The following is a 56,908-nucleotide window of genomic DNA, read 5'->3' as shown; positions in this document are numbered from 1 at the left end:
CTCACTCTAAAGGAGGAGCAGACCGATGTCGCAACCCTTACTGAAAGTGAACGACCTGGCAAAAAGCTTTTCCGGCGTCTGGGCGCTGAGCAGCGCTCAGCTAACCGTCGGCAGCGGCGAAATTCACGCCCTGCTGGGGGAAAACGGGGCGGGAAAATCCACGCTGCTGAAGGCGCTCGCGGGCGCGCAGCCGCAAACGCGCGGGGATATCTGGTTCAACGGCGAAACGCTGCCGGTGGACGACTCTCCGGTGGAACGCCAGAACAAGGGCATTATCACCATCTATCAGGAGTTCAACCTGCTGCCCAACATGACCGTCGCGGAAAACATGTTTCTCGGGCGCGAGCCGCGCAGGCGTAACCTGATCGTCGACGAAAAGGCGGTAAACCAGGAGGCGCAGGTCATTCTCGATTACCTCCAGCTGAACGTTGCGCCGACCACGCCTGTCGCCCGCCTGAGCGTCGCCCAGCAGCAGATGGTGGAGATCGCCCGGGCGCTGACCCTCAACGCCCGGTTAATCATTATGGACGAACCTTCCGCCGCGCTGAGCGACAGCGAGGTGGAAAGCCTGCACCGCGTGGTGCGGGAGCTTAAAAACCGCGGCGTGAGCATTATTTACGTTACCCACCGCCTGCATGAAGTTTTCCAGCTCTGCGATCGCTTCACCGTTTTCCAGGACGGCCGCTTTACCGGCACCGGCGCGGTGGCGGAGACCAACGTTGAACAGCTGATCCGCCTGATGGTCGGACGCGACGTGGCCTTTAACCGCCGCCCCGCCAGCGAAACCCATCACGAGGACAAACCCGTCCGCCTGGCGGTAAAGGGGCTGAGCCGCGAAAAGCCGCCGCTGGATCCGCACGGCATCGCGCTGCACGACATCAGCTTCCACGTCCACGCCGGGGAAGTTCTGGGCATTGCCGGGCTGGTGGGCGCGGGACGTACCGAAGTGGCCCGCTGCCTGTTTGGCGCTGATGCGTTTACCTCGGGCAGCTTTGAGCTGGACGGCGTGCCGTACCAGCCGCGCGACCCGCTGTATGCTCTCGATCAGGGCGTGGCGCTGGTGCCGGAAGACCGCAAAAAAGAGGGGGCGGTGCTGGGGCTGTCGATTCGCGACAACCTGTCGCTCTCCTGCCTCTCCTCGCTGCTGCAGTGGCGCTGGTTCGTAAACACCCGCAAGGAGGACGATCTGATTGAGTCCTACCGCAAGGCGCTGCAGATCAAAATGGTCAACAGCGCGCAGGAGGTGCGCAAGCTCTCCGGCGGCAACCAGCAAAAGGTGATCCTCGCGCGCTGCATGGCGCTCAACCCGCGGGTGCTGATCGTTGATGAGCCGACGCGCGGCATCGACGTGGGGACCAAATCGGAAGTGCACCAGGTGCTGTTTGACATGGCGAAAAAGGGCGTGGCGGTGATTGTGATCTCCTCCGATCTGCCTGAGGTGATGGCGGTGTCCGATCGGATCATCACCCTCAGTGAAGGCAGGGTGACCGGCGAGATCCACGGTGACGACGCTAACGAAGAACGGCTGATGACGATGATGGCCATCAACCACAACGCCCTGAACGCGGCGTAACGGAGTTTCTCATGACGCAGATGATTTCTAAAACGCAGGCCCCGGTCAAACGCGCCGGACGCATCGATCCCATCGCCTTCTTCGAGCGCTTCGGGGTGCTGATTTTCATGATCCTGCTGCTGATCTTCTTCCAGTCGCAGAACAGCAACTTTTTCTCTGAACGCAATATTTTCAACATCCTGACCGAAGTCTCCATCTACGGGATCATGGCCGTGGGGATGACCTTCGTCATCCTGACTGCCGGGATTGACCTCTCCGTGGGCTCCATTCTGGCGGTCTGCGCCATGACCGCGGCGTACGTGATCAAGGGCGACAACTTCACCACCGTCGATCCGAACGCCTGGGGCGGCATGAGCTGGCTGATTGGTCTGGGGATTTGTCTGGCCATGGGCACGGCGATCGGCTTCCTGCACGGCCTGGGCGTGACCCGTCTGCGCCTGCCTCCGTTCATCGTCACCCTCGGTGGGATGACCATCTGGCGCGGCCTGACGCTGGTGATCAACGACGGCGCGCCGATCGCCGGTTTCGATCAGGGCTACCGCTGGTGGGGTCGCGGGGAGCTGCTCGGCATCTCCATTCCGATCTGGATCTTCGCCATCGTCGCCCTCGGCGGCTATCTGGCGCTGCATAAAACCCGCTGGGGCCGCTTCGTCTACGCCATCGGCGGTAACCCGGAGGCGGCGCGCCTGGCGGGGGTGAACGTCAAGCGCGTGCTGGTCAGCGTCTATGTGCTGATCGGCTGTCTGGCCGGGCTGGCGGGCTTCATTCTGAGCGCGCGTCTGGGGAGCGCCGAGGCGGTGGCCGGGATCTCCTTTGAGCTGCGCGTCATCGCCTCGGTGGTGATCGGCGGCACCTCGCTGATGGGCGGCTACGGGCGCATCGGCGGCACCATTATCGGCTCCATCATCATGGGGATTCTGATTAACGGCCTTGTGCTGATGAACGTCTCGGCCTACTACCAGCAGATTATCACCGGATTAATTATCGTTCTGGCGGTGGCATTCGATACCTATGCCAAGAGCCGTCGCGGCGCACTGTGAGGATCACGATGAAAGAGGTTCGTATTGGATTAATTGGCACCGGGTATATCGGCAAGGCGCACGCTATCGCCTACGCCCAGGCCCCGACGGTGTTCAACCTGCGCGGCAGGCTGGTGCGCGAGATGGTGGCGGAAGTCACGCCGGAGCTGGCGGCAGCGCGCGCGCAGGCGTTTGGCTTCAACCGCTCCACCGGCGACTGGCGGGCGCTGGTGGCCGACCCTGCTATTGACGTGGTGGATATTTGTTCACCCAACCACCTGCATAAGGAGATGGCGCTGGAGGCGATCCGCCACGGCAAGCACGTCTACTCGGAGAAGCCGCTGGCGCTTAACGCCCACGACGCGCGCGAGATGGTCGACGCCGCGAAGCGGGCCGGGGTGAAAACGCTGGTGGGGTTCAACTACATGAAGAACCCGACCGCGCAGCTGGCGAAGGAGATTATCGCCCGCGGCGAGATTGGCGAGGTGATCCACTTCTACGGCACCCACAACGAAGACTATATGGCCGACCCGCTCTCGCCCATTCACTGGCACTGCTTTAAAGAGACCGCCGGGCTGGGCGCGCTGGGCGACCTCGCGGCGCATATCGTCAATATGGCCCAGTACCTGGTCGGGGAGATCGAGCAGGTCTGCGGCGACCTGAAGATCGTGGTCCCGGCGCGCCCGGCGAAGGCCGGATCGTCAGAGATGATTGCTGTCGAAAACGAGGATCAGGCACACGCGATGGTGCGCTTTGCGGGCGGCGCGCAGGGCGTGATTGAAACCTCCCGCGTCGCCTGCGGCCGTAAGATGGGGCTGTCGTACGTCATCACCGGGACGAAAGGCGCCATCAGCTTCACCCAGGAGCGCATGGCCGAGCTGAAGCTCTATCTGCATGAGGATCCGGTTAACCGTCAGGGGTTCCGCACGCTTCTCGTCGGCCCGGCACACCCGGACTACGCCGCGTTCTGCATGGGCGCGGGCCACGGGATTGGCTTTAACGATCAAAAAACGGTGGAGGTGCGCGACCTGGTGGACGGGATTGCCGCCGACGCGCCGATGTGGCCGGACTTCGAAGAGGGCTGGAAGGTGTCGCGCGTGCTGGACGCGATCGCGCTCTCTCACCAGGAAGGCCGCTGGCTGAACGTGAACGACATTGTCTGATGAGGTATCAACGTGGAAAAGCAGTTTGATGTGATATGCATGGGCCGCGTGGCGGTAGACCTCTACAGTCAGCAAATTGGTGCCCGCCTGGAAGACGCGTCGAGCTTCGCCAAATATCTCGGCGGGTCGTCGGGTAACGTGGCGTACGGCACCGCGCGTCAGGGTTTACGTTCGTCGATGCTGGCGCGCGTCGGCGATGAACATATGGGCCGCTTCCTGCGGGAAGAACTCAACCAGGTGGGCTGCGATACCAGCCATCTGATTACCGATAAACAACGCCTCACGGCGCTGGTGCTGCTCGGCATTAAAGACCGGGACACCTTTCCACTGATTTTTTATCGCGATAACTGCGCGGACATGGCGATTACCGCCAGCGATGTGGACGAAAGCTACATTGCCTCCGCACGTTGTCTTGCCATCACCGGGACTCACCTTTCTCATCCGCAGACCCGCGAGGCGGTGCTGACGGCGCTGGGCTATGCCCGCCGTCACGGCGTGCGCACGGTGCTGGACATCGACTACCGTCCGGTGCTGTGGGGGCTCACCGCCTTAGGCGACGGCGAAACGCGCTTTATCGCCGCCGATAAGGTCACCCGCGAGCTGCAGGAGGTGCTGCACCTCTTCGACGTCATTGTCGGCACCGAAGAGGAGTTTCACATTGCGGGCGGCAGCACGGATACCCTGCAGGCGCTGGAGCGGGTGCGCGCCGTCAGTGACGCTGCGCTGGTCTGCAAACGCGGCGCGCTCGGCTGCTCGGTCTATACCGACGCCATTCCGCCCCGTCTGGACGACGGCCTGACGGTGACCGGCGTGCGCGTGGAGGTGCTGAACGTTCTTGGGGCGGGGGATGCGTTTATGTCCGGCCTGCTGCGCGGCTACCTGAACGACGAGGGCTGGGAGCAGGCGTGCCGCTACGCCAACGCCTGCGGCGCGCTGGTGGTCTCGCGTCACGGCTGCGCCCCGGCGATGCCGAGCAAAATCGAGCTGGATGACTATCTTTCACGCGCTGCAGATGTTCCGCGCCCGGATCTTGACCCGCGTCTTAACCATCTCCACCGGGTGACCACCCGCCGCCGCGAATGGCCGGAGCTGTGCGTGATGGCCTTCGATCACCGCAGCCAGCTTGAGGATATGGCGATGCAGTGCGGCGCGTCGCTTAAGCGCATTCCCGCGCTGAAGCAGCTGATCCTGCAGGCCAGCCGCGAGGCGGCGAGCCGCGCCGGGCTGGAGGGCAAAGCCGGCCTGCTGTGCGACGGCACCTTTGGTCAGGACGCGCTGAACGCGATCACCGGGGAAGGGTGGTGGATTGGGCGTCCCATCGAGCTGCCGGGTTCCCGGCCGCTGGAGATGGAGCACGGCAACATCGGCACCCAGCTTATCAGCTGGCCGCAGGAGCACGTGGTGAAGTGCCTGGTCTTCTTCCACCCGGAAGATGCCCACGGCCTGCGCCTGGAGCAGGAGCAGAAAATCGCCGAGGTGTACCACGCCTGCTGCCGGTCCGGGCACGAGCTGCTGCTGGAGGTGATCCTGCCCGCGACCATGCCGCGCAGCGACGAGCTCTACCTGCGCGCCATCTCCCGCTTCTACAACCTGGGCATTTACCCGGACTGGTGGAAGCTGCCGCCGCTCTCGGCCGACGGCTGGACGGCGCTGAGCGAGATTATCGAACGCCGCGATCCGCACTGCCGCGGGGTGGTGATCCTCGGCCTGGACGCCCCGGCGGAACAGCTGCGCGCGGACTTCAAAGCCGCAGCGGGGCAGACGCTGGTAAAAGGCTTCGCCGTGGGGCGCACGCTGTTTGGCGATGCCTCCCGCGCGTGGCTGAAGCACGATATTGACGATGCGCAGCTGGTGACGCGCATCCGGGACAACTACCTGCAGCTTATCGCCTGGTGGCGCGAGCGCGGACACGCATAATGGAGACGACAATGAGTGTGCAATTAGGCATTAACCCGCTGACCTGGACGAACGACGATCTGCCTTCTCTCGGCGCGGAAACCTCGCTGGAGACCTGTCTGAGCGAAGGTAAAGAGGCCGGTTTTGCCGGCTTCGAGCTGGGCAATAAATTCCCGCGCGAAGCGCGCCTGCTTGGCCCCATCCTGCAGCGTCACGACCTGCAGCTGGTCTCCGGCTGGTACTCCGGTCGCCTGCTGGAGCGCAGCGTGGAGGAGGAGATCGCCGCCGTGCAGTCCCACCTGACGCTGCTGCGCGAGCTGGGGGCGAAGGTGCTGGTGTTTGCGGAAGTGAGCGGCTGCATTCACGGCGAGCAGCAGACCCCGGTGCATCTGCGCCCGCGCTTCCCGCAGGCGCGCTGGAAGGAGTACGGCGAGAAGCTCTCCGAATTTGCCCGCTATACGCAGCAGCAGGGCGTGCAGATTGCCTACCATCACCATATGGGCACGGTGATTGAGTCCGCCGAGGACGTGGACAACCTGATGATCCACACCGGGGAGGCGGTCGGACTGCTGCTGGATACCGGCCATCTCACCTTTGCCGGGGCCGATCCGCTGGCGGTGGCGCAGCGCTGGGTGTCGCGCATCAACCACGTTCACTGTAAAGACGTGCGCGCCGACGTGCTGGCGGACGTGAAAAACCGCAAAACCAGCTTCCTCGATGCGGTGCTGAGCGGCGTGTTTACCGTGCCGGGCGACGGCTGCGTCGATTACCCGCCGATTATGCGGCTGTTGAAGGCGCAGGATTATCACGGCTGGCTGGTGGTCGAGGCCGAGCAGGATCCGGCGATTGCCCATCCGCTGACCTACGCCCGTCTGGGGTATAACAACCTGAGCCGTCTGGCCCGCGACGCCGGACTGATTTAAGGAGGGAACATGTCACGTCTGTTATCACGCTGGCAGCAGCCGAACGCGGAGGGGCGCACCCAGTCCGTTACGCCGGAAAGCGCGGGGTGGGGCTACGTCGGCTTTGAGGCGTATGAGCTGCAGGAGGGGCAGACGCTGACGCTGCCCGCCATCAGCGAAGAGCGCTGCCTGGTGCTGGTTGCCGGGCGGGCCTCCATCAGCACGCCTTCCGCGCAGTTTAACGATATCGGCGAGCGGATGAGCCCGTTCGAGCGCATCAAGCCCTGGGCGGTGTACGTCACCCCGCAGGAGACGGTGCAGGTGAAGGCGCTGACGACGCTGGAGCTGGCGGTCTGCGCCGCGCCGGGCAAGGGCACCTATCCGACGCGGCTGATTGCCCCGCAGGATATCGACGGTGAAGCGCGCGGCAAAGGCCACAACCAGCGCTACGTGCACAACATTTTGCCGGAAGACAGGCCCGCCGATAGCCTGCTGGTGGTGGAGGTATGGACCAACGAGGGCTGCACCAGCTCGTACCCGAGCCACAAGCATGACACGGATAACCCGCCTCAGGAGACCTACCTGGAGGAGACCTACTATCATCGCCTTAACCCGGAGCAGGGGTTCTGCATGCAGCGCGTCTACACCGATGACAGAACGCTGGATGAGTGTATGGCGGTCTATAACCGTGACGTGGTGATGGTGCCGAAGGGCTACCACCCGGTCGCGACGATGGCCGGGTATGACAGCTACTATCTCAACGTGATGGCCGGCCCGGTGCGCAAATGGATGTTCACCTGGGAAGAGGACCACGCGTGGATTAATCGGGATTATCCCGCGGACAGCGGTGGCTAGCGCGGGTTAGCCACCAGAACACCAGCGCCAGCAGGCTGACCGAGGCGCCAAGCAGGCAGACGCCCGGCCAGCCGGCACAGGCATACGCCATCGTTGTGCCGAGCGCGCCGAGCCCGCTGCCGACGGCATAAAACAGCATGTAAAGCCCGACCAGCCGGCTGTGCGCCTCGGGACGGGTGCGGAAAATCATGCTCTGATTAGTGACGTGCAGCGCCTGACCGCCCAAATCGAGCAGTATGATGCCGATAAGCAAGATCCCGAGTGAACGGTCCATCAGCGACAAGGGCCACCAGGCTAACAGTAAGATAGTCAGCGCCGCCGCGCTGGTGCGTTGGGCATATCCCCGATCGGCCCAGCGTCCTGCCCGGCCAGCCGCCAGCGCGCCCACCGCGCCAGCCAGCCCAAACGCGCCAATCGCTGTATGCGAAAAGTTAAACGGCGGTGCGCTCAGCGGCAGCACCAGTGCGCTCCAGAAAATGTTGAACGATGCAAACATCAGCAGCGCCAGCACGCCGCGTATCTGCAGCACTTTTTCCTGCCGCAGCAGCGTGAGCATTGAGCCAATCAGGTGCGGATAGCTCATCGTGGCAGTGACGGCTGGCAGGGCGGGGAGTCGCCACCACAGAGGTAACGCAATCATAAGCATCAGCGCGGCAGCGCAAAGATAAACCCCGCGCCAGCCCGCGATATCGCTGATGCCACCGGCAAAGACGCGAGCGAGCAGCAAACCTGTGAACACGCCGCCCTGTGCCGCGCCGACAACGCGTCCCTGTTCATGGGGCGACGCGGCGCTGGCGGCGTAGGCGATCAGCCCCTGCGTCATGGCCGTGCCCAACATACCGGTCGCAAGCATACCGATAAGCAGCGCTGAAGAGGACTGTGCCATGCTGACGGAAACCAGCGCCACCACCAGAGCAATCAGCTGTACTGCCATGAGTCGTCGACGATCCACTTTGTCACCCAGAGGAACGACAAGCAAAAGAGCCAGCGCGCAGCCAATTTGCGTCGCGGTCACCACGCCACCCACGGCCGCATGGCTGATGCCGAAATCGTTCGCCAGCGCGTCAAGCAAAGGCTGGGCGTAATAGACGTTTGCCACGCTTAGGCCGCTGGCGGTGGCGAACAGCCAGACCATGCTGCGCGGCATGTCGGCTGAAGGAAGGGCTGACGTCAGTGACATATTCAAAATCCTCGCCTGTGATAACCTGGTTTTAAAATGAAACTGGTTGAATGCTAGGCTAAGCAGTTTTAAAATGCAACTAGTTATAGAGTGGCCTTTGCGAGGAAAACAGGTGATGTCCCGAAATACGGTAAAAGAGGAATATTGTCCCGTTGCCCGCAGCGTTGACCTGCTCGGGGATCGCTGGTCGCTTCTTATTGTGCGTAATGCGTTTGACGGCATGACGCGCTTCGGGGATTTTCAGCGCAGCCTTGGGGTGGCGCGCAACATCCTTTCTGACCGGCTTCGCAAGCTGGTTGAGGCGGAAATCCTGACGTTACAGGGAGCATCGGACGGCACGGCTTATCAGGAATATGTTCTGACCGACAAAGGCGAACGTCTTTTCCCCGTGATCGTGGCGCTGCGTCAGTGGGGAGAGCAAAATCTGTTTGCGCAGGGCGAGCGTCACTCGCTGCTGATTGACAGGCGGACGGGCAGGCCGGTTCCCTTTATGGCGCCAGCAGCGCATGACGGCACTGCGCTGCTGCCGGTGGATACGGAAGTGCAGAAGACCGAATGAGTCACTCCGGTTAATTACCGCCTATCGCCTGCTCAATCGTCCGGGCAACGATCTGCGGCTGGCTTACCATCGACACGTGGCTTGCCGCCACCTCGGCGGTTTTCGCATGGATCGTCTTCGCCATCGCCCGTTCAAGATCGGGGTTGATCATACGGTCATTCTTGCTGACCACATACCAGCTCGGTTTGTCATGCCACGCCGCGTGGGCGACCTTTTCACCAAACGCCTCGGCCTTAATCGGCCCCTGCGTGGCTGCAATCGTATCTTGAATGGCTGGCTTCACGTCAGGCGCGAAGTCCTTTCTGACGGCTCCTGTCGGCAGGTATAAATAGCCGTCCGCCGATTTAGCAATGCCCGCGCTGCCCGGCGGGGCAGGGAAGCTTCCTGCCAGATCCGCCGTCGACTGGCCGGAGTCCGGCGCGAACGCCGCCACGTACACCAGCGATTTTACCCGCGCATCGTTGCCCGCCTCGCTAATCACGGTGCCGCCCCAGGAGTGGCCCACCAGCACCACGTCACCCTGGGCGCGGGCGATGGCCCGCCGCGTGGCCGCAACGTCATCCTTAAGCGACGTGAGCGGGAGCTGGACGGCAATGACCTCGGCGTGCTGTTTCTGCAGCAGGGTAATCACCTTATTCCAGCTACTGCCGTCGGCAAACGCGCCGTGGACCAGCACCACACTGGTTTTATTCTGTGCAAACGCGCTGGCGGAAAGCGCCAGCAGGCCTGCCGTCACTACAGACAGTGCTTTCATCTTCAGACTCCTTAAAAATGGTGGACCGCCGCGTGGGGCGGGACGGTGAATTCAACGGTTTTGTGGTCGAGCGGCTTGTGCGTCGGGTCGGCCAGAATAATTGTCACCTTGTGTTTACCGGCGGGCAGCCCCACCAGGATCACCGGCTCTCCGCTGGCGTCAGCCCAGTGCCACGGCGCGTCATCCACCACCACGTGAATGTGCCCGATGCGCGGGGTAACCTTGAGCGCTTCGGGGCCGAATACCGGCTCGATGCGCAGGTTTTCGGCACGGTACTGAATAAACACCGCGCCTTTGCTCAGCGGCCCGGCAAGCGGGGGATCGACTATCAGCTTTGCGGGCGGCTGCGGCTGCGCCAGCGGCGCAACGGCGGCGGGGCCGTTCACGTCCGCGGCGCTCAGGTTGTCCAGCGGTGTGGCCCGGGCATGGGCTACAGATGCCAGGACAAGCAGGGGGATAAGTGCATAACGACGAATCATGGGTTCTCTCCTCATCGGTTCTGAATGGCGACAGGGAAAGAAAACCATTTTTATGTATCGGAGATATTTGCCGGAGGCGGCGTTTTGTACCCGTTTGTCAGCGTGGTGCTCTGGATACAGTGCGATACAGTTTGCCTGCGTGGACGGCGCACAATCGCTATCGCCAGCCCGGCAATCACCAGCGTCAGCCCCGTTGAAACCCACATTGCACCCGCGATCCCCAGGGTTTTATTCAGCCACGCATAGGCAAACGGTGAGGCTGCCGCCATTAGCTGGCCTGGGATCAGCAGCATCCCCGTGCGGCGGGCATAGCTTTCGGTGCTAAACAGCTCCAGCGGCAGGGTGGCTTTTACGATGGTGACCAGCCCGTTGATGGCGCCGTAGCCCAGCACAAACCCGGCTGCACACCACGCAAACAGGGCGCTGCTCATCCCCAGAAGAAAGCAGAGCGGCATGGCGAGCGCGGTAAAAAGCGTCAGTTTGAAGGGGGTTAAGCGGGCACCCGCCAGCACTTCCAGCGAGCGGGCGCACGTCTGGCCGATCCCCCACAGCATGCCGATGGCGACCGGCAGGCCAAAGTGGGCAATAAACTCCGGCAGATGGGTGGATGTGCCGTTAGAGACAAAGGTGATGAGGGCAATGAAGGCGGCATAAAGCCAGGCGTTATGCCGCTCGTTGTTCAGCGGCGGCGCAGTGACCTTTGTCGTCACCGTCAGCCTTTGCCGGGGAAGCGTTCGAATCAGCATCGCGCTCAGCAGGCCGAAGAGAGCATAGACGCGCAGTGCCTCCTGCCAGCTCATGACCTGAAGCAGGGCATCACCCAGCGGCCAGAAAACGGCGGAGGCCAGCCCGCCCGACAGCGTGACGCGTGAGATCGTTCTTCGCGCCTGCTGCCCGTAGAGGTTTACCAGCGCGGCGAACAGCGCGTCGTACAGCGACAGGCGCATCCCTGTGCCGCCGATAAGCCAGGCGCAGTACCAGCCAAAAAGCGTCTGGGTATACGCCATCCCTGCGCAGCCTGCGGCGATCAGCAACGTGCCGCTCATCACCACTTTCTGACCGCCAAAGCGTGCCAGCAGGCGGGCGACAAACGGAGAAACTGCCGCCATCACCAGCATCGCCAGCGTCAGGCCGAGGTAAATCTGCGGTGATGACCATCCCCGGTCGGCTGAAATCGCCATTGCAAAGGTGCCGGGCATATAAAACGAGATCCCCCAGTTGATAAGCTGATTACATCCCGCCGTGAGGGCGAGGCGGCGTGGCAGGGCGGGTGTTTCCATTGTTTTTCATTCCGTTATGCAGTTGTCCTGAGCATAACTCGCGCGCTATTGTGCTGGCAGGGCAGCAACCTTATGCGCGGTATAAGAGAAACTTTGAATGACAACGCTTAATCTGGGCTATCTCGCCACGTTCCGTCTGGTGATCCAGCGCGGCAGCTTTTCAGCGGCAGCGGATGTGCTGGGTATTTCCCAGCCCGCCGTCAGCCTGCAAATACGCCAGCTGGAGCAATTTCTGCAAACGCGGCTGGTGGAGCGTACCGGGCGAGGGATAAAGGCGACTCCTGCCGGAGAAGCATTGATGGCGCATGGGGAGCGTATTCAGCAGGCAGTGGATGCCGCCATTCGGTCCGTGAGCGCATTCAGCCACGATGTGAGCGGCACCATTACGCTTGGCACGGGGGCAACGGCCTGCATCCATCTTCTGCCCCCGCTGCTGGAGAAGCTGCGCCAGGACTATCCGCTCCTGAGCGTGGAGGTGACGACGGGCAACACCCTCGACATCGTCAGGGCCATCGAAGAGAACCGGCTCGATATGGGGCTGGTGACGCTGCCGGTGAGCGGCAGAGCGCTGGACGTCATGCCGGTGATGGACGAAGAGTTTGTCTTTATCGCGTCGCGGGAGCAGCAGGATGCTTTCAGGGACTTTACCCCGGAGGCGCTGCACGCTCAGCCGCTGATTGCCTTTGAATCAGGCAGCGGTACCCGGGCGCTGATCGATGGCTGGTTTGCGGCTAATGGATTAGCGATCGCACCGGTGATGCAGCTTGGCAGCATCGAGGCGATCAAACGCATGGTTCGCGCGGGGCTGGGCTACAGTATTGTGCCGCGAATGGCGGTCGAACAGGATGCCGATCGCGAAGGGCTATGCGTGATGTCGCTTACGCCCATGCTGCAGCGGCAGCTGGCGGTGGTAATGCGACAGGATAAAATCCTCAGCAAAGGGATCGCGGCCATTATTCGGCTCGTGCAGCATCCTGCGGCAGTTTAGCGATCGGTGGTGTCGACGGTCAGGCTGGATTGCTGCGACTGGGTTTTGTCCTGATGGTGGTACCAGGCACCAATTGAAGAGTAAACGAAGCGGCCAAAGAAAAACAGGAAGCTGATGAGCAGTATGATGCGGGTCATTCGGGTATTAAATTGATGTCGTTTGCGCATACGCGTGACCTGACTCACTCTGTTTTTCCTGGATAAGCCCTTTTGGGCGACAAGGATATTAAGGCACAGGGGGAAGATGGGGTCAATTCTGAAGTGTGTAAATAACCGTCAATGTTTACATTGATTAATGTTATTGAAATTAATTAATGCATTTATCATATTGATAATATGAAGAAAATAATTTCAAAAAAATGCCGCAAAAAGTTATTTGCGTAAAGTAGTTTGATTTAAGTCAACGGCTTCCCGGCCCTGATATTTAAAATCCTTCCTCCATACTGTTCGCCCCGCACGCCGCCGGGCGGCGCGTACGTCAGGTTGGATGCCTGTCTTTATTTTCCCTCTGGAGCGAAAGGGGTTTAACCGGGCATCTATGAACATTCTGGCTTTCCTGAAAAAAAATGAAAACCGCTGGTGGGCATTACCGCTTATTTTGCCTGTGGTTTTACTTCCCGTGCTGAGCATCGCGAATACATTCACGCAGCTGGGCGACGGCATTGCGGCACTCTATTATTTACCCCTCTCATTTTTGCTTTCGCTGATGATGTTCTTTGGCCTGGAAGCGCTGCCCGGGATCGTATTGTCGCTGTTTATCCGCTATTACCCGTCGGTCGGGATGTTTGAAACCGTCGCGGGGATCTTCCACTTTGTCGTCCCTTTAGTGCTCAGCTGGGGAGGCTACCGGGTATTTTCGCCCAGACGGAATATGACGGCGTACGGCGACGTGCGGCTGATGGCGCAGCGCATCTTCTGGCAAGTCTTCTGCCCCGCGACGCTATTTATGGTGCTGTTTCAGTTTGCGGTGTATTTAGGCGTGTATGAGAGCCGTCAGAGCCTTGCGGGATTAAATCCCCTCAATATTCGCACGCTCATCAACTATCAGACGCTGCTGGTCAGCGGGCTAACGGGCGTGCCGCTGAGCTATCTGCTGATCCGCCTGCTTCGACATCCGCGCTATATCAAAAGCCTTCTCTCGCAGATCCGTTCCGAGATAGACAAAAAGGTGACGGTCGTTGAGTTGCTGGTGTGGGCTATCGCGCTTGGCGGGCTGCTTTCGCTGCTGCTGATTCCGATGAATGAGAACAGCTCCATTTTCACCACCAACTACACTCTTTCCCTGCTGATGCCGGTGATGCTCTGGGGCGCGATGCGTTTTGGCTATAAGCTGATTTCGCTTATCTGGACGCCGATACTGCTGGTGTCTATTCACTATTTTTATCGCTATATCCCGGTAAATCCGGGGTATGACATTCAGCTGGCGATCACCTCTTCCAGTTACCTGGTCTTCTCCTTCGTGGTGATTTATATGTCGATGCTGGCAACACGGCAGCGCGCGGCGAACAAACGCTCCCGCAGGCTGGCGCTGCTCGACCCGGTCGTCCATATGCCTAACCTGCGGGCGCTGTCGCGCGATCTGGCGAAAAACCCGTGGTCGGCGCTCTGCCTGCTGCGCATTCCGGAGCTGGAAATTCTGGGCCGAAATTACGGCGTGTTGCTGCGGATTCAGTACAAGCAGCAGCTGGCGCAGTGGGTGAATGGCATTCTCCAGCCCAATGAGCTGGTGTATCACCTGACCGGGTATGACCTGGCGGTACGGCTCAACGCGGAATCGCACCAGCAGCGGATTGAAGCCCTGGACGAGCATATCAAGCAGTTCCGCTTTGTCTGGGACGGCATGCCGCTGCAGCCGCAGGTGGGCGTGAGCTATTGCTATGTCCGGTCCCCGGTTAACCATCTTTATCTGGTGCTGGGCGAGCTGGGCGTGGTTGCCGACCTGTCGCTCTCCTCCAACCATCCGGAAAATCTTCAGCAGCGGGGTGCCGTCCATTTGCAGCGCAACCTGAAAGATAAGGTCGCGATGATGAGCCGCCTGCAAAAGGCGCTTGATAACGACGAATTCACCCTGCTGGTTCAACCCGTTCGCGGCCTGCGCGGCGATTGCTATCACGAAGTCCTGCTCCGGATGCCGGATATCAACGGGCTATTGATCTCCCCCAACCAGTTCCTGCCCGTCGCGCAGGAGTTTGGTCTCTCTTCCCGGGTAGATTTGTGGGTGCTGGAGCATACCTTACGCTTCCTGTCCGCGCATCGCGAAAGACTGCCCGGCCAGCGCTTTGCCATTAATCTGGCCCCGTCGACCGTGTGTCGGGTGCAGTTTCCGCTTGAGGTGAGTCGCCTGCTGGCGAAATACGCCATTGAGCCGTGGCAGCTAATCTTTGAAGTGACGGAGTGCAGCACCTTTAGCAATGCAGAGCAGGCGCTACACATCCTCCGGCAGCTGCAGAAAACGGGGGTACGTATTGCGATTGATGATTTTGGCACCGGCTATGCGAGCTATGCGCGGCTGAAAAGCGTGGACGCGGATATTCTCAAGATTGACGGCAGCTTTATTCGCAATATCGTCAATAACAGCCTGGATTATCAGATTGTGGCGTCTATCTGCCATCTTGCGCGCATGAAGAAAATGCTGGTGGTGGCGGAGTATGTTGAAAGCGAAGAGATACGTAGCGCGGTTCACGCGCTAGGCATCGATTATGTGCAGGGCTATCTGATTGGCAGACCGGTGCCGCTTGAGTCACTGCCGGAAGCAGAGGCGTCCTGCGCGGACGCCTGAGCCGTTACGCGGCGACGTCGGCGCTCTCTTCTTCAATTTTAAGCAGCCAGCCGGTGACCGCTTCCCAATACTGCTGCTCTTTTTCCAGATCCAGCAGGACCAGCGCGTTCTGGCTGAACCAGTCGTGCGGGAAGCTCAGCGTCCAGTGATGGTCGTCTGTTTTCAGTTTTAACGTTGGGGGCGTCGTTGTCGCCTGGCGCTGGTTATTGAGCAGTACGCCCAGACGCAGCAGCTGTATAAGCGGCAGGAACTGTTTTTTCTTGAACAGCGTGAAGCGCGGCAGGTCGTCGAGCTTGATCGCTTTGCGGTGATAACGCACCAGGGTCGCCATCATGGTTTGCTGCTCCTGGTTGAAGCCAGGCAGATCGCTATTTTGCAGAATGTAGGCCGAATGGCGATGCATCCCGCTGTGGTTGATGTTGAGCCCCACCTCGTGGAGCATTGCGGCCCATTTTAACAGCGCGGCAAGCTGCGGGTGCGCGAGCTTCGGATTCTGCTCTTCCCACTGCTCGTACATCTGCACCGTGGTGTCCAGCACGCGCTTCGCCTGCTCGCGGTCTATGTTGTACTGGTTAGCCAGGCTTTGTGCGGTGCGGCTGCGAATATCCTGATGGCGGAAGCGGCCTTCCATCTCATACAGCACGCCTTCGCGCAGCGCGCCGTCGGAAAGGCGCAGCTCTTTAATGGCGAGGGCATCAAACACGCCGCAGAGGATGGCCAGCCCCGGTACGAAGACCACCTTACGCTCGTCGGAAAGACCCGGCAGGCTTAAGGCGTCAAAACTTTTATGCTTCAGCACCTCTTCGGTCAGCAACGTCAGGCGTTCGGGCGTGATAAACCCGTCTTTTTCACCCATCGCCAGCAGCACTTCATGCGCCGCTTTGATGGTACCCGACGCGCCAAGCGCCACGTTCCAGCCCTGGATACGGTACTGCCAGGCCAGGTTTTCCAGCTTCTGGACAGCCGCCATCCGCGCACGCTGGAAGTTCTCGCGGGTGATGCTACCGCCCGGGAAATACATCTGTGCGAAGCTGACGCAGCCCATACGGCGGCTTTCCACCAGGCGCGGCTCAAAGTCTTCGCCGATCACAAGCTCCGTAGAACCGCCGCCGATGTCGATCACCAGCTTGCGCCCTTTTTCCGGCTGGGTGTGCTCGACGCCCATGAAGATCAGACGCGCTTCCTCGTTGCCGGAGATGATCTCAATCGGGTAGGGGATCACCTTTTCGGCCCGCTTGAGAAACTCAGGTGCGTTCAGGGCCTGGCGCAGGGTGTGGGTGCCCACGATGCACACGCTGGAGGGCGAGAAGCCCTGCAGGCGCTCAGCAAACAGCGACAGGCAGTTTAACCCGCGCTCCATCGCCTCTTCGCTGAGCATGCTGCGTTCATCAAGACCATCCGCCAGGTGTACGCGCTGCTTCAGACGACCGATGATCTGCAGCGCGCCATCCACCTCACGGGCGATGACCATGTGGAAACTGTTAGAGCCAAGGTCGACCGCGGCGAATTCCTGCGGGCGTGGGGTCTTATCATTTATCGGCATAGGTTAATCGGGTTGCTCGAGTGATTTGATATAGTCGTAAATCGCCAGTTGCGACCGCACTTTGCGGCGGTTGCCGCGCGGCACATAGCGGTTACTGAGTTCTTTGTCGATATAGCGTGCTTTCACGGTATCGCTGAACAGAATCTCGATGATGTCGAGGATCTGCTGCTTCAGACGCGGATCCAGCAGCGGTGCCGCGACTTCAATACGGTAGTCAATATTGCGCGTCATCCAGTCTGCCGAAGAGAGATAGACCTGTTTATCACCCGCATTATCAAAAATATAGATCCGATCGTGTTCCAGGTAACGGTCAACAATGCTGATCACACGAATATTGTCGCTGATGCCTTCCAGTTCCGGGATCAGCGAGCACATGCCGCGGATCAGCAGGTTAACCGGCACGCCTGAGCTGGACGCCGCGTACAGCCTGTCCACCAGCCCTTTGTCGACCAGGTTATTAAGCTTCAGCGTGATGCCGGACGACAGCCCTTTCTGGGCATTGGCGATCTCTTTATCGATCATATCGTACAGCAGGCGGCGCGAGTTCTGCGGCGAGACCAGCAGATAGTCAAAGCTCACCGGACGGTACGGGTTTTCGATAAAGTTAAAGACCCGGCGCACTTCGTTAGTAATGCGGGCGTCGGCGGTTAAGAGCGAGTAGTCGGTATAAATTCGCGCCGTTTTCTCGTTAAAGTTCCCGGTACCGATGTGGGCATAGCGCACTACATCGTCACCCTCTTTACGGGAAATCAGGAACAGCTTGGCGTGAATTTTCAGCCCCGGCGCGGAGAAGATTACGTGCACACCGGCTTCCGTCAGACGGCGCGCCCAGTGAATGTTGGCCTCTTCGTCGAAGCGCGCCTGCAGCTCAACCACCACGGTGACTTTTTTGGCGTTGTGCGCCGCGTGGATCATCGCGTCGATGATGCGGGAATCTTTTGCCACGCGGTAGATGTTGATTTTGATCGCCAGCACGCTCGGATCGAACGAGGCCTGACGCAGCAGTTCGAGCACGTGCTCAAACGTGTGATACGGATAGTAAAGCAGCACGTCGCGTTCGCGAATGGCGTCGAATCCGTTGCGGAATTTATCGAACCACAGATGGCGCAGGCGCGGCAGCGGCTTGTTCACCAGATTGGCTTTGCCGACGTTCGGGAAGCCAATAAAGTCTTTAAAGTTGTGGTAACGACCGCCCGGCACGATGGAGTCATAGCGCGAAATGGTCAGTTTATCGCGCAGCATCTCCACCATGGCATCCGGCATATCACGCTGATAGACAAAGCGCACCGGCTCGGCCGTCAGGCGCTGTTTCAGGCTGGAGGACATCAGCTCCATCAGGCTGGCTTCCATCTCGTGCACCAGGTCATATTCGGCGTCACGGGTCATCTTCATCGAATAGGCGTTTAACGCATCGTAATCGAAGAAGCCTTTGAAGATGTCGTCCAGACAGTAGCGCAGGATGTTGTCCAGCAGGATCATCGGCTTGCGTCTGCGAGGGGTTTCCGGCGGCAGGTTCACAAAGCGGGGCACCTTGTCGGACGGGATCTCCAGCAGCGCGTAACGGATAGACTCACCGCGAATAATTTCCACCGCCAGGTAGGTGTAATCATCTTTCAGGAACTGAACCAGATCGGTTTCGCGGTTGATGAGAATCGGGGTAATGTGCTGGCGCAGGTAGTGTTTGAAGTAGTGGCGCAGCCAGTTTTGTTGGTTAACGGAAAGCTGGCGTTCGTTAATCAGGAAGATTTGATTGCGCGCCATCTCCAGCAGCAGTTCGTTATACAGGCCGTCAAATTCCTGATCGGCTTTCAGCACGCGGGACTGGATTTTGCCCAGCAGATGCCGCGAGTGCGAGTTTAAGCCCTGTTCTTCGCTGATGATGATGCGTCTTTTCAGCTCGGCAAAGCGAACCTTGTAGAACTCATCCAGGTTGTTGGAATAAATGCCCAAAAAACGCATGCGCTCGATAAGCGGGTTACTTTTGTCTGCCGCTTCCTGGAGTACACGTTCGTTGAATGCTAACCAGCTTAGCTCTTTCTCGATATATAACTTTTCCTGACCCATTACAGCTCACACTCCAGTTCAATCACAGGACGTGGTAAATCCGTCTCGTCCTTATTATGGCGAGCAATTCCACGATATGTCCAACAGTGCCAGAAAAGTATGACAGTTATTTTTTTTGTTGGGGATTTTAGAAGGTTGGAGAAGGGGATATCGGGTAATGCAATGTACAGGTCGGGTAAGCGCAGCAGCGCCACCCGACATAACAAACTACTCTTCGGCCGCATAACCCTGCGGGGGTAACTTCACGCCGTCCAGCCAGGCTGCACCGTCGCGCATCTCGAGACGCCCGTCGACAAACCAGCTGACCACCAGCGGGTAAATGGCGTGTTCCTGGGTCTGCACGCGTTCGGTCACGTCTTCTTCGCTGTCGCCGTCAAAGACCGGAACTTTCGCCTGCAGGATCACCGGACCGCCGTCCAGCTCGTCGGTAACGAAATGCACGGAGGTGCCGTGCTCCTCATCGCCGTTTTCCAGAACCTGACGATGGGTATGCAGGCCGGGATATTTTGGCAGCAGGGAAGGGTGGATATTCAGCAGACGACCGGCGAAGTGTTCGACGAAGGCCGGGCTCAGAATACGCATATAGCCCGCCAGCACGACCACGTCCGGCGCGTAGGCATCAATCTCATGCACCAGCTCGCGGTCAAAGGCTTCACGCCCGGCGAACTGGCTGGCTTCCAGCGCGTGCGCGGGAATGTTCGCTTCCCGCGCGCGCTCAAGGCCGAACGCGTCGGCCTTGTTGCTGAAAACTGCCCGAATGGTGCCATTGATTTTCTTCTGCTTGCAGGCGTCTATGATGGCCTGCAAATTGCTTCCGTTGCCGGAAATGAGCACCACGATGTTTTTCATTCAATGACCACACGCTGTTCGGAATCGGAAGCTTTAATCGTACCGATTTTCCACGCGTTTTCACCTTTTTCAGTCAGCAGCTTAACCGCTTTATCCGCTTCGCTTGCCGGCAGGGCGATAACCATGCCCACGCCGCAGTTAAAGGTGCGGTACATTTCGTGAGAGCTCACGTTGCCTGCGGTCTGCAGCCAGTTAAACACGGCTGGCCACTGCCATGACGATTCGTCGATCACCGCCTGGGTGTTGTCCGGCAGGACGCGCGGGATGTTTTCCCAGAAGCCGCCGCCGGTCAGGTGAGCGATAGCGTGAACGTCGACGTTCTCAATAAGCTCAAGCACGTTTTTCACGTAGATGCGGGTCGGCGCCAGCAGATGGTCAGCCAGCGGTTTGCCGTCAAGCTCGGTCGTCAGCGGGTCACAACCGCTCACTTCGAGGATTTTACGCACCAGGGAGTAGCCGTTGGAGTGCGGGCCGCTGGAGGCCAGCGCGATCAGCACATCGCCATCGGCCACTTTGCTGCCGTCGATAATTTCTGATTTTTCTACTACGCCGACGCAGAAGCCCGCGACGTCATAATCTTCGCCGTGATACATGCCCGGCATTTCCGCGGTTTCACCACCGACAAGCGCACAGCCGGACTGCAGACAGCCTTCGGCGATACCGTTAATCACGCTGGCAGCGGTATCCACGTCCAGTTTGCCGGTCGCGTAGTAATCGAGGAAGAACAGCGGCTCTGCGCCCTGTACCACCAGGTCATTCACGCACATCGCGACCAGATCGATACCGATCGTGTCGTGACGTTTTAAATCCATCGCCAGGCGCAGTTTGGTGCCTACACCGTCAGTACCCGAGACCAGAACAGGTTCACGATATTTTTGCGGCAGCGCGCACAGTGCGCCGAATCCACCCAGACCACCCATCACTTCCGGGCGGCGGGTTTTTTTCACCACACCTTTGATTCGGTCAACCAGCGCATTACCTGCGTCAATATCAACACCGGCATCTTTGTAGCTGAGAGAAGTTTTGTTGGTCACGGCTTAAATCCCCACGCGATTGCATAGCTAGTAAGAAAAATCGGCGCAATTCTAACAGTCCAGGCAAACGTTTGCGAGCCTATTCTGGACGTGGGGATCTTTTTTTCTGTGTGCCTTATGAATGCAGCCAAACTTGACTCTGTTCACGAAAATGAAACCGGTTTCTGAGAACTGCTTGCAACAGCTACGCCCTTTGCACATCATCGAACTGAAACCGGTTTCTGTAATTGTTTTTGCAGAAAATAACGCAGAATGAGGGAAAGCGAATGTCAGGATTTAAAGCAGATTTTCTGTGGGGCGGGGCCGTTGCGGCGCACCAGCTGGAAGGCGGCTGGAAAGAGGGCGGCAAGGGCGTGAGCGTTGCCGATGTCATGACCGCGGGGGCGCACGGCGTGCCGCGTGAAATCACCAACGGCGTGCTGGAGGGGAAAAATTATCCTAACCATGAAGCCATCGATTTCTACCACCGCTATAAAGAAGACATCAGACTCTTTGCCGAGATGGGGTTCAAATGCTTCCGCACCTCTATTGCCTGGACGCGGATCTTCCCGAAAGGCGACGAGCTTGAGCCTAACGAGGCTGGCCTGAAATTCTATGACGATCTGTTCGACGAATGCCTGAAGTACGGCATCGAACCGGTTATCACCCTGTCTCACTTCGAAATGCCTTTCCATCTGGTCACCGAATACGGTGGCTGGCGCAACCGTAAGCTGATCGACTTCTTCGTTCGTTTTGCAAAAGTGGTGTTCCAGCGCTACCAGCATAAGGTGAAGTACTGGATGACCTTCAACGAGATCAACAACCAGGCTAACTTCCACGAAGACTTTGCGCCGTTCACGAACTCCGGGCTGAAGTACGCGCCGGGTGAAGACCGTGAGCCAGTGATGTTCCAGGCGGCGCACTATGAGCTGGTGGCCAGCGCCCTGGCGGTGAAGGCGGGGCGCGAGATTAACCCGTCGCTGCAGATTGGCTGCATGATTGCCATGTGTCCTATCTACCCGCTGACCTGTGCGCCGGACGATATGATGATGGCGATGAACGCCATGCATCGCCGCTACTGGTTCACCGACGTGCACGTGCGCGGCAGGTACCCGCAGCACCTGCTCAACTACTTCGAACGTCGCGGCTTCGCGCTGGATATAACCGAAGAGGATAAAGCCGCGCTGAAGCAGGGCTGCGTCGATTACATCGGCTTCAGCTACTACATGTCCTTCGCCACCAAGGCGACGGCGGACAACCCGCAGCTGGATTACGACGAAAGCAAGAGCCTGGTCTCTAACCCGTACGTCCAGAAATCCGACTGGGGCTGGCAGATTGACCCGGTCGGGCTGCGCTACTCCCTGAACTGGTTCTGGGATCACTACCAGCTGCCGCTGTTTATCGTTGAGAACGGCTTTGGCGCGATCGACGTGCAGGAGAGCGACGGCACGGTGAACGACCAGTACCGTATTGATTATCTGGCCGCCCACATCCGCGAGATGAAAAAAGCGGTGGTGGAAGATGGCGTGGATCTGATGGGCTACACCCCGTGGGGCTGTATCGACCTGGTGTCTGCCGGCACGGGCGAAATGAAAAAACGCTACGGCTTTATCTTTGTCGATAAAGATAATGAAGGCAACGGCACGCTGAACCGCAGTAAGAAAAAATCGTTCGACTGGTATAAGCAGGTTATTGCCAGCAACGGAGAGCAGCTCTAAGCGCTACCGGGAGAACCCCGCAAAAAAGCCGGAGCCCAGTCTCCGGCTTTTTTGTCTTTGCTTGATCCCTGTCAAGCAACATGGGTATGGCCTAATCTGAAAAAAGCGGTATAATCCCGCGATTTTTTTGCGGACGCCACCTCAGAGGAGAAAGAGAATGAAGATTGTGGAAGTGAAACACCCACTCGTTAAACACAAGTTGGGCCTGATGCGTGAGCATGACATCAGCACGAAGCGTTTTCGCGAACTGGCATCTGAAGTCGGCAGCCTGCTGACCTACGAAGCGACCTCTGATCTGGAAACCGAAAAAGTCACCATCGAAGGCTGGAACGGCCCGGTGCAGGTTGAGCAGATCAAAGGTAAGAAAATTACCGTGGTGCCAATCCTGCGTGCCGGTCTCGGCATGATGGAAGGCGTGCTGGAGCACGTGCCAAGCGCGCGTATCAGCGTGGTGGGTATCTACCGTAACGAAGAGACCCTCGAGCCGGTTCCTTACTTCCAGAAGCTGGTCTCTAACATCGACGAGCGCATGGCGCTGGTGGTTGACCCAATGCTCGCGACCGGTGGCTCAATGATTGCCACCATCGACCTGCTGAAAAACGCGGGCTGCAACAGCATTAAGGTACTGGTACTGGTTGCCGCTCCGGAAGGGATCGCGGCGCTGGAAAAAGCGCACCCGGACGTTGAGCTGTATACCGCCTCTATCGACCAGGGCCTGAACGAGCACGGGTACATCATCCCGGGGCTCGGCGATGCCGGCGATAAGATCTTTGGTACGAAATAATCGAATAACGATAAATAAGCCGACTTTGATAGTCGGCTTTTTTTTGAATAAAACACCAACAATACTACACAGAGGAAAACACTATGACACGCCGTGCTATCGGGGTGAGTGAAAGACCGCCGCTTTTACAGACTATCCCGCTTAGTTTGCAGCACCTGTTCGCCATGTTTGGCGCAACCGTGCTGGTGCCAATCCTGTTCCACATTAACCCGGCCACCGTGCTGCTGTTCAACGGCATCGGTACGCTGCTGTACCTCTTTATCTGTAAAGGCAAAATCCCGGCGTATCTCGGGTCGAGCTTCGCCTTTATCTCGCCGGTGTTGCTGCTGCTGCCGCTGGGTTATGAAGTCGCGCTGGGCGGCTTTATCATGTGTGGCGTCCTGTTCTGCGTGGTGTCCTTCATTGTGAAGAAAGCCGGTACCGGCTGGCTGGACGTGATGTTCCCCCCTGCGGCGATGGGCGCAATCGTTGCGGTCATCGGTCTTGAGCTGGCGGGCGTCGCGGCGAATATGGCCGGTCTGCTGCCTGCTGACGGTCAGTCACCGGATTCCAAAACCATTATCATCTCGCTGGTAACGCTGGGCGTAACGGTGTTTGGCTCCGTGCTGTTCCGCGGCTTTATGGCGATTATCCCGATCCTGATCGGCGTGCTGGCGGGCTATGCGCTCTCCTTCGCGATGGGCGTGGTGGACACCACCCCGATTGCCGAGGCGCACTGGTTCGCCCTTCCAACCTTCTATACGCCACGCTTTGAATGGTTTGCTATTTTCACCATTCTGCCTGCGGCGCTGGTGGTGATTGCGGAGCACGTCGGCCACCTGGTGGTGACGGCGAACATCGTTAAGCGCGATTTAATCCGCGACCCGGGCCTGCACCGCTCCATGTTTGCGAACGGTTTCTCCACCATCATTTCCGGTTTCTTTGGCTCGACGCCAAACACCACCTACGGTGAGAACATCGGCGTGATGGCGATTACCCGCGTCTACAGTACCTGGGTTATCGGCGGCGCGGCGATTATCGCCATTCTGCTCTCCTGCGTCGGTAAACTGGCGGCAGCGATTCAGATCATTCCGGTGCCGGTAATGGGCGGCGTTTCTCTGCTGCTGTACGGCGTGATCGGCGCCTCCGGTATTCGCGTGCTGATTGAATCCAAAGTGGATTACAGCAAGGCGCAAAACCTGATCCTGACCTCCGTTATCCTGATCATCGGCGTGAGCGGTGCTAAGGTGCACATTGGTGCGGCCGAGCTGAAGGGCATGGCGCTGGCGACCATCGTCGGCGTGGGCCTGAGCCTGATCTTCAAGCTGATCTCGGTGATCCGCCCTGAAGAGGTGGTACTGGACGCGGACGAAAGCGAAAAAGCGTCACATTGATCGAAAAGTCGGGCGAGGGATCGCCCGGTTCTCTCCTTGCAGGTTCCGTGTTAAACTCCTTTCCGATTTTACGTAGGATCTCTGGTTGAGGTATTTCTGAACGGACCGGCACAGCTCTCTCTGCCACTTTATCTCCCTGACGACGAAACTTTCGCGAGTTTCTGGCCGGGTGATAACCCCTCTTTACTGGCTGCACTGCAAAACGTGCTGCGCCAGGATCACAGCGGATACATCTATATCTGGTCACGCGAAGGCGCGGGGCGCAGCCACCTGCTGCATGCCGCCTGCGCGGAGCTTTCGGCGCGCGGAGATGCGGTAGGCTACGTGCCGCTGGATAAACGCACCTGGTTCGTGCCTGAGGTGCTGGAGGGAATGGAACATCTCTCGCTGGTCTGCATCGATAATATCGAGTGCGTGGCGGGGGACGAGCCGTGGGAAATGGCGATCTTCAACCTCTACAACCGCATCCTGGAGTCGGGCAAAACCCGGCTGCTGATCACCGGCGATCGTCCGCCGAGACAGCTCAATCTGGGGCTGCCGGACCTGGCGTCTCGTCTGGACTGGGGGCAAATCTACAAGCTTCAGCCGCTGTCGGATGAAGATAAGCTTCAGGCGTTACAGCTGCGCGCAAAGCAGCGTGGGTTTGAGCTGCCGGAGGACGTGGGGCGCTTCCTGCTCAAGCGGCTGGATCGCGAAATGCGCACGCTGTTTGACACGCTCGATCAGCTCGATCGCGCCTCCATTACCGCCCAGCGCAAGCTGACCATTCCGTTCGTGAAAGATATTCTTAAGCTTTGAGTTTGTTCGCCCGGTGGCGGCTACGCCTTACCGGGCCTACGAAAACCGTTATTTTCCGTACTTATTGATCATCTCCTCCATTATCAAAATATCGTATTGTAAATGCTCAACCAGAAGTGGAATCGGTCTTCCCGACGCCACGCTCCGTCCGTTTTCGCGCCATAGCGCCGTACCGCTGATGTCCAGATGCGCCCACGGGATTGTCGGCGGGCAAAAGTGGTGCAGCAGCCACGCCGCCGAAGCACTGATTGCTGCATTATTGGTCGGCGTGTTGCACAGATCGGCGATGGTACTCTCGGTCTGCTTTTTCAAGCGGGCATCCAAGGGTAAAGACCACACTTCGTCACTGCTTCTTTTCCCGGCTCGGATGAGAAAATCGCGCATCAACTCATTTTGCGTCATTAAACCACTGAATTCATACCCCAGCGCTTTAACCACTGCACCGGTTAGCGTTGCTATATCAATAATATATTGAGCCTGTGGGTGCCGCTGGCTGGCCCAGGCGATGGCGTCCGCCAGCACCAGTCGGCCTTCGGCATCGGTGTTGTTGATTTCAACCGTGATGCCGTTGCAGGCCGTTGCTACCGTGCCGGGCTGCATGGCGTCCGGGCCGATGGCGTTTTCCGCCAGCGCCAGCACGCCCATGATGCGCACGGGCAGCGCCAGCTCTGCGACGGTGAGCATCAGCCCCAGCACGTTGGCCGCACCGCACATGTCGTATTTCATGGTGTACATGCCCGCGCCTTCCTTCAGCCACAGGCCACCGGTATCGAAGGTAATGCCTTTACCCACATAGCAGCGCACCGGGCCGTCGTTGACGCCGTCATAATGAATAGCCAGCAGGCGCGGCGGACAGGTCGCCCCTTTGCCAACGGCCTGCAGCAGCCCCAGACCCTGCTCAGCAATAGCCTTTTCGTTCAGCACTTCGCAGCGCAGGGCGGGGAAGGCGGCACAGAGCCTTTGCGCCTCTTCCACCACAAACTGCGGCGTGCATCGGTCGGACGGGATATCCGCCAGACGTCGCGCCGCGACCATGCCGTGGGCGATGGCCTGCTGCTGGCGGAAAACACCCTCCAGTTTTGCCTGCTGTTCCGGCAGGCAGAGGGCGGTGATGTTCGCAAGTCGCACCGCCGATTCATCCGTTTTCTTCAGCTTCAGGTCGCTCAGCCTGTGCGCCTGATTAAAGAGAAAACGCAGCACCTGCGCCAGCACCACATCGTCGATAGCAGTAACGTCCAGTATCAGCTCGGGGCTGACGGGCGAGGCCAGCAGCGGGCGCAGCGCCGTCAGCAATCCTTCGGTCAGGCTATCCTGCCAGAGGGCATCCGGCAGCAGGGTGATCCGGGCAAACGGGGCGCAGCCAAAGCGGGTGTCAGCGATGCTGGCAGACTCGCGCATTTCCGCGACAAGCGCCGTTTCGGGCAAATGCGTACAGGAGGCGGACGCAATCAAATGGCTTTGCGGAGCCGCGTCAGAAAGCGCGGTGATAAACTGATACGTAATCATCATGACTCCTCAATCGGCGCGCGGATCCGCGCGGCATAGGCCTGCATCCACTCATCGTCTACGGCGTAATAATGCGTTTTCTCCCGCAGGCGTTCGGTACGAAAAACGGTGAGGGGCTGGCGATCCGTCGCCACCACAAACGAGAACGTTTTGATGTTGGTGGCGGCCCCGAACTCGCCTCTCTTGTTCATGCACACCACGGAAAGATCGCCCGCGCGGCCAAAGCGCGACATCAGCTTGTCTTCCAGCTCGAACACCACTGAATCCGCCGCCTGCTGCGGCGTCATACCCTGCGCCATTCGGCGGACAATTTCGTAGCTGGTGCAGCCTTTCATCAGATCTTCACCGACGCCCGTGGCGGTGGCGGCGCCGGTTTCACTGTCGCAGTAAAAGCCGGAACCAATAATGGGCGAATCCCCGAGTCGACCACGTTTCTTCATGAACAGGCCGCTGGTGGAGGTGGCGACGCTCATTGACCCTTGTTTATCGAGTCCGATAATGCCGACGGTGTCATGCCCGTCGTAAGGGCTTAAGCCCTTATCCAGCGTCTCGCGGCAGCGCTTGCGGTAGTGCTGCATGGCGCGGTCAGTGAGCATGGTTTTGTCGGCGAAGCCCTGGCTCAGCGCCCATTCCCGCGCGCCCTGGCCGACAAGCAGGCTGTTGTAGCGCTGGCGGCTTAACGCATGCGCCACGCGCACCGGGTTGGCGATATCCACCAGGTTGCCCACGGCGCCAAACGCCAGCGTATCGCCGTCCATGTAGGCGGCGTCCAGCTCCACCTCGCCATTTTCGGTGGGCAGCCCGCCGTAGCCGACGGATTTATAAAACGGAAAGTCTTCGACGGCGGCGACTGCATCCACCACCGCTGCAGAGACCGGTTTTCCCGCAGCCAGCGCTGACGCAGACTCCGTAACGCCTTCAAGCGCCATTCTCCAGGTCGCGATAATTCCCCACATGCTTTACTCCTGTTTTGCAAGGGTGGTGTCGGTTTGCGTAACGGTGGCCATTTCCGCCGCGCGGTACTGTTTGTCCACGATACGCATGAAAGGCAGATACAGCATGGCGCCAATCAGCAGGTTGATAAGCTGCATGACGCTGCCGCTCAGGTGTCCGGTAACGATAAAGCCGCTGATGACCGGCGGCAGCGTCCAGGGAATAAACACCCCGGTGGTGACGGCAACCGCGCCAATCTTCATCGCCGCATACTGCACGGTGACCAGCACCAGCGGCACCAGGTTGAACGGGATGAGCATGATCGGGTTCATGATCACCGGCAGGCCAAACAGGATCGGTTCGTTGATGTTAAACACCGATGCCCCGGCGCCGAGGCGCGCCACTTCACGCATGTTTTTGCTGCGGGCGAAAATCAGCATCGCAATCACCAGCGACAGCGTGGCCCCCGCGCCGCCCATCCAGATCATGTCAAAAAACTGTTCAGTAATAATGTGCGGCGGCGTCGCGCCTGCCTGAATCGCGGCGATGTTGTCGGTCTGGTTCTCCATCCACAGTGGGCGAATGATTCCGTTGATCATCGAGCCGGAGTTAATGCCCACTGACCACAGAATGGTGATGCTGAACACCGTCATCAGCGCGCCAAAGTAAGAGGTGCCGTAGTGGCGCACCGGCGTGGCAACCACTTCGTAAATAAACTGGTGGATGGTGTTGTAGTGGGTGTTTTCAAACACGATGCGGATACCCAGTACCAGAATCATCACCAGCAGGGCCGGGATCAGCGCGGCGAACGACTCCTGCACCGCCGGAGGCACGCCGTCCGGCATTTTGATCACCAGCTTTTTGCGCTTGAGCCAGCAGAACAGCTCCGTCCACAGCAGGGAACCGATCATCGCCACGAACAGCCCCTTGCTGCCAATCCACTCCACCGGAATGACGGTGATACCGCCGTTTTCCGCCACTTTGATAAAGGGTGTCAGGATGAGAAAGGCGACCAGCGCCAGGATGCCGCAGGAGATGCGATCCTCGCCATAGTGTTCCGCCAGGCGGAAGGCGACCAGGAAGCTGATGAACAGCGACATGGTGGAGAACACCGCGTTGAACGGGATTTCAATAATGGCGCTCCAGCTCTCACCAAAGGCCTGAGACATAAACTGCTGATAGGCTTGATTCGGGAACGATGAGATCACCAGCAGAATAGAGCCGACGATGATAAACGGCATGAATGACACGTAGGCGCCGCGAATGGCCCCGAGATGGCGCTGCTGGGCCGTTTTGGCCGCCAGCGGCATCAGTTTTGCTTCAAGAAATCCCAGAACATTGTTCATTGTGAACTCCGTACAAGATTGAGGGGTGTTGTTTGTGTTATGTCTGGGGATTATCAGTGAAGCGTGGCGAGCGAAAGGTGAAATTGGTCACAAAGCAATCGCTTTTGTAGTATAAATCTCACAAGATTGGTTCTGAGGATCCTGCGATGGAAATTAAACTGCATGCTAATGCAACCACGACGCCGCGCATCCGTCGCTATCTTCAGCAGTCAGATAAAAGCGACAGAGAGCTTGCTACCGAGCTGGGTATTTCGGTCACTACCGTCAGGCGCTGGCGCAACCGCGAGCAGGTTTCGGATAACCATACGACGCCAAAAGTGATACACAAAGCATTGAGACAGGAGCAGGTTGCGCTGGTCAATGCCCTGCGGGATATCACTGGCGCCCCGCTGGACGAACTGCTGCAGATGGTCAATAGCGGACTCGGGATCGCCGTGTCCCGCGCGACCCTGAATCGCTATCTCAAACCGGCTTCGGTAAAGCAGAAGGGCGCGACGTTGCAGGGAAAAAAGGCGCTGAAGGCAGGCATCGTGCCGCAAAAACTCCTGTTACATCATCAGCCTCTGTCGCTGCATATGGACGATGGCGGGGAGCAGCATCTGCTGTGGGCGCGTGAACCCGTGAGCGGCTGGTGCTACGCCCGGCTGTACGCGGGCATTTCTCCGCAGTTGCTGGCCCACTGGGCGAACGACGCGCTGGCAGCCTGTCCGGCTGATATCCAATCTGTTGAGACTTTTGGTTTTGAGGTGAAGCTTGAGGAGCGTAATACCACCGTGACAGCGCATCCGCAGCAGTACCGCGCCGTTCAGGTTGCTCTGCCGCTATGTGAAATCATCCCACGTCTGAACAGTGAACCGGCAGGCGAACTGTTGATCCAGCTGTGCGAATTTTACAACCGGAGAAAAGCGCAGAAAAAGCTGGGAGAGAGTACGCCGCAGGCCTTTCTGGAAGCGCTGCGGCATAAGAACTAGAGGATCTCGAGCACGTCTTCCGGCGGGCGTCCAATGCGCGCCTGGCCGTTCGCCACCACAATCGGGCGCTCAATCAGCTTTGGATTTTCAACCATCGCCTGGATCAGCTCAGCCTCGGTGAGACGGCTGTCATCCAGGTTAAGCGACTTATACAGATCTTCTTTCTGGCGCATCAACTCTCTTGCACTGCCCATTCCCAGCATGTGCAGCAGCTGGCGGAGGGTTTGCGCGTCAGGTGGGGTGTCGAGGTACAGCACCACTTCCGGCTCAACGCCGTTAGACTTCAGCAGGCTCAGGGTATCGCGGCTCTTGGAGCAGCGCGGGTTGTGATAGATTTTTACGGCGTCTGTCATGACGTGAATTCTCCTTTATTACATCTTCTCGTACGGCTTAAAGCGCTGCTGCAGGCCGCGCAGCTGATCGATACGCGCGTCGTAACGGGCCTGCTGGAGGCTGCCGAGCTTGACCTGCGAGCTGGCGCTGCTGAGCGCGGAAATCGCCTGATCGAGGCGGCCCACCAGGGCAAAACCTTCGGCACGCGCCGCCAGCTCCTGATCGCGGTTGCCGAGCTGGGCTTGCGCCTGAGCGAGCAAATCCCAGCCGTTTTGATCATCTTTATTGTTAAAGGTATAGCGGTTCAGAATGGTCGCCGCTTCGCCAGGCTGACCGCCCTGTAAGTAAGCGTTCGCCAGGTTAAGCTGCAGCACCGGGTTGGTACGGACGTCTTTCGCCCCCTTCAGACGGTTAATCGCATCGGCCGTTTTCTTCTGGCCCAGATCGATATCCGTCGACAGATCGAGGTACCACGGGTTGTTCGGGTCGGCAGCCAGAAGCGGTTGCAGCGCTTTGCGCGCCTCGTCGTATTTGCTGGCTTCCATCGCCTGGAGCGCCTGACCATACTGCGCGGCGTTTTTCTCACGCACGTTGCCTTTCGCCAGGGTATCCAGCAGGTCGCTGGTGAGCTGGTTACGCCCGGAATTGTACATCCCAAGCGTTCTCACTTTCGCCATGTAGAAATCCTGCGAAGACTGAACCACCACCGGACGCATCTGGTTGGCACGGTTACGGGCGTCCGACAGGCGGCTTTCCGGCAGCGGGTGGGTCAACAGAATTTCCGGCGGACGGGAAGAGTAACGCGCCTGATCGAGCAGTTTTTCGAGGAAGCTCGGCATGGCCTGCGGGTCAAAGCCCGAGCGCTGCAGCACCTGAATCCCGATGCGGTCCGCTTCCTGCTCGTTTTGTTGGGTAAAGCTGATCATCCCCTGCCGTGTTCCCGCCAGCGTACCGGTCAGCGCTGCCATCCCGGCCTGCGGGCTGGCCATCGCCAGCAGAATAGAGCCCAGCGCGCCCACCCAGGTGAGGGGAGCGTTACGTTTCTGGTCTTCCATCGCACGCGCCAGGTGACGCTGTGTGACGTGCGAAATTTCGTGCGCCATTACCGAGGCCAGCTGGCTTTCATTGTCGGAATAACGGAATAACGCCGAATGCAGCACCACGTTACCGCCAAAGAAGGCGAAGGCGTTGATTTCGTCATTATTGATTAAATAGAAGTGGAAGGGGGTTTTTACCGAGTCGGCGTGCGAAACCAGGCGCATCCCCAGCCCGTTAATGTACTGTACCAGCAAAGGGTCGTTAATCAGCGGGGCGCTACCGCGCAGCTGGCGAACATAGTAATCCCCCATTTGCATCTCTTGCCCAATAGAGAGCGTGCTTCCTGCTGTGGTGCCCATGTCCGGCAATGAATCGGACGAGTCAGCAAAAGCGGGCAACACCTGACCGACCGTCACCGCGGCAATCAGTGTTGCAACCAGTGTTTTTCTCAACTGCCTGAACATAACCACTGTCCTGTATGTTGGATGTGCTAATTTGACCGATGAACCGGCATAACGTTCATCTCTGCTGCTCTGCGAGTGTAGCCGTGTTACAGCATGAAGAAAATCCCATTCATCAGGCTTTTGCGGATTGCGATCGGGATACAAAAAGCGAAAGTCTTTTTTGTGACAGTTAGATACAATTCACCGTCTCACTCCCGCCATTCGATTCAGGGAAGGGTTGTATGCTCGAAATGTTAATGCAGTGGTACCGGCGTCGGTTCAGCGACCCGGAAGCCATTGCTTTGTTGGTTATTCTGGTTGCCGGGTTCGGTATTCTGTTCTTCTTCAGCGGCCTGCTTGCCCCTCTGCTGGTGGCGATTGTGCTGGCGTACCTGCTGGAGTGGCCCACGGCGCGTCTGGAACATATCGGCTGTTCCCGCCGCTGGGCGACCAGCATCGTGCTGGTGCTGTTTGTCGGCATCCTGCTGTTAATGGCTTTTGTGGTGATGCCTGTCGCCTGGCAGCAGGGAATTAACCTGATCCGCGACATGCCCGGCATGCTGAACAAGCTGTCTGATTTTGCCGCCACGCTGCCGCGCCGTTATCCGGCCCTGATGGATGCCGGAATTATCGACGCGATGGCCGAAAATATGCGCGCCCGCATCATGACGATGGGCGATTCGGTGGTGAAGTACTCTCTGGCCTCGCTGGTAGGGCTGCTGACGCTGGCGGTTTACCTTGTGCTCGTGCCGCTGATGGTCTTCTTCCTGGTGAAAGATAAAGATCAGATGCTCAACGCCGTGCGCCGTATTCTGCCGCGCAACCGCGGTCTGGCAGGGCAGGTCTGGGAAGAGATGAACCAGCAGATCACCAACTATATTCGCGGCAAGGTGCTGGAGATGATTGTCGTGGGGGTAGCCACCTGGATTGGCTTCCTGATTTTCGGGCTGAACTACTCGCTGCTGCTGGCGGTGCTGGTGGGGCTGTCGGTCCTGATTCCGTACATCGGCGCGTTTGTGGTGACCATTCCGGTTGTTGGGGTCGCGCTGTTCCAGTTTGGGCTGGGCACAGAGTTCTGGAGCTGCTTTGCAGTGTACCTGATTATTCAGGGCCTGGACGGTAACCTGCTGGTGCCGGTGCTGTTCTCCGAAGCGGTGAACCTGCATCCGCTCGTGATTATCTTATCCGTGGTGATTTTCGGCGGGCTGTGGGGATTCTGGGGCGTGTTCTTTGCGATTCCGCTGGCGACGCTGATTAAAGCCGTGGTCCACGCGTGGCCGGATGTGCCGGCGGTGGAAGAGAAGTAGTTTTTGTGCGGCCCGATGCTCTCACTCCGACCCTCTCCTATGGGAGAGGGGGAAAACACTAAAAACGGCAACCTGGGTTGCCGTTTTGCTGTTTATCAGGCGTTCTCTTTCAGCCAGTTCAACACCACGTCGTGGTGGTTGCTGGTTTTAAAGTCGTCAAACACATGTTCAACTTTACCGTCAGCGTCAATCAGGAAGCTGATGCGGTGAATGCCGTCGTAGGTTTTACCCATAAACGTCTTCTCGCCCCAGACGCCGAACTGCTCGCATACCTGATGGTCTTCATCAGAAAGCAGCGTGAAGTTCAGCAGCTCTTTTTCAGCAAATCGTGACAGCTTTTCTGGTTTATCCGTGCTGATACCCAGCACTTCCACGCCGACTTTTTTCAAGTCGTCCATGTTGTCGCGTAAGCCGCAGGCCTGTACGGTGCAGCCGGGGGTCATGGCTTTCGGGTAGAAATAGACCAGAACACGCTGTCCCTGGAAGTCGGTCAAATTTACTTGCTCGCCGTCTTGATCCGGTAAGCTAAATTTCGGTGCGATGTCACCGGCTTTCAGTGGGTTCATTACTCAACTCCATCCTGTTCGTGCTGCGAATAATTGACGACGCTTATACTGCCCTGCGCGTTTAATTCTGTACAGAGGGCTTTGAACGCTTGCTCGATATTTGACGCATCCTGTGAGGCAGGGCTGTGCGCGGTAATTTGAATAAACAGCACCGGAAGACCATCGTCATCGCTTGTCTGCGTACGGGAAACCAGTTCGGCAATATTCATCTGATGGCTGTCAAAAAGCGCCGTGAAACGCTCAATCAGATGCGGAGAATCAGGCACTTCAACCTGTACCCAGACGGTAGAAGGCAGTGCCGGACGCGGACGCGCGGTGGTGCGCTTCATGACAATCAGCAAATCCAGTTCGGCCCCTTTCAGCGGCAGGGTCGATTCAATCAACGTAATGGCGTTCCATGTCCCGGAAAGCAACATAATAAATGTGAACTCTTCGCCAAGCATCGCCAGACGGCTGTCTTCGATATTACAGCCGCAGCTGCTTACGTGACGGGTGATGGTGTTCACGATACCCGGCCTGTCGGCACCCAGCGCAGTGATAACCAGGTAATGTTGTGATGAGGTTGTCAAACCTGTTCTTCCTTTGCATGGTTAAGTCTTCCTAAGGAAAGCATAAAAAAAACATGCATACAACCGCCTGAGAGCCTCAGGTCGCTTGCTTTTATTACAGTTCCAAACGTAACATTGAGGCTCTTGTTCGCACAGAGGATGGCTCATGTTCACGGGAAGTATTGTCGCGCTTGTTACACCGATGGATGAAAAAGGTAATGTCTGCCGGTCAAGCATGAAGAAGCTCATTGATTACCATGTCGCCAACGGAACCTCGGCGATCGTTTCGGTAGGGACTACCGGTGAATCCGCAACGCTGAGCCACGACGAGCACGGCGATGTGGTGATGCTGACCCTGGAACTGGCGGACGGACGTATTCCGGTCATCGCGGGGACAGGGGCTAATGCAACCGCAGAAGCTATCAGCCTGACCAAACGTTTTAACGACAGCGGCATCGTTGGCTGTCTGACGGTGACCCCATATTACAACCGTCCTACTCAGGAAGGTTTGTTCCAGCACTTCAAAGCCATCGCTGAACATACTGACTTGCCACAAATTCTGTATAATGTGCCGTCCCGTACCGGTTGCGATATGCTGCCGGAAACCGTTGGTCGTCTCTCGGAAGTAAAAAATATTATCGGTATTAAAGAGGCGACAGGGAACTTAAGCCGCGTTCATCAGATCAAAGAGCTGGTTTCAGACGACTTTATCCTGTTGAGTGGTGATGATGCGACCGCGCTGGACTTTATGCAGCTCGGTGGTCATGGCGTGATCTCCGTAACGGCAAACGTTGCGGCGCGCGATATGGCAGAAATGTGCAAACTGGCCGCAGCCGGTCACTTTGATGAAGCGCGTGTCATTAATCAGCGTCTGATGCCGCTGCACAATAAATTATTTGTCGAACCCAATCCGATCCCAGTGAAATGGGCATGTAAGGAGTTGGGACTTGTAGCATCCGACACGCTGCGTCTGCCAATGACACCGATTACCGACCACGGTCGTGACATCGTCAGGGCGGCGCTGAAGCATGCCGGTTTGCTGTAGAGTTTAGGGAGATTTGATGGCTTATTCAGTACAGAAGTCGCGCCTGGCGAAGGTTGCGAGTGTTTCGCTTGTTATGCTGCTCGCTGCCTGTAGTTCAGATTCGCGCTACAAGCGCCAGGTGAGCGGTGATGAATCCTATCTGGATGCGACCCCGCTTGCTGAACTTCACGCACCGGCTGGTATGATCCTGCCGATTCAGAACGGCGATTATAATATTCCCGTGACCAACGGCAGCGGCCTGGTCGGTAAAGCGCTTGATATTCGTCCGCCAGCACAGCCTCTGGCGCTGGTCAGCGGGGCGCGTACCCAGTTCACCGGTGATACGGCGTCTCTGATGGTTGAGAGCGCGCGCGGTAGCTCGCTGTGGCCGCAGGTTGTCAGCGTCATTCAGTCGAAGAACTACACTATCGATAAACGCGATGACGCCAGCCAGACGTTAACCACCGACTGGGTCGAATGGAACCGTCTGGATGAAGACCAGCAGTACCGCGGTCGCTATCAAGTCTCCGTAAAACCACAGGGTTACCAGCAGGCGGTTAACGTTAAGCTGTTGAACCTGGAGCAGGCGGGTAAACCGGTTGCGGATGCCGCGTCCCTGCAGCGTTACAGCACCGAAATGCTGAACGTGATTGCCGCGGGTCTGGATAAGACCGCTACCGATGCCGCCAACGCCGCGCAGAGCCGCAACGGCGCGACCTTCGATGTACAAAGCGGTGCGGATGATACCGGCCTGCCAATGCTGGTGGTGCGTGCACCGTTTAATCAGACCTGGCAGCGTCTGCCAGCGACGCTGGAAAAAGTGGGCATGAAAGTGACCGACAGCACGCGTTCAACCGGCAGCATGACGGCAACGTATAAGCCGCTCTCCGACAGCGCATGGCAGGAACTGGGCGCGAAAGATCCTCAGCTTGCCTCCGGTGACTACAAGATTCAGGTAGGCGACCTTGATAACCGCAGCAGTCTGCAGTTTATCGATCCAAAAGGTCACACGCTGACCCAGTCGCAGAACGATGCGCTGGTCGCTGTCTTCCAGGCAGCATTCAGCAAATAAATACGAGGGCTGGTGAATCCAGCCCTTTTTATTTTAGTGCTACGCAAACGTGTGCGTGGCATAATATCCCCAGTTTTGAACACAAATCATCACACCAGGAGTAATGAAGATGCAGAAGCAAGCTGAGTTGTATCGTGGCAAAGCGAAGACCGTATACAGCACGGAAAACCCGGATCTGTTGGTGCTCGAGTTCCGCAATGATACGTCAGCAGGGGATGGCGCACGCATTGAGCAGTTCGATCGTAAAGGCATGGTGAACAACAAGTTTAACCACTTCATTATGACCAAACTGGCCGAAGCGGGCATCCCGACCCAGATGGAAGCGTTGCTGTCCGATACGGAATGTCTGGTGAAAAAACTGGATATGGTTCCGGTTGAGTGCGTTATTCGTAACCGTGCGGCGGGCTCCCTGGTGAAGCGTCTGGGCATTGAAGAAGGTATCGAACTGAATCCACCGCTGTTCGACCTGTTCCTGAAAAACGATGCCATGCACGACCCGATGGTCAACGAATCCTACTGCGAAACCTTCGGCTGGGTGAACCAGGAGAACCTGGCGCGCATGAAAGAGCTGACCTACAAAGCCAACGACGTGTTGAAAAAACTGTTTGATGACGCGGGTCTGATCCTCGTCGACTTCAAGCTGGAGTTTGGTCTGTTCAAAGGCGAAGTGGTGCTGGGCGATGAGTTCTCACCGGACGGTAGCCGCCTGTGGGATAAAGAAACCCTGGATAAAATGGACAAAGACCGTTTCCGTCAGAGCCTGGGTGGTCTGATTGAAGCGTACGAAGCGGTTGCTCACCGTTTAGGCGTTAAGCTCGACTAACTTCCTCACTTGCCAAAGGATGTTTGCATCCTTTGGCGTCTTACCTTTGTTTCCTATGGTAATCTTGCCGTTAACCGCCTACGATCATAGCTATTATAAATGGAATAGTTCGAGGTGGTTATGCGCTGGCAAGGGCGTCGTGAAAGTGACAATGTAGAAGACAGACGCAGTGATGGTGGCGGCGGTCCTTCAATGGGTGGGCCAGGCTTCCGGTTACCCAGCGGCAAGGGCGGTATCATCCTGCTGATTGTGGTTTTAGTCGCGGGTTATTACGGCGTTGACCTCACCGGGTTAATGACCGGTCAGCCGCTGCAGCAGCAGGAACATTCTCAGCGCTCCATCAGCCCGAATGAAGATGAAGCGGCCAAATTTACCTCCGTTATTCTCGCCACAACAGAAGACACCTGGAGTCAGCTGTTTGAGAAGATGGGGCGTACCTACCAGCAGCCGAAGCTGGTGATGTACCGGGGGGCAACCCGCACCGGATGCGGTACCGGGCAATCTGTGATGGGGCCGTTCTACTGCCCGGCAGACGGCACCGTCTATATCGATCTCTCTTTTTACGATGACATGAAACGCAAGCTTGGCGCCGACGGTGATTTTGCCCAGGGCTACGTGATCGCGCATGAAGTCGGCCATCACGTGCAAAAGCTGCTGGGGATTGAGCCAAAAGTGCGCCAGCTCCAGCAAAATGCGTCTCAGGCGGAAGTGAACCGCCTTTCCGTTAAAATGGAGCTGCAGGCGGACTGCTTCGCGGGCGTCTGGGGCCACAGCATGCAGCAGCAGGGCGTGCTGGAATCCGGCGATCTTGAAGAGGCGTTAAATGCCGCTCAGGCTATCGGTGATGACCGCCTTCAGCAGCAAAGCCAGGGGCGCGTCGTGCCGGACAGCTTCACTCACGGTACCTCACAGCAGCGCTATAGCTGGTTTAAACGCGGCTTCGACAGCGGCGATCCGGCGCAGTGTAATACCTTCGGCAAAGCGATGTAATGCTGCAGTTTGAACAACTGATAAGCGAGCTTGAGCGCACCGGCCATCGTCGGCTGGTGGTGCTCAGCGGCGAGGCGCAGTGGACGTTAACCCAGGCGCTGGCCCTGCGTGACGCCTTGCCCGGAGACTGGGTAAGGCTTGACGAACATCCTTCAAAAGCCATCAGCGGTCTGCTGGGACGCGAGTTCCGGCATGCCGTTTTTGACGCCAGCGCCGGGTTTGATGTCGCCGCGTTTGCCGCCCTGAGCGGAACGCTAAGCGCCGGAAGCCTTCTGGTGCTGCGGGTTCCGCCGCTCGACGCGTGGTCCGGGTTGCCAGACAGCGATTCACTGCGCTGGAGCGACAGCGCAGAAGCGATAGCCACGCCGCATTTTGTCCACCATTTCTGCCGGACGATTGCCGTCGATCCCGACGCGATTGTCTGGCTTCAGGGCCGCGCGTTTTCCCTTCCGCCTTTACCCGACGCGCCAGACTGGCAGCCTGCCAGCGGCGCACCGCAGCGCGAGCAGGCTGAGATCCTGGATGTGCTGCAGGGGATGGCGGAGGGCATCGTGGCCGTTACCGCCGCGCGCGGGCGCGGAAAATCAGCCCTGGCAGGCATGTTGCTGAACCGCATTGCGGGCAGCGCCGTGGTTACCGCGCCGTCGAAAGGGGCGACGGATATCATCGCCCGCTTCGCCGGAGAGCGTTTTCATTTTATGGCCCCGGACGCGCTGCTTGCCTCTTCACGCCGGGCTGACTGGCTGATTGTTGATGAAGCCGCTGCTATCCCCGGACCTCTGCTGGAAAAGCTGGCTGTTCGTTTCCCTCGCGTGTTGTTGACCACCACGGTGCAGGGCTATGAAGGGACGGGCCGGGGATTCCTGCTTAAATTCTGCGGTCGATTTACCGGGCTGCAGCGCTACAGCTTATCTACACCGGTACGCTGGGCGGCGGGCTGCCCGCTTGAGCGGGTTGTCGCCAGCGCGCTGCTGTTTGACGATACGCTGATCGACCGCCGCCCGGAGGGAGAGGTGCGTTTAACCTCCCTGACCCCGGAGGCCTGGGAACGCCGCCCGGCGCTTGCAGCGAGCGTATACGAACTCCTCTGCGCGGCGCATTATCGCACCTCGCCGCTCGATTTACGCCGCATGTTGGACGCGCCCGGGCAGCAGTTTGCCGTTGCAGAAACGGACCCGGATATCGCCGGGGCGCTCTGGCTGGTGGAGGAGGGCGGGCTCTCCCCTGAGCTTAGCCGCGCCGTGTGGGCAGGATACCGGCGTCCGCGCGGTAACCTGGTGGCGCAGTCTCTGGCGGCGCACGGCGGCTCTCCGCTGGCGGCGACGCTCAGAGGACGACGGGTCACCCGCATTGCCGTACATCCTCACCGTCAGCGGGAAGGGATTGGCCAGGCACTTGTTCGCAGCGCCAGCGGCGAAGATTATCTGTCGGTGAGCTTCGGCTATACCGATGAGCTTTGGCGTTTCTGGCAGCAGTGCGGGTTTGTGCTGGTGCGGATGGGCAGCCATCGTGAAGCCAGCAGCGGATGCTACACCGCGATGGCGTTGCGGCCGCAGAGCGAGGCCGGGCGTCAGCTGTGCGAGCAGGCGCAGCGGCGTCTGAAGCGCGATGCGCGGGTATTATCGGCCTGGAACGGTGAAAAGATCCCCGTGGAAGACGGCTGGGAAGCTACCCTTAATAATGACGACTGGCTGGAGCTGGCGGGGTTTGCTTTTGCGCATCGGGCGTTTTCAACCTCGGTTGCCGCACTGACGCGGCTGTTGTTAACCGTGGACATGCCGCTGCCGGCCCTGCGTGGGAAAATGGAAGGGAAAGTGGAAGACGTCGGGCGAAAAGCGTTGCTGGCAACGTTGCGGAGTGAAACTGCGCAAGCGATTGAAAGCCTTGACTATCCGCGCTGCCAGCAGTTGAAAGAAGACATTTTGCAATGGCAATTTTTTCAATGACTTCTTCAGTAAAGTGGCATGGTCATTCACGTCGGGAGGCGTAGAATCCAGGTCATCTATTAAGGAGACCACCATGAAACACGACCATTTTGTTGTTCAAAGCCCTGACAAACCGGCTAAACAGTTACTGCTTCTGTTTCATGGCGTTGGCGATAATGCCGTCAATATGGGTCAGATTGGCAGCTGGTTTGCGCCCGTTTTTCCGGAGGCATTGATTGTCAGCATCGGTGGCGTAGAGCCATGTGGTCCGAACGGACGCCAGTGGTTCTCTGTTCAGGGCGTAACGGAAGAGAATCGTCAGGCTCGCATCGACGCCATCATGCCCACCTTTATCGACATCGTCCGCTACTGGCAGCAGCAGAGCGGCGTGGGTGCCGACGCGACCGCGCTGATTGGCTTCTCGCAGGGGTCAATCATGTCGCTGGAAAGCGTAAAAGCGAAGCCGGGTCTGGCGTCACGCGTCATTGCGTTTAACGGCCGCTTTGCGACGTTACCGACAAGCGCGACCACGCAGACCACGATCCACCTGATCCACGGTGGTGAAGACCGGGTGATTGAGCTCTCGCATGCGGTTGCCGCCCAGGAAGCGCTGATTCGCGAAGGTGGGGACGTGACGCTGGATATCGTGGACGATCTGGGCCACGCGATTGACGACCGTAGCATGCAGTTCGCGCTCGATCGTTTGCGCTATACCGTACCGAAGCACTACTTTGATGAAGCGCTCAGCGGCGGTAAGCCGGATAACGATGATATTGTAGAGTTTATGTGAGGTTTACCCCTCTCCCGGGGAGAGGGGAAACTTAACGATTACTTCTTTTGGTCCTTGTTCGGCCAGTCGTCGTCATCGTCCCACTTGTCGTTAAAATCACGGTGCGGGGGAAGATCCGGTTTGTTGGCGAGAAATTTTTTATGGTCAACGCGCTTAAGATCTTTAATCACGTTCAGCAGTACGCCAACCAGAAAAACTAACACCAGAATCCACCAGTACTTTGAAAGCCAATCCATTCGCTATTCCTCTCAGAGCGTTCGTCAGGCGACGAGTTGCTCCATAATACGTTGATACATACGGGCCAGCAGTTGCAAATCTGCCGCATTGACACACTCATTGATTTTATGAATGGTTGCGTTCACTGGACCCAGTTCGACAACCTGGGCGTCCATACGGGCGATAAAGCGTCCGTCTGAGGTGCCACCCGTTGTCAGCAGCTGTGGCTTAATTTCATTATAGTGCTCGATGGCGTTCACCACCGCATCCACCAGTTTGCCACGCTGCGTCAGGAACGGCTGGCCGGAAAGCCACCACTCCACGGTGTAGCGCAGGTGATATTTTTCCAGGAGGGCGACGACGCGCGCCTTGATCGTCTCATCGGTCAGTTCGGTGCTGAAGCGGAAGTTAAACTGGACGAAGTAATCACCCGGGATCACGTTGTTGCTGCCGGTCCCGGCCTTGACGTTCGCGATCTGCATGCTGGTCGGCGGGAAGAATTCGTTGCCTTTATCCCACTCTATGCCCACCAGCTCGCTCAGCATCGGCGCAGCGCGATGAACCGGGTTATCGGCCAGATGCGGATAAGCAACGTGCCCCTGAACGCCGTGAATGGTCAGGTTACAGGTCAGCGAGCCGCGGCGCCCGTTTTTGACGACATCGCCCACCACTTCGGTACTGGACGGCTCACCAACCAGACAGTAGTCGAGACGCTCGTTACGCGCCATCAGCGCTTCAACGACCTTCACGGTACCGTTATGGGCGCTGGCTTCTTCGTCGGAGGTGATTAAAAACGCCAGACGGTTTTTGTGGTTTGGATGCTGAGCCACAAAGCGTTCTGCCGCCACGACCATCGCCGCCAGCGAGCCTTTCATGTCTGCCGCGCCGCGACCAAACAGCATGCCGTCGCGGATAGTCGGCTCAAACGGCGGGTTGATCCAGCGATCCGCGTCACCGGCGGGAACGACGTCAGTATGCCCGGCAAAGGCCAGCGTTTCACCCTGGCCGCGCCACGCCCAGAAGTTCTGGGTATCGCCAAAATCCATGCGTTCAACGGTAAAACCGATGGCACGCAGGCGCTCAATCATAAGTGCCTGACAACCTGCGTCGTCCGGGCTAAGGGAAGGACGGCGAATAAGCTGCTGAGTCAGCTCAATGACCGGGCATGACATAAACTACACCTCAACGAAAAAAGTCGGAATAAAGGGTTTCACTGAAACCCAGCAGCATAGGCTGCCCTGGCGCGCAGAGCAATGGGCGTTTGATAATTGCCGGCATCTCGAGCATCAGTTTTGCCGCGCTGTCGGCGTCGTTGATGCTGGCGCGCAGAGATTCGTCCAGCTTACGCCAGGTGGTGCCGCGCGTGTTCAGCAGTGCTTCCCACCCCAGTTCGCCGATCGCGCTATGCAGAAATTCTGCATCAAGCCCGTCGGCACGGTAATCGTGGAAGCGATACTCCACGCCGTTTGCTTCCAGCCAGCGGCGGGCTTTTTTGATGGTGTCGCAATTTTTAATGCCGTACATCACAATCATGGTGAATCCTTTTGACCTAATGATGATTAAATGTTCAGTAAATTCGAAGATATATCCTTAAGTGGAATATAACACATTCAGGAATCGTCTGGATTTACATTTCTTCTTAATTCAACTCACATCTGTACGCTGAATATTCTTTCACCCTTTAAGCATAGATGTCCATAAAGTTTAAATTTCGAATAAACTCAGCGGGTAAAATAAAACTCACCCGTTTGGAGGGTTATTTCAAAATATTGCCAGCCGTCACAAAAAATTGAGGCCTCTCCGTTCATATTTATCATAAATCCCCGCAGGACGTGGGGTACAATCACAGCAATTGGTTAAATAGTCTTCACAATGATGGTCCGTTTTTGTAGAATGCGCATAATAATAAGAGAGGTTGTTATGATTGAACGTGAACTGGGGAACTGGAAAGATTTTATCGAAGGCATGCTTCGTAAATGACATTCAGTAAGAATTGCAAGAGCACTAAAATAAGTAAAATAACCATAGTGTGAATTAATCACACAATAAAAAGGCGGCCGATAATGCCGCCTTTTTTTATTTCAATCACTTACTCAGCGCGTTCCTTTAGCGGGAAGCGACGACGCACCAGCACAAAGAACAACGGCACGAAGTAAATGGCCAGAATGGTTGCCGAAATCATGCCGCCCATCACCCCCGTCCCGACGGCATGCTGGCTGCTGGAGCCTGCGCCCGTACTGGTCGCCATCGGCAGTACGCCAAAGACAAACGCCAGCGACGTCATCAGGATCGGGCGTAAGCGCTGACGGCAGGCGTGCAGCGTGGCGGCCATCAGCTCGTGGCCTTTGGCATTCATCTCGTTGGCAAATTCAACGATCAGAATGGCGTTTTTCGCCGATAGCCCAATTACGGTGAGCAGACCCACCTGGAAATAAACGTCGTTCTCGAGGCCGCGCATCCAGGTCGCCAGCAGCGCACCGATAACCCCAAGCGGCACGACCAGCATGACTGAGAACGGGACTGACCAGCTTTCATACAGTGCGGCAAGGCAGAGGAAGACCACCAGCAGAGAAAGTGCGTAAAGTGCGGGAGCCTGCGCGCCGGAGAGACGCTCCTGGTAGGACATGGCCGTCCACTCCAGTCCAAAACCGGCGGGCAGCTGCTGCACCAGTTTTTCCATGGTATCCATAGCGGTACCGGTACTGACGCCCGGCGCGGCTTCCCCGACGATTTCAACCGCAGAGTAGCCGTTATAGCGCTCCAGACGCGGCGAACCGCTCTCCCAGTGCGAGGTCGCAAAGGCAGAGAACGGCACCATGCCGCCAGCGTTATTCCTGACAAACCAGCGGTTAATATCGTCCGGCAGCATGCGGAACGGCGCGGCGGACTGGACATACACTTTTTTCACGCGGCCGCGATCCATAAAGTCATTCACATAGCTCGAGCCCCACGCCGTTTGCAGGGTGTCGTTGATATCGTTGATCGAGACGCCCAGCGCCTGCGCCTTACGCTGATCGATATCCACCTGCAGCTGCGGGCTGTCGTCAAGACCGTTGTGGCGAACGCGGGTCAGGTCAGGATCGTTGCCCGCCAGCGCTAACAGCTTATCGCGTGCCGCCATCAGCGCCGTGTGGCCCGCACCGGCGTGATCCTGCAGCTCCATATCAAACCCGGCAGAACTGCCCAGACCGCTTATCGCCGGCGGGCTGCTGGCGAAGACGCGCGCCTCTTTAATATGCGCAAAGGCTTTTGTCGCACGTTCAATGATGGCGAATGACGTTCCGGTTTCGGTATCGCGCTCGTCCCAGTCCTTCAGACGGACGAACATGCGGGCGACGTTCTGCCCGTTTCCGCCCGGGCCAGAGCCCACGGTGGAGAAGACCGACACAACGTTATCTTTCTCTTTGGTGAAGAAGTACTGCTCCACTTTCTGGACCACTTTCAGCGTCTGCTGCTGCGTTGCGCCGCTCGGGAGCTGAACCGAGGTGGTGAACATGCCCCGGTCTTCCATAGGCAGGAACGAGGTGGGGAGATGCATAAACAGCCAGACCATGCCGCCCAGCACCACCACATAAATCATCATCCAGCGCAGGCTGCGGTGAAGCACTCGCCCGACGGCAGATTCATATCGCGCGGCATTGCGGTTGAACATCCGGTTAAACCAGCCGAAGAACCCTTTTTGACCGTGATGCTCTCCTTTGTGCAGCGGCTTCAGGATTGTGGCGCAGAGCGCGGGGGTAAGGATCAGCGCCACCAGCACGGAGAGAACCATCGCCGAGACGATGGTTATTGAGAACTGACGGTAAATCGCCCCGGTTGTGCCGCCAAAGAAGGCCATCGGGATAAAGACGGCCGACAGCACCATCGCAATACCGACCAGCGCCCCCTGAATTTGCCCCATGGATTTGCGCGTCGCCTGGCGCGGCGAGAGTCCTTCTTCGCTCATGATGCGCTCGACGTTTTCAACCACCACGATGGCATCATCCACCAGAAGGCCGATTGCCAGCACCATCGCAAACATCGTCAGGGTATTAATGCTGTACCCGAACGCGTAAAGCACCGCAAAGGTCCCCAGAAGCACCACCGGGACGGCAATGGTGGGGATCAGCGTCGCGCGGAAGTTTTGCAGGAACAGGTACATGACCAGGAACACCAGCGCGATGGCTTCCAGCAGGGTCTTCACCACGTCCTCAATCGATGCTTTTACGAAGGAGGTGGTTTCATAGGCGACTTTGTACTCCAGCCCGTGCGGGAAATACTGTGAAAGTTCGTCCAGGCGGTCCAGCACCAGTTTCGCCGTGGCCATTTCGTTTGCGCCGGATGCCAGTTTAATTCCCAGACCGGAGGCCTGATTGCCGTTAAAGCGGCTCAGGTAGTCGTATTTCTCCGCCCCCATTTCCACCGTGGCGACATCGCCCAGACGCACCTCCGACCCGTCCTGATTCACGCGCAGGGTAATGTTGCGGAACTGGTCCGGCGTCTGCAGCAGAGATTGTGAATTAATGGTGGCGTTCAGGGCTTGCTTATCGACGGACGGCGTTCCCCCCAGCTGCCCCACCGCAATCTGGGCGTTCTGGGCCTTGATGGCATTCGTCACGTCGGTTGCCGTCATCTGGACGCTGTTCAGCTTGTTGGGATCGAGCCAGATGCGCATAGAGTATTGTGAGCCGTAGGCGTCGATATCCCCGACGCCGTTGATACGGCTGATGGGATCCTGAATATTACTGGCGACGTAGTCCGCGATGTCCTGTTTATCCATCGAGCCATCTGTTGAGACAAACGCGATGGTCAAAATGTTGGTATCACCGGTTTTACGCACGGTCACGCCCTGATTCTGCACCGCCTGGGGCAGCTTGCGCATGGCCGACTGCAGCTGGTTTTGCACCTGCTGCACCGCTTCGTCCGGGTCCGTGCCCGCCTTAAAGCTCAGGGTCACCGTCGCCTGGCCCGTGGCGCTACTTTGCGAGGACATGTACATCAGGTTATCCAGACCCGTCATGTTCTGCTCGATAACCTGCGTCACGGTGTTTTCCAGCGTTTGTGCGGAAGCGCCGGGGTAGTTTGCCGTTACGCGCACGTTAGGCGGTGCCAGATCGGGGTATTGCTCAACGGGAAGTGAAGTAATCGCCAGGACACCTGTCAGACACAACAGGATGGCAAGCACCCAGGCAAAAATGGGGCGATCGATGAAAAAATTCGCCATGAAAGAGTGACCTCGTTTTGCTGCACGTCATTATTGTTTATTGCCCGCATAACTTTAGCGGTAAGGCCCAGGCCAAACGTGGAGAAATAAAGGAGATAATGTAAATTATCATGCGCTTTTTCCTGCGCGTCCTCCTTTACCGTTATTTACCCGTTAACGGCGCGTGCGCCGGGAACGTCACGCTGACCAGCGTGCCGCCGTTTTGCGGCTGCGAGAAGTGCAGCATCCCGCCGAGCCGCTGCGCGCGTTCGCGCATAATGTTCAGGCCGTAGTGTCCCGGCGGCTCGCTGGCTTCGCCAATCCCGATGCCGTTGTCACGAATGCTGACGCTGTGCGTACCGTCCATGGCGGTCACGCAGCTGACCGTGATCTCGCTGGCCTGCGCGTGCTTAATGGCGTTCAGCACGGCCTCACGCACGATCTGCAGCAAATGCACCTGCTTTTGCGCGTCCAGCGCCAGCGAGGAGAGACGGCAGTCGAGATGCAGCTTCGCCTGCGTCTGGCTCTGAAGGACGTCGAGAGACTCCTGCAGCGCCGCGGGTAAGTTCGCGTGGTTCAGCGTCAGGCGGAAGGTGGTGAGCAGCCCGCGCAGCTGCTGCCAGGCATTGTTCAGCTCGCGGGAGAAGTCGGTGATGATGGTCTGCGCCGGGATATTTTCCTCGGGCACTGCGCGTTTGAGCAGCGCAAGCTGAATGCGCAGATACGACAGGACCTGCGCCAGCGAATCGTGCAGCTCGCGGGCAATGGTGGCGCGCTCTTCCATCAGCAGCAGCTGCTGGTAATGTTTTTGCGCCTGGTTAAAGTACAGCCCGCGCCCGAGCATGGTCGCCACGCTTCTCATCAGCGGAAGGGGAACGCTGTCCGTCTCGCTTTGCCAGCGCAGCTCGCCATAAAGGGTGTCCTGCATCAGTACCGGCAGGTGCTGCAGAGGAATGCCATGTGACTCCGTCCCTTCAGACAGCCGCCAGTCGTCGCTGGTGCGCAGTTCGAGATAATTCATCTGCGTATAGTCATGGACAATCTGCAGGATATGCCGAAAGCAGTGGCTGTCTATCTGGCCGGTATTCAGCGCCTGAGAGCATTTGAACAGCATGTCGAGCTGCTGGTGGGCTTCATGCAAATGCCGCGTCTTTTCCGCGACCGAGGCTTCGAGCGAACGGTAGAGCGTAGCCAGTTCGGCGGACATGTGGTTGAAGGCGCGGGAGAGTTGGCCCAGCTCGTTCGGCAGGGCGGTATCCGGCGCCGGGGTTGTAAATTCCCCGCGCTCAACCCGTTCGCTGGCCGCCACCAGATTGTTAAGCGGCAACACCACCTGGCGACGGATGCGTCGCAGCGTAAACAGCGTCAGCAGCAGGATCCCGAGAGCGCCCGCCAGCGAGAGCAGGGTCACCGTCTGAATTTTATGTTCGGTGTAGTGCTGAAGGGCGAGCACAAAGGCATCAATGCGGCCGACAAAATCCTCAATGTGGGTTTGATACCACGCGCTGTCGCCGCGGGCGATGCGCGCATCCATTTCCAGCCACGCCACGTGCAGCTGCTGGTAGCGCGCTTTTACATCGTCCGGGACGTACCAGCGGTTCAGCTTCTGCAGGGCAGGCGCGTTCAGCGTCCGTTGCCAGCTGTCGCGATGCGCGGCAAGGGAAGGGCTGTTGCGCTGCATCTCGTAGCCCAGACGATAGCTCTGCATGCGCAGCGAACCCGCGATATTAATGGCTTCGGCGTCACGCTGGCTGCTGGCAAGCGTCAGCAGCGCGACGGTGCTGGTCAGCACGGATAAGGCAATTATCGAAAAGAAAGCCCAGGCAAGGCTCCCGGAAACGGGTCGTTTGACGGTCACAGAACGGCTCTCTGAATAAAATTGATCTGCTACAGGTTCACTGTAAATAATTCGGCATTCCGGGCATTTGAACATTGCCCGATCGTGCCGTGATGCGTAAATACCATATTCATATAAAGAATAAGGTTATTGAACCAAAAACAGGTGTGGTTATGAATCGTTTTATTATGGCTAACAGCCAGCAGTGCATCGGGTGTCGCGCCTGCGAAGTGGCCTGCGTGATGGCGCACAACGATGAGCAGCACGTCCTGAGCGAGCGCCATTTTCATCCCCGTATTACGGTCCTGCGAGCCGGCGAGAAGAGTAGCCCCGTCACCTGCCATCAATGTGAAAAGGCGCCCTGCGCGCAAAGCTGCCCGAACGGCGCCATCAGCAAATGCGATGACAGCGTACAGGTGAATCAACAAAAATGCATCGGCTGTAAGGCCTGCGCGGTGGCCTGCCCGTTTGGCACGATGGAGATTATCGTCACCCCGCTCGACAGCGGCAGCGTGAAGGCTTTGGCGAATAAATGCGATCTCTGTCTGACGCGGCCACGCGGCCCGGCCTGTATCGAAAATTGCCCTGCAGACGTTCTCTCCCTCGCGACGCCTGCTGTCCTTGATAATCTGGCGAAATCGCGCCGCCAGCGCACGGCCTGCCTGGAAGCGCAGCCCTGGCATGCGGAGGCCGTCAGAGAAGACGCTTCGCGCACCAAACTGCAGCAGATGCAAACAACCCCGCCACGCGGCGAGCCCGATAAACTCTCTGCCGCAGAGCGTGTGGGCCATTTTAACGAAATTTACCTGCCGTTCCGGGACGAGCAGGCCGCCCGCGAGGCGTCGCGCTGCCTGAAATGCGGCGAGCACAGCATTTGCGAATGGACCTGCCCGCTGCATAACCACATCCCGCAGTGGATCGAGCGCCTCAACGCGGGGGATATCGCCGGCGCGGTCGAGCTTTCTCATCAGACCAACTGTTTACCTGAAATTACCGGTCGCGTCTGTCCGCAGGACCGATTATGCGAGGGTGCCTGCACAATACGTGAAGAGGCGGGATCCGTGACCATCGGTAACATCGAGCGCTATATCTCCGATCGCGCGCTGGCGATGGGCTGGCGACCGGATATGTCCGCCGTCACGCCGTCAGGTAAACGAGTCGCGATCGTCGGCGCCGGGCCCGCCGGGCTGGCGTGCGCCGACGTGCTGGCGCGCCGCGGAGCGAGTGTGACGGTCTATGACCGGCATCCGGAAATTGGCGGATTGCTGACCTTTGGCATCCCGGCATTCAAGCTGGACAAATCGCTGCTCGCGCGGCGCAGAGAGATATTTACCGCGATGGGGATCCGCTTCGAGCTGAACTGCGAGGTGGGCCAGGACGTGTCGATGTCGCAGTTAAAGCAGGATTACGACGCCCTGTTTATTGGCGTGGGAACCTACCGCTCGATGAAGGCGGGTATCCCGCACGAGGACGCGCCTAGGGTCTATGACGCGCTGCCTTTCCTGGTGGGCAACACGCGACACGTTATGGGGCTGGAGGCGACGGCCAGCGAACCGTTCATCGACACCCATGGCTTAAACGTGGTGGTGCTTGGCGGCGGCGATACCGCGATGGACTGCGTCCGCACCGCGTTACGCCACGGCGCGGCGAAGGTAACCTGCGCCTATCGTCGGGATGAGGCCAATATGCCGGGCTCGAAGAAAGAGGTGAAGAACGCCCGAGAAGAGGGCGCGGCGTTTGAATTTAACGTTCAGCCGGTTGAGCTGACGCTGGATCCGAACGGTAAGGTCAACGGTATCCGGATGCTGCGTACCGAGCTCGGTGAACCGGACGCGCAGGGACGGCGTCGGCCCGTTCCGGTAGCGGGCAGCGAGTTCGAGATGGCGGCAGATGCGGTCATCATGGCGTTTGGTTTTAACCCGCACGCGATGCCGTGGCTGCAGGCGCAGGGTGTCGAAACGGATGACCGGGGGCGGATCGTTGCGTCGGTTGAGAGCCGCTACCGTTATCAGACGACTAACCCACAGATCTTCGCCGGAGGCGATGCGGTACGCGGTGCGGATCTGGTGGTGACCGCAATGGCGGAAGGACGTCATGCGGCGCAGGGGATACTCGACTGGCTTGGAGTTAACGCGCCAAAACATCATTAAACCGGCGGGCGACAAAGCGGGATTCACGGCGTAGTATAGGACGACTCATTGTGTTGTGGAGCCCGTATGACCCTGAAAATTGACGTTATCAAAGACAAAATTCTCTCTGAAAACTACTTTGTCCTGCGTAACATCACCTATGACCTTACGCGTAACAACGGTGAGGTGATCCGCCACAAACGCGAGGTCTACGACCGAGGCAACGGGGCAACCATTCTGCTCTATAACCGTGAAAAGCAGAGCGTGGTGCTGATCCGTCAGTTCAGGGTGGCGACATGGGTTAATGGCAACCCTGACGGACGTCTGATTGAAACCTGCGCGGGCCTGCTCGATGATGATGAGCCGGAAGTTTGTATCCGCAAAGAGGCCGTGGAAGAAACTGGCTTCGAAGTGGGCGAGGTCAAAAAGGTCTTCGAGCTGTTTATGTCGCCGGGCGGCGTAACGGAAATTGTGCATTTCTTCATCGCGGAATACAGCGACGCGCAGCGCACTCACCGCGGCGGTGGCGTGGAGGATGAAGATATCGAAGTGCTGGAGCTTCCTTTTGCCCGGGCGCTGGAGATGATGCGTTCAGGCGAAATCAGGGATGGTAAAGCGGTGATATTACTGCAGTATTTACAGACAACCGGGCTGATGAACACCACTTTCGAACGGATATAGCCTGTTTTTCGGGTATATCTGATAAATCCGATTGAGCAGCCCCGGCGGGAACACGAAGATACTGCCCAGTTAAGCGTTTTCGTTCCGGGATTGTGTCATTCATGCGCTACAGCGTCTTTTTGTTTTACCTGTTTTGTGTGCTCCTCGCGCCGCAGGTGCGGGCTGCACCTGCCCAGCAAGCCTTCTCCGACTGGCAGGTAACCTGCAATAACCAGAATTTTTGCCTCGCACGCAATACCGGTGAACACCGTGGTCTGGTAATGACGCTCACCCGTAGCGCCGGGGCGAAAACGGACGCCACGCTGCGTATCGATCTCGGCGGTCTTGATGCGCCCTCGGTCAAAGAGCCAGAGATTGCCCCCCGGCTGCTGCTGGATAACGTTCCCCTGAAGCTGGACAAACAGCGCTGGCAGCTCACGCCCTGGCATCTGAAAACGGACGATGCGGCCACCATCACCGCCTTTCTGAAAAACATCCAGGAAGGGAAGGCCCTGACCCTGAGCGACGGTAAGCAGGTTATTTCACTGAGCGGTCTGAAAGCCGCGCTGCTGTTCATTGATGCGCAGCAAAAGCGCGTCGGTAGCGAAACCGCGTGGATCAAGAAAGGTGACGATCCGCCGTTAAGCGTTCCGCCTGCTCCTGCCCTTAAAAAGGTGGCGGTCGTCAACCCGACCCCGACGCCGCTCTCCCACGCCGAACTGAACGACCTGCTGGACTATGGCACCGGGCGGATGAACGCCAGCCAGTGCTCGCTGGATCCTAACCGTCGGGAAGTACGCGTCACCGCGTTAACCGATGACAAAGCGCTGCTGATCGTTAGCTGCGAGGCGGGGGCCTATAACACGGTCGATCTGGCGTGGCTGGTATCGCGTAAAAAACCGTTCACCGCACGCAGCGTCAGGCTGCGTCTGCCGTTTACGCCGTCAGGCGACGGGAGCGAAATGGAGTTGATGAACGCCAGCTTCGATGAAAAGACGCGCGAGCTGACAACGCTCGCGCTGGGGCGCGGTTTGGGCGATTGCGGGATCCAGACGCGCTGGCGTTTTGACGGCCAGCGTTTCCGCCTGGTGCGCTACGCCGAGGAGCCCAGCTGCGACAACTGGAACGGGCCAGATGCCTGGCCCACGCTATGGATCACGCGCTAGTTTTATGCCGGGTGGCGCTGTTGCTTACCCGGCCTACGGTTTGGCGGCTTTGTAGGCCGGGTAAGGCGTAGCCGCCACCCGGCAACGCAGACCGCGCTAGATCACGCTCAGCGCCTTCTCCACCACGTTCTCAACGGTAAAGCCGAAGTACGGGAACAGCTTATCGGCAGGGGCGGATTCACCGTAACCCCGCATGCCGACAATCGCCCCTTTGAGCCCGACATACTTGTACCAGTAGTCGGCAATACCGGCTTCCACCGCTACGCGAGCCGCGACGCTGGACGGCAGGACCGATTCACGGTACGCCTCGTCCTGGGCATCAAAAATATCCGTTGAGGGCAGGGACACCACGCGCACCGCGTGTCCTTCGGCAGTCAGTTTCTCCGCCGCTTTTACCGTAATTTCCACCTCGGACCCGGTCGCAATCAGGATCACGTCCGGTTTGCCGCCGCTGTCCTTCAGGATGTAGCCGCCGCGGGCGATGTTCTTCACCTGCTCCGGGGTTCGCTCAATCTGCGCCAGGTTCTGGCGTGACAGAATCAGTGCCGTTGGGCCATTGTGGCGTTCTACCGCCAGCTTCCAGCCCACCGCCGCTTCGACCTGATCGCACGGACGCCAGGTGCTGAAGTTCGGCGTCAGACGCAGGCTTGCCAGCTGTTCAACCGCCTGGTGCGTAGGCCCGTCTTCCCCCAGCCCGATGGAGTCATGGGTGTAGACCATAATCTGCCGCGCCTTCATCAGTGCCGCCATGCGCGCCGCGTTGCGGGCATACTCGACGAACATCAGGAAGGTGGCGGTATACGGCACAAACCCGCCGTGATGGGCGATGCCGTTGGCAATGGCGGTCATCCCGAACTCGCGCACGCCGTAGTGGATGTAGTTCCCGGCAATGTCCTCTTTCAGCGATTTTGAACCCGACCAGATGGTCAGGTTACTCGGTGCCAGGTCCGCCGAGCCGCCGAGCAGTTCGGGCAGAAGAGGGCCGATTGCGTTCAGGGTATTTTGCGACGCCTTGCGGGTGGCGATTTTCGCCGGGTTGGACTGCAGGTTTTCAATCAGCGCCTGGGTTTTATCGTCCCAGTCCTCCGGCAGGCCGCCGCTCATGCGGCGGGAAAACTCGGCAGCGAGATCCGGGTGCGCTTTTTTGTAGGCGGCAAACTTCTCGTTCCAGGACTGCTGGGCCTTTTCACCCGCCTCACGGGCATCCCAGGCTCTGTAGATCTCTTTCGGGATCTCAAACGGCGGATATTTCCAGCCCAGCTTTTGCCGGGTCAGCGCGACTTCCTCCTCGCCCAGCGCCGCGCCGTGCGCCTCCTCTTTGCCCGCCTTGTTCGGTGAGCCGAAGCCGATGACCGTGCGGCAGATAATCAGGGACGGTTTATCCTTCACGCTCTGCGCTTCCTGAATCGCTTTTTTCACCGCCTCAGGGTCGTGGCCATCGATCTCGTGCACCACGTGCCAGTGATAGGCTTCAAAGCGTTTTGCCGTGTCGTCGGTAAACCAGCCTTCGGTCTCCCCGTCGATGGAGATGCCGTTGTGATCGTAGAAGCCAATCAGCTTGCCGAGCCCCAGCGTGCCCGCCAGGGAGCAGACCTCATGGGAAATCCCCTCCATCAGGCAGCCGTCACCCATAAACACGTAGGTATAGTGGTCGACAATTTCGTGGTCCGGCTGGTTAAACTGCGCCGCCAGCGTGCGTTCGGCAATTGCCAGCCCAACCGCATTGGCCAGCCCCTGACCGAGCGGCCCGGTGGTGGTCTCCACCCCAGGCGTATAGCCAATCTCAGGGTGCCCCGGCGTTTTGGAGTGCAGCTGGCGGAAGTTTTTCAGCTCCTCAAGCGGCAGATCGTAGCCGGAAAGGTGCAGCAGGCTGTAGAGCAGCATTGAGGCGTGACCGTTGGAGAGAATAAAGCGGTCGCGATCGTACCAGGTCGGGTCATTGGGGTTGTGCTTCAGAAAGTCGTTCCACAGCACTTCGGCAATATCAGCCATGCCCATCGGCGCGCCGGGGTGGCCGGAATTGGCTTTTTGCACGGCATCCATGCTGAGGGCGCGAATGGCATTGGCTAGCTCTTTACGGGACATAGTTCACTCCGTGGCAAGGTTAAAGTTTGGCGGCGAGAAGATCTTCAAGTTTGCGCTGGTCGACGGCGAACTGGCGGATGCCGTCCGCCAGTTTTTCCACGGCCATGGCGTCCTGATTGTGCTCCCAGCGGAACTCCGCTTCGGTCATGGGTTTTGGTTTTGGCAGAACGGTGGAGGTCGGCACCAGCTTGCGGATCACCGTTTCTTCTTTGTCCTGTAGCTCCTGAAGCAGGTTAGGGGAGATGGTCAGACGGTCGCAGCCTGCCAGGGCGAGGATCTGCTCGGTACGGCGGAAGCTGGCCCCCATCACGATGGTTTCGTAGCGGTGCTGTTTGTAGTAGTCGTAGATATTACGGACCGATTTCACGCCCGGATCCTCATCCACCACGTATGGATCCATCGGCTGTTTCGCCTGATACCAGTCGTAGATGCGCCCGACAAACGGCGAGACGAGGAACACACCCGCCTCAGCGCAGGCGCGCGCCTGGGCAAACGAGAACAGCAGCGTCAGGTTGCAGTGGATGCCTTCTTTCTCCAGCACCTCTGCCGCGCGGATGCCTTCCCAGGTGGAGGCCAGCTTGATCAGAATGCGTGATTTATCGATCCCCTGCTCCTCGTACAGTTCCACCAGGCGACGCGCCTTATTAATGCTCTTTTCTTTATCGAACGAGAGGCGGGCGTCGACTTCGGTCGAGACGCGGCCCGGGATGCTTTTAAGAATTTCCGCACCAAAATTAACCGCCAGCTTATCGCTGGCTTCGGCGACCTGCTGCTCCTGCGTTTTCCCGCGCTGTTTACCGTAGGCAATGGCGTCATCAATCAGATGGCTAAAATGGGCAAGCCCTGCCGCTTTGAGCAGTAGCGAAGGGTTGGTGGTCGCGTCCTCCGGCTGATAGTGGCGAATCGACTCGATATCGCCGCTGTCTGCAACCACGGTGGTGAATTTTTTGATGCCGTCTAGCTGGTTCATAAATGATTACTCCTTGGAAATAAAAGAGTTAGATGAGTGCGTTAGTTCACACTTCTGAAAGAATCATGATGGACTTAACAAAAAAGCATAGCAGACGGGGGAGGCATTGCTTTTGAGACGGGTAACATGGCTGTTATAAATTGATAACAATTTTTAATGTGTGATGGTGAGAGTTTGGCTGCCTTCAAAGTTTAGGAGGCGGCCTGAGGCGATACTAGGCGGCACACCAGGGTGTGCATCAGGATCGCTTACGTCACCCTTTTGACCGATACGTGAAAGGAAAAATAAGATGGATGAGCAGTTGAAACAGAGTGCCCTCGATTTTCACGAGTTTCCTGTCCCGGGGAAAATCCAGGTCTCCCCAACCAAGCCGCTGGCAACCCAGCGCGATCTGGCGCTGGCCTATTCGCCGGGCGTGGCTGCACCGTGTCTGGAAATCGAAAAAGACCCGCTGGCGGCCTACAAATACACCGCGCGTGGCAACCTTGTCGCCGTGATCTCTAACGGCACGGCGGTGCTGGGGCTGGGCAACATCGGCGCGCTGGCTGGTAAGCCGGTGATGGAAGGGAAGGGGGTACTGTTCAAGAAATTCGCCGGTATCGACGTGTTCGATATTGAGGTGGACGAACTCGATCCTGACAAATTCATCAACGTGGTGGCCGCGCTGGAGCCGACCTTCGGCGGGATCAACCTGGAAGACATCAAAGCGCCGGAATGTTTCTATATCGAGCAGAAGCTGCGCGAGCGTATGAATATTCCCGTGTTCCACGATGACCAGCACGGGACCGCGATTATCAGCACCGCCGCGATTCTTAATGGCCTGCGCGTGGTAGAGAAAAATCTCTCCGACGTGCGCATGGTGGTCTCTGGCGCAGGCGCCGCGGCCATCGCCTGTATGAACCTGCTGGTGGCGCTGGGTATGCAGAAACACAATATTGTGGTCTGCGACTCCAAAGGCGTTATCTATAAAGACCGCGAGCCGAACATGGCGGAAACCAAAGCGGCGTACGCGGTCGACGACGACGGTAAACGCACCCTGGACGACGTGATTGACGGCGCGGATATCTTCCTCGGCTGCTCGGGTCCGAAAGTACTGACCCAGGAGATGGTGAAGAAGATGGCGCGTGCGCCAATGATCCTGGCCCTGGCGAACCCTGAACCGGAAATCCTGCCGCCGCTGGCGAAAGCGGTGCGTGAAGACGCCATCATTTGTACCGGCCGTTCGGACTACCCGAACCAGGTCAACAACGTGCTCTGCTTCCCGTTTATCTTCCGCGGCGCGCTGGACGTCGGCGCAACGGCGATCAACGAAGAGATGAAGCTCGCCGCCGTTCACGCCATCGCTGAGCTGGCGCACGCCGAGCAGAGCGAAGTGGTTGCCTCTGCCTACGGCGATCAGGATCTGAGCTTCGGCCCGGACTACATCATTCCAAAACCGTTCGACCCGCGTCTGATTGTTAAAATTGCGCCAGCCGTTGCC

At 58.2% G+C, this 56,908-nt stretch carries 49 protein-coding genes (1 of these 49 running past the window's edge); 26 read left to right on the top strand and 23 right to left on the bottom strand.

What is annotated here, in order from left to right:
• Positions 1–25: 25 nt before the first annotated feature.
• From ACMWLG_RS11920 to iolB, 6 genes are read left to right on the top strand one after another with little or no spacing between them, the layout of a single operon-like run.
• Complete coding sequence (locus tag ACMWLG_RS11920) at positions 26–1,573, top strand: sugar ABC transporter ATP-binding protein (RefSeq protein ID WP_045399665.1); 1,548 nt, start codon at positions 26–28, stop codon at positions 1,571–1,573.
• Between the two features lie 11 nt (positions 1,574–1,584).
• Positions 1,585–2,613 (top strand): ABC transporter permease, encoded by a 1,029-nt coding sequence (locus ACMWLG_RS11915; RefSeq protein ID WP_008502116.1) that lies wholly within the window; start codon positions 1,585–1,587, stop codon positions 2,611–2,613.
• An 8-nt stretch (positions 2,614–2,621) separates the two neighbouring features.
• Positions 2,622–3,755: a Gfo/Idh/MocA family protein gene (locus ACMWLG_RS11910; protein WP_045399668.1), complete on the top strand. Its 1,134-nt coding sequence runs from the start codon at positions 2,622–2,624 to the stop codon at positions 3,753–3,755.
• Between the two features lie 12 nt (positions 3,756–3,767).
• Entirely contained in the window at positions 3,768–5,672 is a 1,905-nt protein-coding gene (locus ACMWLG_RS11905) for a bifunctional 5-dehydro-2-deoxygluconokinase/5-dehydro-2-deoxyphosphogluconate aldolase (protein ID WP_045399671.1), read from the top strand.
• Between the two features lie 11 nt (positions 5,673–5,683).
• Positions 5,684–6,574 carry a myo-inosose-2 dehydratase gene (gene iolE / locus ACMWLG_RS11900; RefSeq protein WP_045620595.1) on the top strand — a complete coding sequence of 297 codons (891 nt, stop codon included), beginning with the start codon at positions 5,684–5,686 and terminating at the stop codon, positions 6,572–6,574.
• 9 nt (positions 6,575–6,583) lie between these two features.
• Entirely contained in the window at positions 6,584–7,408 is an 825-nt protein-coding gene (gene iolB / locus ACMWLG_RS11895; protein ID WP_045620596.1) for a 5-deoxy-glucuronate isomerase, read from the top strand.
• Here the strand turns inward: iolB and ACMWLG_RS11890 are convergent.
• Positions 7,374–8,588, bottom strand: coding sequence for an MFS transporter (locus ACMWLG_RS11890; RefSeq protein WP_045399679.1), 1,215 nt, complete (start codon positions 8,586–8,588; stop codon positions 7,374–7,376). The two genes, iolB and ACMWLG_RS11890, sit on opposite strands and share 35 nt — an antisense overlap.
• A 115-nt stretch (positions 8,589–8,703) precedes the next feature.
• Between ACMWLG_RS11890 and ACMWLG_RS11885 the strand changes: the two genes are divergently transcribed.
• Entirely contained in the window at positions 8,704–9,147 is a 444-nt protein-coding gene (locus ACMWLG_RS11885) for a winged helix-turn-helix transcriptional regulator (RefSeq protein ID WP_045399683.1), read from the top strand.
• Positions 9,148–9,157: 10 nt separating this feature from the next.
• Here ACMWLG_RS11885 and ACMWLG_RS11880 read toward each other — a convergent pair whose 3' ends face one another.
• The 3 genes from ACMWLG_RS11880 to ACMWLG_RS11870 are packed head-to-tail and all read right to left on the bottom strand — an operon-like array spanning position 9,158 to position 11,660.
• Positions 9,158–9,901, bottom strand: a complete 744-nt coding sequence (locus ACMWLG_RS11880) for an alpha/beta fold hydrolase (protein WP_045399687.1) — start codon at positions 9,899–9,901, stop codon at positions 9,158–9,160.
• A gap of 11 nt (positions 9,902–9,912) precedes the next feature.
• Positions 9,913–10,380: a DUF6130 family protein gene (locus ACMWLG_RS11875; RefSeq protein ID WP_045399690.1), complete on the bottom strand. Its 468-nt coding sequence runs from the start codon at positions 10,378–10,380 to the stop codon at positions 9,913–9,915.
• A 50-nt stretch (positions 10,381–10,430) separates the two neighbouring features.
• A complete protein-coding gene (locus ACMWLG_RS11870; protein WP_045399692.1) occupies positions 10,431–11,660 on the bottom strand; it encodes an MFS transporter in 1,230 nt (409 codons plus the stop codon).
• 97 nt (positions 11,661–11,757) lie between these two features.
• Between ACMWLG_RS11870 and ACMWLG_RS11865 the strand changes: the two genes are divergently transcribed.
• On the top strand, positions 11,758–12,648 hold the full coding sequence (locus ACMWLG_RS11865) for a LysR family transcriptional regulator (RefSeq protein ID WP_045399695.1): 891 nt from the start codon (positions 11,758–11,760) through the stop codon (positions 12,646–12,648).
• On the opposite strand, the gene ACMWLG_RS11860 is transcribed toward ACMWLG_RS11865, so the two are convergent.
• Positions 12,645–12,833, bottom strand: coding sequence for a YfgG family protein (locus ACMWLG_RS11860; RefSeq protein WP_050582901.1), 189 nt, complete (start codon positions 12,831–12,833; stop codon positions 12,645–12,647). The two genes, ACMWLG_RS11865 and ACMWLG_RS11860, sit on opposite strands and share 4 nt — an antisense overlap.
• A 352-nt stretch (positions 12,834–13,185) precedes the next feature.
• On the opposite strand from ACMWLG_RS11860, the gene ACMWLG_RS11855 reads away from it, so the two are divergent.
• Positions 13,186–15,426 (top strand): EAL domain-containing protein, encoded by a 2,241-nt coding sequence (locus ACMWLG_RS11855; protein ID WP_045399698.1) that lies wholly within the window; start codon positions 13,186–13,188, stop codon positions 15,424–15,426.
• Positions 15,427–15,430: 4 nt separating this feature from the next.
• Here ACMWLG_RS11855 and ppx read toward each other — a convergent pair whose 3' ends face one another.
• The 4 genes from ppx to purM form a co-directional block, all read right to left on the bottom strand.
• Positions 15,431–16,969: an exopolyphosphatase gene (gene ppx / locus ACMWLG_RS11850; RefSeq protein WP_045399702.1), complete on the bottom strand. Its 1,539-nt coding sequence runs from the start codon at positions 16,967–16,969 to the stop codon at positions 15,431–15,433.
• 3 nt (positions 16,970–16,972) lie between these two features.
• Positions 16,973–19,033, bottom strand: coding sequence for a polyphosphate kinase 1 (ppk1, locus tag ACMWLG_RS11845; RefSeq protein ID WP_032643595.1), 2,061 nt, complete (start codon positions 19,031–19,033; stop codon positions 16,973–16,975).
• A 207-nt stretch (positions 19,034–19,240) separates the two neighbouring features.
• Positions 19,241–19,882 (bottom strand): phosphoribosylglycinamide formyltransferase, encoded by a 642-nt coding sequence (gene purN / locus ACMWLG_RS11840; protein WP_023308771.1) that lies wholly within the window; start codon positions 19,880–19,882, stop codon positions 19,241–19,243.
• Positions 19,879–20,916 (bottom strand): phosphoribosylformylglycinamidine cyclo-ligase, encoded by a 1,038-nt coding sequence (purM, locus tag ACMWLG_RS11835; RefSeq protein WP_008501643.1) that lies wholly within the window; start codon positions 20,914–20,916, stop codon positions 19,879–19,881. Before purM ends, purN begins: the two co-directional genes overlap by 4 nt.
• A gap of 266 nt (positions 20,917–21,182) precedes the next feature.
• Here purM and ACMWLG_RS11830 point away from each other — a divergent pair, with 266 nt between their 5' ends.
• From ACMWLG_RS11830 to ACMWLG_RS11815, 4 genes are all read left to right on the top strand, one after another.
• Complete coding sequence (locus tag ACMWLG_RS11830; RefSeq protein ID WP_045399705.1) at positions 21,183–22,613, top strand: 6-phospho-beta-glucosidase; 1,431 nt, start codon at positions 21,183–21,185, stop codon at positions 22,611–22,613.
• Positions 22,614–22,770: 157 nt separating this feature from the next.
• Positions 22,771–23,397 carry a uracil phosphoribosyltransferase gene (upp, locus tag ACMWLG_RS11825; RefSeq protein WP_023308769.1) on the top strand — a complete coding sequence of 209 codons (627 nt, stop codon included), beginning with the start codon at positions 22,771–22,773 and terminating at the stop codon, positions 23,395–23,397.
• Between the two features lie 83 nt (positions 23,398–23,480).
• Positions 23,481–24,770, top strand: a complete 1,290-nt coding sequence (gene uraA, locus ACMWLG_RS11820; protein ID WP_045399708.1) for a uracil permease — start codon at positions 23,481–23,483, stop codon at positions 24,768–24,770.
• Positions 24,771–24,866: 96 nt separating this feature from the next.
• Positions 24,867–25,568 (top strand): DnaA inactivator Hda, encoded by a 702-nt coding sequence (locus ACMWLG_RS11815; protein WP_211438414.1) that lies wholly within the window; start codon positions 24,867–24,869, stop codon positions 25,566–25,568.
• 48 nt (positions 25,569–25,616) lie between these two features.
• Here ACMWLG_RS11815 and ACMWLG_RS11810 read toward each other — a convergent pair whose 3' ends face one another.
• The 3 genes from ACMWLG_RS11810 to celB are packed head-to-tail and all read right to left on the bottom strand — an operon-like array spanning position 25,617 to position 29,353.
• The gene (locus ACMWLG_RS11810; RefSeq protein ID WP_045399712.1) at positions 25,617–27,074 is read right to left on the bottom strand and encodes a leucyl aminopeptidase family protein; all 1,458 of its coding nucleotides are present in this window, start codon (positions 27,072–27,074) and stop codon (positions 25,617–25,619) included.
• On the bottom strand, positions 27,074–28,030 hold the full coding sequence (locus ACMWLG_RS11805; RefSeq protein ID WP_045399715.1) for a N(4)-(beta-N-acetylglucosaminyl)-L-asparaginase: 957 nt from the start codon (positions 28,028–28,030) through the stop codon (positions 27,074–27,076). The genes ACMWLG_RS11810 and ACMWLG_RS11805 overlap by 1 nt, the downstream gene beginning before the upstream one ends.
• 3 nt (positions 28,031–28,033) lie before the next feature.
• Positions 28,034–29,353: a PTS cellobiose transporter subunit IIC gene (gene celB / locus ACMWLG_RS11800; protein ID WP_045399719.1), complete on the bottom strand. Its 1,320-nt coding sequence runs from the start codon at positions 29,351–29,353 to the stop codon at positions 28,034–28,036.
• A gap of 146 nt (positions 29,354–29,499) precedes the next feature.
• On the opposite strand from celB, the gene ACMWLG_RS11795 reads away from it, so the two are divergent.
• Positions 29,500–30,324 (top strand): helix-turn-helix domain-containing protein, encoded by an 825-nt coding sequence (locus ACMWLG_RS11795; protein ID WP_045399722.1) that lies wholly within the window; start codon positions 29,500–29,502, stop codon positions 30,322–30,324.
• Here the strand turns inward: ACMWLG_RS11795 and arsC are convergent.
• Positions 30,321–30,677: an arsenate reductase (glutaredoxin) gene (arsC, locus tag ACMWLG_RS11790; protein ID WP_023308762.1), complete on the bottom strand. Its 357-nt coding sequence runs from the start codon at positions 30,675–30,677 to the stop codon at positions 30,321–30,323. The two genes, ACMWLG_RS11795 and arsC, sit on opposite strands and share 4 nt — an antisense overlap.
• Before the next feature lie 18 nt (positions 30,678–30,695).
• Positions 30,696–32,159, bottom strand: a complete 1,464-nt coding sequence (gene bepA / locus ACMWLG_RS11785) for a beta-barrel assembly-enhancing protease (RefSeq protein ID WP_023308761.1) — start codon at positions 32,157–32,159, stop codon at positions 30,696–30,698.
• Between the two features lie 221 nt (positions 32,160–32,380).
• Between bepA and ACMWLG_RS11780 the strand changes: the two genes are divergently transcribed.
• Entirely contained in the window at positions 32,381–33,445 is a 1,065-nt protein-coding gene (locus ACMWLG_RS11780; protein ID WP_033146172.1) for an AI-2E family transporter, read from the top strand.
• 95 nt (positions 33,446–33,540) lie between these two features.
• Here ACMWLG_RS11780 and bcp read toward each other — a convergent pair whose 3' ends face one another.
• Complete coding sequence (bcp, locus tag ACMWLG_RS11775; RefSeq protein ID WP_023308759.1) at positions 33,541–34,011, bottom strand: thioredoxin-dependent thiol peroxidase; 471 nt, start codon at positions 34,009–34,011, stop codon at positions 33,541–33,543.
• On the bottom strand, positions 34,011–34,580 hold the full coding sequence (locus tag ACMWLG_RS11770; RefSeq protein WP_045399725.1) for a glycine cleavage system transcriptional repressor: 570 nt from the start codon (positions 34,578–34,580) through the stop codon (positions 34,011–34,013). Before ACMWLG_RS11770 ends, bcp begins: the two co-directional genes overlap by 1 nt.
• 145 nt (positions 34,581–34,725) lie before the next feature.
• Between ACMWLG_RS11770 and dapA the strand changes: the two genes are divergently transcribed.
• The 6 genes from dapA (at position 34,726) to ypfH (ending at position 41,183) form a co-directional block, all read left to right on the top strand.
• Entirely contained in the window at positions 34,726–35,604 is an 879-nt protein-coding gene (gene dapA / locus ACMWLG_RS11765; RefSeq protein ID WP_023308757.1) for a 4-hydroxy-tetrahydrodipicolinate synthase, read from the top strand.
• Positions 35,605–35,620: 16 nt separating this feature from the next.
• Positions 35,621–36,655 carry an outer membrane protein assembly factor BamC gene (bamC, locus tag ACMWLG_RS11760; protein ID WP_045399727.1) on the top strand — a complete coding sequence of 345 codons (1,035 nt, stop codon included), beginning with the start codon at positions 35,621–35,623 and terminating at the stop codon, positions 36,653–36,655.
• Between the two features lie 109 nt (positions 36,656–36,764).
• On the top strand, positions 36,765–37,478 hold the full coding sequence (gene purC / locus ACMWLG_RS11755; protein ID WP_032659350.1) for a phosphoribosylaminoimidazolesuccinocarboxamide synthase: 714 nt from the start codon (positions 36,765–36,767) through the stop codon (positions 37,476–37,478).
• 120 nt (positions 37,479–37,598) lie between these two features.
• Entirely contained in the window at positions 37,599–38,468 is an 870-nt protein-coding gene (locus ACMWLG_RS11750; protein WP_029739971.1) for a neutral zinc metallopeptidase, read from the top strand.
• Entirely contained in the window at positions 38,468–40,414 is a 1,947-nt protein-coding gene (locus tag ACMWLG_RS11745) for a tRNA(Met) cytidine acetyltransferase TmcA (protein WP_045399731.1), read from the top strand. The genes ACMWLG_RS11750 and ACMWLG_RS11745 overlap by 1 nt, the downstream gene beginning before the upstream one ends.
• A gap of 73 nt (positions 40,415–40,487) precedes the next feature.
• Positions 40,488–41,183, top strand: coding sequence for an esterase (gene ypfH, locus ACMWLG_RS11740; RefSeq protein ID WP_023308752.1), 696 nt, complete (start codon positions 40,488–40,490; stop codon positions 41,181–41,183).
• Between the two features lie 38 nt (positions 41,184–41,221).
• Here the strand turns inward: ypfH and ACMWLG_RS11735 are convergent, their stop codons facing one another.
• Genes ACMWLG_RS11735 through ACMWLG_RS11725 form a run of 3 tightly spaced genes read right to left on the bottom strand, consistent with a single transcriptional unit; the run spans position 41,222 to position 42,932 of the window.
• Entirely contained in the window at positions 41,222–41,419 is a 198-nt protein-coding gene (locus ACMWLG_RS11735; RefSeq protein ID WP_023308751.1) for a hypothetical protein, read from the bottom strand.
• 24 nt (positions 41,420–41,443) lie between these two features.
• Positions 41,444–42,571: a succinyl-diaminopimelate desuccinylase gene (dapE, locus tag ACMWLG_RS11730; RefSeq protein WP_045399734.1), complete on the bottom strand. Its 1,128-nt coding sequence runs from the start codon at positions 42,569–42,571 to the stop codon at positions 41,444–41,446.
• 10 nt (positions 42,572–42,581) lie between these two features.
• Positions 42,582–42,932, bottom strand: a complete 351-nt coding sequence (locus tag ACMWLG_RS11725) for an ArsC family reductase (RefSeq protein WP_023308749.1) — start codon at positions 42,930–42,932, stop codon at positions 42,582–42,584.
• Positions 42,933–43,319: 387 nt separating this feature from the next.
• Here ACMWLG_RS11725 and ypfM point away from each other — a divergent pair, with 387 nt between their 5' ends.
• The gene (ypfM, locus tag ACMWLG_RS11720; RefSeq protein WP_015572204.1) at positions 43,320–43,379 is read left to right on the top strand and encodes a protein YpfM; all 60 of its coding nucleotides are present in this window, start codon (positions 43,320–43,322) and stop codon (positions 43,377–43,379) included.
• Between the two features lie 109 nt (positions 43,380–43,488).
• Here ypfM and acrD read toward each other — a convergent pair whose 3' ends face one another.
• Both acrD and narQ read right to left on the bottom strand, forming a co-directional pair.
• Positions 43,489–46,602 (bottom strand): multidrug efflux RND transporter permease AcrD, encoded by a 3,114-nt coding sequence (gene acrD / locus ACMWLG_RS11715; protein WP_045399737.1) that lies wholly within the window; start codon positions 46,600–46,602, stop codon positions 43,489–43,491.
• A gap of 142 nt (positions 46,603–46,744) precedes the next feature.
• Positions 46,745–48,439 (bottom strand): nitrate/nitrite two-component system sensor histidine kinase NarQ, encoded by a 1,695-nt coding sequence (gene narQ / locus ACMWLG_RS11710; RefSeq protein ID WP_045399789.1) that lies wholly within the window; start codon positions 48,437–48,439, stop codon positions 46,745–46,747.
• A gap of 152 nt (positions 48,440–48,591) precedes the next feature.
• Here narQ and aegA point away from each other — a divergent pair, with 152 nt between their 5' ends.
• The 3 genes from aegA (at position 48,592) to ACMWLG_RS11695 (ending at position 52,373) form a co-directional block, all read left to right on the top strand.
• A complete protein-coding gene (gene aegA, locus ACMWLG_RS11705) occupies positions 48,592–50,568 on the top strand; it encodes a formate-dependent uric acid utilization protein AegA (protein WP_045399739.1) in 1,977 nt (658 codons plus the stop codon).
• 66 nt (positions 50,569–50,634) lie between these two features.
• The gene (gene nudK, locus ACMWLG_RS11700) at positions 50,635–51,228 is read left to right on the top strand and encodes a GDP-mannose pyrophosphatase NudK (protein ID WP_023308745.1); all 594 of its coding nucleotides are present in this window, start codon (positions 50,635–50,637) and stop codon (positions 51,226–51,228) included.
• 101 nt (positions 51,229–51,329) lie between these two features.
• The gene (locus tag ACMWLG_RS11695; protein ID WP_045399741.1) at positions 51,330–52,373 is read left to right on the top strand and encodes a DUF1176 domain-containing protein; all 1,044 of its coding nucleotides are present in this window, start codon (positions 51,330–51,332) and stop codon (positions 52,371–52,373) included.
• A 96-nt stretch (positions 52,374–52,469) separates the two neighbouring features.
• Here ACMWLG_RS11695 and tkt read toward each other — a convergent pair whose 3' ends face one another.
• Both tkt and tal read right to left on the bottom strand, forming a co-directional pair.
• Positions 52,470–54,458 carry a transketolase gene (tkt, locus tag ACMWLG_RS11690; protein WP_045399745.1) on the bottom strand — a complete coding sequence of 663 codons (1,989 nt, stop codon included), beginning with the start codon at positions 54,456–54,458 and terminating at the stop codon, positions 52,470–52,472.
• Between the two features lie 19 nt (positions 54,459–54,477).
• Positions 54,478–55,428 carry a transaldolase gene (gene tal, locus ACMWLG_RS11685; protein ID WP_023308742.1) on the bottom strand — a complete coding sequence of 317 codons (951 nt, stop codon included), beginning with the start codon at positions 55,426–55,428 and terminating at the stop codon, positions 54,478–54,480.
• A 289-nt stretch (positions 55,429–55,717) separates the two neighbouring features.
• On the opposite strand from tal, the gene maeB reads away from it, so the two are divergent.
• Positions 55,718–56,908, top strand: partial view of an NADP-dependent oxaloacetate-decarboxylating malate dehydrogenase gene (gene maeB / locus ACMWLG_RS11680; protein ID WP_023308741.1) — the 5' portion only. Its footprint extends 1,089 nt past the window's final position; 1,191 of the gene's 2,280 nt are visible here — the first part of the coding sequence; its start codon is at positions 55,718–55,720; its stop codon lies beyond the right edge, outside the window.

This window comes from Enterobacter sp. 01-M-02-SI-ECC (assembly GCF_047530595.1).
In the GTDB taxonomy this organism is placed as follows: Bacteria; Pseudomonadota; Gammaproteobacteria; order Enterobacterales; family Enterobacteriaceae; genus Enterobacter; species Enterobacter cloacae_M.
This window is presented reverse-complemented; position numbering and strand designations above follow the sequence as displayed.

Coding starts and splice junctions, on each gene's coding strand:
- ACMWLG_RS11920 (WP_045399665.1), top strand. CDS start 26: ATGTCGCAACCCTTACTGAAAGTGAACGACCTGGCAAAAAGCTTTTCC.
- ACMWLG_RS11915 (WP_008502116.1), top strand. CDS start 1,585: ATGACGCAGATGATTTCTAAAACGCAGGCCCCGGTCAAACGCGCCGGA.
- ACMWLG_RS11910 (WP_045399668.1), top strand. CDS start 2,622: ATGAAAGAGGTTCGTATTGGATTAATTGGCACCGGGTATATCGGCAAG.
- iolE (WP_045620595.1), top strand. CDS start 5,684: ATGAGTGTGCAATTAGGCATTAACCCGCTGACCTGGACGAACGACGAT.
- iolB (WP_045620596.1), top strand. CDS start 6,584: ATGTCACGTCTGTTATCACGCTGGCAGCAGCCGAACGCGGAGGGGCGC.
- ACMWLG_RS11890 (WP_045399679.1), bottom strand. CDS start 8,588: ATGTCACTGACGTCAGCCCTTCCTTCAGCCGACATGCCGCGCAGCATG.
- ACMWLG_RS11885 (WP_045399683.1), top strand. CDS start 8,704: ATGTCCCGAAATACGGTAAAAGAGGAATATTGTCCCGTTGCCCGCAGC.
- ACMWLG_RS11880 (WP_045399687.1), bottom strand. CDS start 9,901: ATGAAAGCACTGTCTGTAGTGACGGCAGGCCTGCTGGCGCTTTCCGCC.
- ACMWLG_RS11875 (WP_045399690.1), bottom strand. CDS start 10,380: ATGATTCGTCGTTATGCACTTATCCCCCTGCTTGTCCTGGCATCTGTA.
- ACMWLG_RS11870 (WP_045399692.1), bottom strand. CDS start 11,660: ATGGAAACACCCGCCCTGCCACGCCGCCTCGCCCTCACGGCGGGATGT.
- ACMWLG_RS11865 (WP_045399695.1), top strand. CDS start 11,758: ATGACAACGCTTAATCTGGGCTATCTCGCCACGTTCCGTCTGGTGATC.
- ACMWLG_RS11855 (WP_045399698.1), top strand. CDS start 13,186: ATGAACATTCTGGCTTTCCTGAAAAAAAATGAAAACCGCTGGTGGGCA.
- ppx (WP_045399702.1), bottom strand. CDS start 16,969: ATGCCGATAAATGATAAGACCCCACGCCCGCAGGAATTCGCCGCGGTC.
- ppk1 (WP_032643595.1), bottom strand. CDS start 19,033: ATGGGTCAGGAAAAGTTATATATCGAGAAAGAGCTAAGCTGGTTAGCA.
- purN (WP_023308771.1), bottom strand. CDS start 19,882: ATGAAAAACATCGTGGTGCTCATTTCCGGCAACGGAAGCAATTTGCAG.
- ACMWLG_RS11830 (WP_045399705.1), top strand. CDS start 21,183: ATGTCAGGATTTAAAGCAGATTTTCTGTGGGGCGGGGCCGTTGCGGCG.
- upp (WP_023308769.1), top strand. CDS start 22,771: ATGAAGATTGTGGAAGTGAAACACCCACTCGTTAAACACAAGTTGGGC.
- uraA (WP_045399708.1), top strand. CDS start 23,481: ATGACACGCCGTGCTATCGGGGTGAGTGAAAGACCGCCGCTTTTACAG.
- ACMWLG_RS11810 (WP_045399712.1), bottom strand. CDS start 27,074: ATGATTACGTATCAGTTTATCACCGCGCTTTCTGACGCGGCTCCGCAA.
- ACMWLG_RS11805 (WP_045399715.1), bottom strand. CDS start 28,030: ATGTGGGGAATTATCGCGACCTGGAGAATGGCGCTTGAAGGCGTTACG.
- celB (WP_045399719.1), bottom strand. CDS start 29,353: ATGAACAATGTTCTGGGATTTCTTGAAGCAAAACTGATGCCGCTGGCG.
- ACMWLG_RS11795 (WP_045399722.1), top strand. CDS start 29,500: ATGGAAATTAAACTGCATGCTAATGCAACCACGACGCCGCGCATCCGT.
- arsC (WP_023308762.1), bottom strand. CDS start 30,677: ATGACAGACGCCGTAAAAATCTATCACAACCCGCGCTGCTCCAAGAGC.
- bepA (WP_023308761.1), bottom strand. CDS start 32,159: ATGTTCAGGCAGTTGAGAAAAACACTGGTTGCAACACTGATTGCCGCG.
- ACMWLG_RS11780 (WP_033146172.1), top strand. CDS start 32,381: ATGCTCGAAATGTTAATGCAGTGGTACCGGCGTCGGTTCAGCGACCCG.
- bcp (WP_023308759.1), bottom strand. CDS start 34,011: ATGAACCCACTGAAAGCCGGTGACATCGCACCGAAATTTAGCTTACCG.
- dapA (WP_023308757.1), top strand. CDS start 34,726: ATGTTCACGGGAAGTATTGTCGCGCTTGTTACACCGATGGATGAAAAA.
- bamC (WP_045399727.1), top strand. CDS start 35,621: ATGGCTTATTCAGTACAGAAGTCGCGCCTGGCGAAGGTTGCGAGTGTT.
- purC (WP_032659350.1), top strand. CDS start 36,765: ATGCAGAAGCAAGCTGAGTTGTATCGTGGCAAAGCGAAGACCGTATAC.
- ACMWLG_RS11750 (WP_029739971.1), top strand. CDS start 37,599: ATGCGCTGGCAAGGGCGTCGTGAAAGTGACAATGTAGAAGACAGACGC.
- ACMWLG_RS11745 (WP_045399731.1), top strand. CDS start 38,468: ATGCTGCAGTTTGAACAACTGATAAGCGAGCTTGAGCGCACCGGCCAT.
- ypfH (WP_023308752.1), top strand. CDS start 40,488: ATGAAACACGACCATTTTGTTGTTCAAAGCCCTGACAAACCGGCTAAA.
- ACMWLG_RS11735 (WP_023308751.1), bottom strand. CDS start 41,419: ATGGATTGGCTTTCAAAGTACTGGTGGATTCTGGTGTTAGTTTTTCTG.
- dapE (WP_045399734.1), bottom strand. CDS start 42,571: ATGTCATGCCCGGTCATTGAGCTGACTCAGCAGCTTATTCGCCGTCCT.
- ACMWLG_RS11725 (WP_023308749.1), bottom strand. CDS start 42,932: ATGATTGTGATGTACGGCATTAAAAATTGCGACACCATCAAAAAAGCC.
- acrD (WP_045399737.1), bottom strand. CDS start 46,602: ATGGCGAATTTTTTCATCGATCGCCCCATTTTTGCCTGGGTGCTTGCC.
- aegA (WP_045399739.1), top strand. CDS start 48,592: ATGAATCGTTTTATTATGGCTAACAGCCAGCAGTGCATCGGGTGTCGC.
- nudK (WP_023308745.1), top strand. CDS start 50,635: ATGACCCTGAAAATTGACGTTATCAAAGACAAAATTCTCTCTGAAAAC.
- ACMWLG_RS11695 (WP_045399741.1), top strand. CDS start 51,330: ATGCGCTACAGCGTCTTTTTGTTTTACCTGTTTTGTGTGCTCCTCGCG.
- tkt (WP_045399745.1), bottom strand. CDS start 54,458: ATGTCCCGTAAAGAGCTAGCCAATGCCATTCGCGCCCTCAGCATGGAT.
- tal (WP_023308742.1), bottom strand. CDS start 55,428: ATGAACCAGCTAGACGGCATCAAAAAATTCACCACCGTGGTTGCAGAC.